This window comes from Undibacterium sp. Di26W (assembly GCF_049340265.1).
GTDB lineage: Bacteria > Pseudomonadota > Gammaproteobacteria > Burkholderiales > Burkholderiaceae_D > Undibacterium.
This window is the reverse complement of sequence record NZ_JBMPOR010000002.1, coordinates 57,672-115,342: the sequence shown is the minus strand read 5'-3', so window position 1 is coordinate 115,342 and position 57,671 is coordinate 57,672. Positions and strand designations below refer to the sequence as shown.

Below are 57,671 nucleotides of genomic sequence, written 5' to 3'. Positions count from 1 at the left end.
GAAAGAATTGCAAGCCTGGCGTCTGGTGAAGTTATTGCACAAGCCGGGTGACAGACGCGAGTATTTTGAACCGCCAAAAGATATCTGGGACATTTTCAAGGCTTTATTGGAAGAGCGCCGGCGACGTGAGATAGAGCCAACCCTGTCCATGCTGCGCGATGCCCTGCTGGAAAACCCTGCCAGTGAAGCCGACAAGCTGGCACAGGAACGCATGCGCGACATGTATCAACTGATTGAATTGTCGACTTCCTGGTTTGATGACGTGCAGCGGCTGTCACCCGAAACCCTGGCTTCACTGATGAAAATGGGCTCCAAAGTGAAAACCATACTGGATATCCGCGATAAATTCCGCTTCGGTGGCAGTGCCACAGGCGAAGCGGATGAAGATGCCGCTCCGGCATCAGAAAAGAGGGCATGATGAATGACTCCTCCTCTTTCTTCTTCAGGCGGCCCGGCCGCCTGAACATCCTGCAACTCGGGACATTGCCCTTGTGGGCGGAAATTTTGCTGGCTATCCTGATCAAGCTGATTGTATTGAGTGCCTTGTGGTATGCCTTTTTCTCTCACCCGCAAACCAGCCATATGCGTTTGCCGACACAAAAGATGGAGCAACACCTGCTGGCGTCAGCAGACCGTGCGTTTGCTGACCATCTGGCCGGATCAGCACCGGCAAAGGCAGAAGCTGTAGCGAATGACAAAACTCCACCTGCATTGAAAGACCGCCATGGCACCGATTGAAGAAGTCGTTAACCTGTCGCGCCTGCAATTTGCGGCGACGGCAATGTATCACTTTCTGTTTGTACCCCTGACCCTGGGTTTGTCGTGGATCCTGGTCATCATGGAATCGGTGTATGTGATGACAGGGCGCGAAATCTATAAGGATATGACGCGCTTCTGGGGCAAGCTGTTTGCCATCAATTTTGCCATGGGCGTCACCACCGGCATCACCCTGGAATTTCAGTTCGGTACCAACTGGTCTTATTATTCGCATTATGTCGGCGATATCTTTGGTACGCCGCTGGCGATTGAAGGCATGATGGCGTTTTTCCTGGAATCCAGCTTTGTCGGGCTGATGTTTTTTGGTTGGAATCGCTTATCCAGGCCTGCCCATCTGGGGGTGACTTTCCTGGTGGCACTGGGTTCGAATCTGTCGGCCTTGTGGATTTTGATTGCCAATGGCTGGATGAATAATCCGGTCGGTGCAGACTTCAATTTTGAAACCATGCGTATGGAACTGGTCAGCCTGAAGGAGGTATTTTTCAACCCTGTTGCCCAGGTCAAGTTTGTACATACCGTGGCGGCCGGGTATGTGGCAGCATCGATGTTTGTGCTGGGAGTCTCGGCCTATTATCTGTTGAAGGCCAGGGATACGGCATTTGCCATCCGCTCTTTCGCGATTGCCTCGGCTTTTGGCCTGGCGTCTACCCTGTCGGTGATTGTATTGGGGGATGAATCAGGCTACACCGCCGGTGAGGTCAACAAGGTCAAACTGGCGACCATAGAAGCTGAATGGGATACTGTACCGGCACCAGCGCCATTCACCGTGATAGGTTTGCCCAACGACAAGGAAGAACGCACCGACTACGCCATCAAGATTCCTTACCTGATGGGGCTGATTGCCACCCGTTCTACCGATACCCAGGTGACGGGCATCAAGGACCTGAAGCAGGAAAACCGGGTCCGCATCGTCAATGGCATGAGGGCCTATGCAGCACTCATGCGCTTGAAATCGGGCGATAAATCGCCAGCCGCAAGAGCAGAATTTGAAAGCCTGAAGAAGGACCTGGGCTACGGACTGTTGCTGAAAAAATATACGGCCAATGTCGTCGATGCCACGCCTGCGCAAATCGACAAGGCCAGCCATGATTCGATTCCCAAGGTGGCACCCATGTTCCTTGGTTTCCGGTTGATGGTGGGTTTGGGGGTACTGTTTTTATTCACCTTTGCCACGTCATTTTATTTTTTGATACGCCGTCGTCTGTCGAAACACAGATGGTTACTGAAGCTGGCTCTGTACAGCATCCCCTTGCCCTGGGTAGCGATAGAAACTGGCTGGATCGTGGCGGAATATGGTCGCCAACCCTGGACTATCTCTGGCGTGCTGCCCACGCATCTATCGGCATCGACCTTGCAGGTGAATGACTTGTATTTCAGTCTGGCCGGTTTCATGGGGTTTTATACCATACTGCTGGTGCTGGAGTTATTCCTGATGTTCAAATACGCGCGATTGGGGCCGAGTGCACTGCATACCGGCAAATACCATTTTGAGACAGGCACCGAGCCGGTACTCAATCAAACTGCAAAGGCATAGGGGCGCATCATGTTTGACTATGAAACATTAAAGCTGATCTGGTGGGCCTTTGTCGGTGTGCTGATTATTGGTTTTGCATTGACAGACGGTTTTGATTTTGGTGTCGGCATGCTGCTGCCGTTTGTCGCCAGGACAGATATGGAAAGACGCATCGTCATCAATTCCATAGGACCCACCTGGGAAGGTAACCAGACCTGGTTTATTGCCGCTGGCGGGGCTCTGTTTGCCGCCTGGCCGCTGGCTTATGCGGCGGCTTTTTCCGGGTTTTATGTGGCCTTGATGCTGCTGTTGTTTTCCCTGTTTTTCCGGCCTGTGGGTTTTGATTATCGCAGCAAGGTGCAGGATACGCGCTGGCGTAACGCCTGGGACTGGGCGCTGTTTGTCGGTGGCTTTGTTCCACCCCTGATATTTGGGGTGGCTTTTGGCAACCTGCTGCTGGGCGTACCTTTTCATTATGACGACAGCATGCGGCTGGAATATCTGGGTGGCATCATCGGCTTGCTGAACCCCTTTGGCTTGCTGGCAGGGGCGATCAGTGTCTGCATGCTGCTCATGCATGGCGCGGCTTTTTTGCGCACCAAGGCTGAGGGGGTAGTCCGGGAAAGAGCCAGGAAAGCCTTGCTGATCGCCGCCATCCTGACTTTTACCCTGTTCGCGCTGGCTGGGGTGTGGGTGGCGACTGGCATGGATGGCTATCGCATCGTCAGCATGCCGGATGTGAATACCTCTTTCATGCCAACCATGAAGGTGGCCGAGAAAGCTGCGGGGGCCTGGCTGGACAATTTCCGTCATACGCCGGTGTTGTGGTGCTTGCCACTGACAGGTTTGCTGGCCAGCATTGCCAGCCCACTGTTTGCCTTGAGGAACAGGGATGTGGCTGCTTTCATCAGTAGCGGGCTGGCAGTGGCCATGATTATTTTGACGGCCGGGGTATCCATGTTCCCGTTTGTCATGCCTTCATCGCTGGACCCGTCCAGCAGCCTGACGGTCTGGGATGTCGTGGCCAGCCACAAGAGCCTGGGGGTGATGTTTTGGGTGGTAGTGATTTTCCTGCCGATTATCGTGATGTATACGGCCTGGATATACAGGGTATTGCGTGGTCGGGTGGATGAAGCGCATATCAAGGCGAATGAACATTCTGCATACTGATGCATGAAAGGATGAATGATGTGGTATTTCAACTGGATATTGGGAATAGGCTTGGCGCTGGCTTTTGGTATCATTAATGTCATGTGGCTGGAAGCGAACTATGCTTTTGGCGACCGCGACGAAGCACAGACCAAAGAACGCTTCGAACAGGCGCGACAAGCGTATAAAGAAAGCAGGGAGGGCAAACGTGATGCTTGAGGCTGGCTCTGTTAGAATAACGGGTTAGCCTGAAGGGATGGTGCAGGTGGTCTATATGCCTGTTTTTTTGCCCTTGCCCTCAGTCTCTTTCATTTTTGTCGCATAGAATGCGCAATTACTCATATTACAGCCATGCAAATTTCAAAAAATACCATTGTCAGCCTGAATTACGCCATGTTTAACGCCGAAGGCGCACTCATAGACCAGAATCAGCAACCCATTCTTTACCTGCATGGTGGATATGACAGTATCCTGCCTGCGGTTGAGGCTGCGCTGGAAGGTAAGGTTGCAGGCGACAAGGTGTCCGTGACCCTGGCACCGGAAGACGGTTTTGGTGAAATTGATCCCGGTTTTGTGCGTGAAGAAGACATCAGCGCATTTCCACCGGATATCGAAGTTGGCATGATGTTTGAAACACGTGACCCTGAAACTGAAGAAACCATGCAGTTTCGCGTGACGGTCATCGACGCGGGTATCGTGACGGTGGATGGCAATCACCCCCTGGCTGGCATGACCATCCGTTTTGAAGCAGAAGTTATCGAAGTACGTGAAGCCAGCGATGAAGAAATCGTGCATGGCCATGCGCACGGCGAACACGGCCACCATCACTGATCTGTATTGGTGGGGCTTCGGGTGCAGACCCGGTGAGGAGGGAAGGTTTTCTCTCCTTGTTCCTCTTTCATGACGGCAGGTCTGCTGTAGCAATGTCAGTCCAAATGCAAGCCAAGAGTGTGTATGAAAGACTATTATTTTGTTCTCGGCATCGCCAGTAATGCGAATCTGGCCGACGTTAAAAAAGCCTTCCGTCAAAAGGCTGCAGAGTTCCATCCGGATCGAAACGATTCGGAACTGGCGCCAGAAAAATTCCATGCCGTAAAAGAAGCTTACGATGTCTTGTCGGATGAGGTGGCCCGTGCTGCCTACGATGAAAACAGGCGGCGTAACTTGCTGGATTCGCCACTGGAAACGGCGGGCGAAATCTGGAAAAATTATTTATCAGGAGTATTGCAGTGAAATTGTCGCGTTTTTTTGAAGACCTGATGTCGGTATACAAGGCCGAGTTGGAAGACCTGAAATCCGATTCCGAGGGTAAAAATGTACTCAAGGCCAGGTTGCGCGAAAAGGCAGAACAACTGCCCATGTTATTGCCGATGATGGCCAGCAACCCTGAAATGCTGGCAGTGGCTTTTCATGAGGGTTTCATTTTCATGAACCCACTGGCGCTGGAAGCCTTGTCTGCCAAGGAAGAAAATAAATTGCCTTCGTGGAAGAGCCTGTCGGCGGCAGTCAAGCTGGAACCCTGGGCTGAACCCCTGAGTCGTATTGTTTTGAAAGACCCGGCTGGTGAGGCGTTCCTGGTGGTTGCGGCAGGGCTGGAATACCTGAATCGCAGCCAGCAGACACGTAAGTTGGGTGCCAGTGAGGCGCAGGACGACGAGGATGAAGACAAGGAAGCCAATGAGGCCAATGAAGAATTGAAGGAAAGTGGTGACCTGGATGGCCAGTATGGCCGTCATGGCAGGGATGATGGCGACGACGGTGATGACTACGACCTGGGTGAAGCCGGTGCCGACTGGCTGGCGGAACAAGGCTTTGATCGTAAAGAATAAGGAGTATTGATGAATTATCCCGCATTAATCGAAGCACAGAGCCTGGTCAAGGCTGGCGATATCGCCGGCGCTGAACACGCATTGGCAAACCTGGCCGAAACCGAGGGCGACAAAGCGCTGGTGGCGGCATTGGATGAATTTCCGGCCAAGGATTTGCTGGCCATCATCCGTGAATATGATGCATCCAAGGAATCGCTGGTGAATTTGCTGGTCACGCCGGAACAGTTTGCCCAGGCGGTGGTGTTGGAACGTCGCTATGGCGACCAGACGCATGAACAATTGCGCGGCATGATCAATTCCGTCATTTTCCGTGAAGGTGCTGATCCGGCAGAATTCTTGTATGAAATCGCCGAAGTCGATGGTGGTTACGATGCCCTGGTTGATTATCTGCTGGACCGCACGCAGATGATCGAACATTTCTATCGGTATGCCACGTTTGATCTGTATGAATATGGCGACGAATCCAAAACCCGTGCGCTGGATGATGATTTGCTGAATCTGACCCGCGATACCGAAAGCCTGGCGTCGCCATTGGATATGGCCAACCTGGAAGATCGTGACTGGATGCAGGTTACCTATATCCTGCGCTATGAATTGCCGGAGATTTTCCGGGAAGTGCTGATGAAATTGCGTGCCCGATATAAAGCCTATCAAGCCAGCCTGGCACAGGAGGAGCTGGAAGCCATTGAGGGCGTGGAAGAAGAGCAGGAAGAGCGCCCCAAAAATAATGATGACGGCGATGACAAGGATGATGACGAAGAGTCTGCCCTGTAATCACTGATTCTGTATCTCATTCAGATGCCGGGCATGCGTGGCTGTGCCCGGCGGTCGTTTTGCCTTCATCCTGGAACCATCTGAATACCCATGTCTGAAAACACTTTCGAAATTGCGCTGCTGGATAATCGCCCGTTCTTTGAATCGGCATTGCGTTATGGCGTGCAAAAGGCCATTATCAGTTCCACGAAAATTGCGGCAATAGAAGCAGAAGCACCCAAGGGCATGGTGCAGATTGCCGAGGCTTTTGGCAGTAAATACCTGCGCCCTGAAATTGAAGCAGCCCGCAAGCGCATCGTCAATCTGGCCAGTTTGTACCTGATAGAAAGCAGCAAGGGTGACCTGGAACTGGCGGCGAAAATGATACGTGACAATACCTTTTTGACGCTGTCACGCGGTGGTTCCGGTTTGCTGAAAAGCTTGTTCGCCTTGCCTGAATATGCCTTGCTGGGGCGCGAAGCCAAAGGCAAGGTAGAGGATTTTCTGGAAGCCTGGTCGCTCAAAGAAAAGCCGCTGGAATACAGGAATACGCTAGAACACCGGCAAATGAATGCACTGGAAATCGAGGCTGGTTACTGGTTTGGTGAAATACTGGGCCTGTCCGCCAGTTATTTGAAAGAAGAAGATGTGGAGGCGGTATCGGTAATCCGTACCGCCTTGTTGCTGCAGATGTTTGGCAAGCAGGATGCGAGCTTGCAGAACCAGGTTGAATTTGCTGGCCTGGTTGATTCCATCCGTAGCTACACAGCAGCCAAGCTGAAAAAAGCCTGGTCTGCAGTTGATCTGGCGGATGTACCTGAAAAATTTCACGCTGTTGTTGAGCGTGTGCAGGCTGAGATCAAATCCCACGACTTGCCGCGCCTGCAAGATAAAACGGCCTCACTGGACAAGCTGGTGTTTGAACTCAAGGATCGTTATTACCTGCGCGACCATGAAGTGGAAGATACATCAGAATACGATGCCCTGGTATCCAAGGAATGGACCAGGCTGACCAAGGGTAAAACCGATATCGATTCGCTGTTTACCCTGTTTATCTGCATTGTGGGTGGCATCACACCCAAAACAACATTGCCTGAAAAGACGGCAAAAAGCCTGGTGAAAAAATTCCGTGACGAGGGATTTCAACCAGAACTGGCGACAGATTGGATTAAGACTGCTGCCCCCCATGAAAAACAGGAAGGTTTGCTGGAAGACTGGAATAATTTCGTGGAAGAAGCGGGCAATTATTTGCTGGATGACTGGGATACCAATTACACCGGGGCAATGCGTTTCCTGGATGCGAATTGCCATATTCAGAAGCCGGCAAAGAAATAAGCTTGCAGCCATTCAGAATTGAATGGCTGCACACGTCTCAAAAAATTACAGACTCAGCTCCAGTACCTGACGGCTGATATCCAGCGTCACGTCGCGTTTTTCACCCAGGCTGACCATGCGGTGGGTTTCCAGTGCGGACAAGATTGGTGCAATATCATTGCTGCCAAGCTGGTAGTCACTTAGACGGGTTTTGACGCCCATTTGTTCGAAATAGTCTTGCATGCGACTGATGGCTGTTTCTATGCGGCTATCTTCATCGCCATCATGCAGGCCCCAGATGCGTTCGGCAAATTGCAGTAACTTTGCCCGTTTGCCTTCCTTGCGCACGCGCAGCATGCTAGGCAGGACGATGGCCAGGGTTTGTGCATGGTCGATGTTATGCAGGGCCGTCAGTTCATGGCCTATCATGTGGGTCGCCCAGTCTTGCGGTACGCCAGTGGAAATCAGGCCATTCAGGGCCATGGTGGCACACCACATGAGATTGGCGCGCACATCATAATCTTGCGGATTGGCCAGGGCTTTCGGGCCTTCTTCGATCAGGGTCAGCAGCAGGCCTTCGGCAAATCTGTCCTGCACCGGTGAGTTGACTGGATAGGTCAGATACTGTTCCATGATATGGACAAAGGCATCGACCGCACCATTGCCGATCTGGCGTACAGGCAGGGTATAAGTGGTGGCCGGATCCAGTACAGAAAACTGCGGGAAGCAGTGGCGGCTGGAGAAGGCCATTTTTGCCTTGATGGATTTGCGGGTAACAACACCGCCATTATTCATTTCCGAGCCGGTTGCCGGCAGGGTCAACACGCTGCCAAATGGCATCGCTTTGGTGATATTATTGCCGCGCTTTTCCAGGATGGCCCAGGGCTCGCCACCTTCAAACAGGGCTGCCGCCGCAATGAATTTGGTGCCATCAATGACGGAACCGCCGCCTACCGCCAGCAGGAAATCTATCTTGTTTTGCTTGATGACTTCGACTGCCTTCATCAGGGTTTCATAGCTGGGATTGGGCTCTATGCCGGTAAATTCGGTGACTGTGCGCGTGCCCAGCGCTGTCATGACTTCATCGTACACACCATTTTGCTTGATACTGCCACCACCGTAGAGCATCAGTACATGGGCTTCGGCAGGGATGACTTTATTCAGGTCGGCAATGCGGCCTTTGCCAAATAAAATCTGTGTCGGGTTGTAGAAATCAAAGTTCAGCATGTTCATTTCCTCCAGAAAGAAGACATCTTAGCGCAAATATAAAAAATAAACCGGTCGTTCTTTTTCATTGCGATAAAAACAGGAAAACGGTCGGTTTTTTATGAAAATCAGGTGCCTGCTGTTTGGCCAGGCGGGTTTTCCACTCGGTAGCGGTCCTGGTCTGCAGGGATTCTGTCCCCAGGCTAAGGTCGGTGGCGACGCAAATCAGGGTGGATGGCTGGCACTGGCTGCTGAGTGCTTCCAGCATGGCCATATTGCGATACGGGGTTTCTATCAGTAACTGTGTCTGCTTTTCTTTTCTTGAACGGTCTTCCAGTTCCTTGATACGTTTTGCCCTGAGAGCGGCATCGGTGGGCAGGTAGCCGTGAAAGGCAAAGCTTTGGCCATTCAAACCGCTACCCATCAGGGCCAGCAACAAGGATGAAGGGCCAACCAGCGGGCGTACGGTGATCTGGCGCTGATGTGCCAGCCTGACCAGATTGGCACCAGGGTCGGCAACTGCGGGCACGCCAGCTTCCGAGATCAGGCCTACATCATGCCCTTGCAATAGCGGCTGCAACAGGCCTTCGAGTGCCTGTTCGGGGGTGTTGATGTTCAATTCTGAAATATGCATTTCCTGGATGCTGTGTCGCAAAGGGTGTTGCTGGCCGAGGAACTTCAGATAGGCGCGGGTAGTTTTGGCATTTTCAGCCACAAAGTATTGCAGCTGCGCACTGAATGCCTGCACGCTATCGGGAATGATGCTTGCCAGTAAATTTCCCTGTTGATTCTCATTGATGCCCAGGGTATTGGGGATAAGGTAGAGCGTGCCTGTCATGGTGTCGTAGTGTTTGTTGTTTTAAGTTTTACAGATTGAAAAAGCGCACGCCAGCGTTTCTTAGCATGGTGGTCAATGCAATCAGGGGCAAACCGGTCAAGGCAGTCGGGTCTGCGCTTTGTATGCTTTCCAGGATGCTGACGCCCAGGGCTTCATTTTTTGCACTGCCGGCGCAATCATACGGTTGCTCTATGCGCAAATAGGCATCCAGTTCGGCATCGCTCAGGTCGCGGAATCGTACGGTAGTGGCAATGTCTTCGAGCTGCAGGCGAACCGCTGCATCCTGACGTGTGTCAAGTACACACAGCGCGGTATGAAAAATCACTTCACGGCCACGCATCAACTGCAATTGTCGTAACGCATTTTCATGGTTGCCAGGTTTGCCAATTTGCAAATCATCAAGGGTGGCGACCTGGTCCGAGCCTATGATGATGGCATCACGTTGGCGGGTGGCGATGGCTTCGGCTTTCTGGCGTGCCAGGCGCAGGGCGGTCTGTACCGGGCTTTCGCCATCGAACGGTGTTTCATCCAGGTCTGGTGCTATACTTTCGAACTTGAGTTGCAGCCTGCCCAGTAATTCACGGCGATAGGCTGAGCTGGAGGCCAGAATGAGCCGGGCTGTTTGCTGGTTTATTTGCATTTTTGGACATATCTGCCAGGTTTTGCGCATGAAAATCATGAAAAATTAGCGCAAATTATGGCAATGCTTTGACTAAGAAGGTGTAATCCTGTTATTATCGCAGGTTTTCTGGGTTCAAATAATCCTATGCAAGCATTTGTGATCGACGCTTTCACGTTTTCTCGGCTTGAAGAGCAGCGTTCGGGAAGGTTTTTGGTTACAGATTTGCCCCGTCTGTCAGAAGAGAGTGCAAACGCCGAAGGCGGCTTGGACTGGACTCTACAAGGTGGCAAGGACAAGCTGGGGCATGCGCAGTTGCAATTGACTGTGAGTGGTTCGGTGCAGTTGTTGTGTCAGCGTTGCCTGACGCCGCTAGCATTTGAAATTGACTCTGAATCCGTATTGATACTCGCCAAAAACGAAGAAAATGCCGATGAAATAGACGCATTGCTTGATGATGACGAGGTCGATGTTGTAGTAGGTAGCAAGACGTTCGATATCAAGGATTTGATAGAGGATGAGGCGCTACTGGCAATACCCCAATCGCCCAAACATGCAGTATGCCCGGATCAACCGTTGGCTTCAGCAAGTACTACTGCAGCGATTGAAGCAGAAGTCGGTAAAAAAGCATCACCTTTTGCTGTGCTGAAGAAAATTAATGGGCGTACCTAGTGGCATTATTCTGAAAAAACACTCAGGTCGAAGTATTGTTAGGGATTCTTGGCTGGTGATGTTTGCACTCTCCAGTCAAGTGTGTTAAATTTTTAGAAACATTTTTTGAAGTATTAGGAGTTATCATGGCAGTTCAGCAAAACAAAAAGTCCCCATCCAAGCGTGGCATGCACCGTTCCCACGATTTCCTGGTTGCACCGCAACTGGGTATCGAGCCAACGACTGGTGAAACACATCTGCGTCACCACATCAGCCCTAACGGCTTTTATCGTGGTCGTAAAGTATTGAAAACCAAGAACGACGAGTAATACCTGTTCTTGGTAAAAAAAGCGGCGTGACGAGTCCTGGACTTGGCGCCGCTTTTTTTCGTTAACCTGGATTTTGCCTGCACCTTGCCGAAATAATTTTTGCGCAAGTTCTATGATGGAATGGTGCGGGTGATTTCTTGAAATGTTGAGATAATTCCGCATTTGAAAAATTAATTCGGGATGATTTCAGTCTCGGTTTGATACACTAGCTGTTTCGGATTGAAGTTTCGTATCACTACATGACAATTAAAATTTCCATAGACTGCATGGGCGGAGATCATGGCCCGGCAGTTACCGTGGCAGCGGCCGTGGCGTTTGCCAACCGCGAGCCCGATGTTGAATTTCTTCTGGTAGGGACTGAGGCTGTCATTCAGGCTGAACTGAAGAAGTGTCACGCCAGCAATCATGCGCGGCTGAAAATCATCAATGCCACCGAAGTGGTAGAGATGGATGACCCGATCGAGGTTGCCTTGCGTCGCAAGAAAGATTCTTCCATGCGCGTGGCAATCAACCAGGTGAAGGAAGGTAATGCGCAGGCCTGCGTGTCCGCCGGCAATACCGGCGCCTTGATGGCAGTGTCGCGCTATGTGCTGAAAACCATGCCGGGCGTTGATCGTCCTGCCATCTGCAGTATTTTGCCGAATCAGAAAAATTTACCCACGTACATGCTCGACCTGGGCGCGAATGTGGATTGCGAGCCCCTGCATTTGCATCAGTTTGCGATCATGGGTTCTGCCCTGGTGTCAGCACTGGAAGGCAAGGACAAGCCCAGCATAGGTTTGCTGAATGTTGGCGAAGAAGACATGAAGGGCAATGACATGGTCAAGAAAACGGCGCAATTGCTGCGTGCCGATCATGAGCGTGGCATCCTGAATTTCTACGGCAATGTCGAAGGCAATGACATCTTCGAAGGTACTACCGATATCGTCGTCTGTGATGGTTTTGTCGGCAACGTGACGCTGAAGGCTGCCGAGGGCATGGGGCGCTTCGTCAAAACCACTCTGACGTCGTCGTTCAAGAGCAATCCCCTGAATATGCTGGGTGCCTTGTTGGCACGTGGTGCGCTGAAATCCATTTCGCGCACCATGAATCCATCCAATTATAATGGCGGTAGTCTGCTGGGCCTGCGTGGCCTGGTCTTCAAAAGCCATGGCAGTGCAGACAAATATAGTTATGAATGGGCAATACAGCGCGCATTTGATGCCGCAAAAAATGATGTATTGTCCCGAATCGCGACCACAATGGCAAAATTGATGCCCATTGCAGATGTTGATGCAGTCGCTCCGGACAACAACGAACTCTTGGTGCAAAAAACCGCATGACTTTTTTTAGCAAAATTATCGGTACCGGCAGCTATCTGCCACCCAAAAAAGTAAGTAATCAGGAATTGACCGACCAACTGGCGGCAAAGGGTATAGAAACCTCGGATGAATGGATATTCTCGCGCAGCGGTATTTCATTTCGTCACTATGCCGAGCCGACGGTAACTTCCAGTGATCTGGCGGTGGAAGCCGCAAAGAATGCACTGGAGGCTGCGAAAATGCAGCCGAATGATATCGACCTGATCATATTGGCGACATCGACGCCGGATTTTCTGGGTGGCTTTCCCAGTACCGCTTGCGTAGTACAGAACAAGCTGGGCATTAACAATGGCGCTGCTGCCATGGATGTGCAGGCAGTTTGTAGCGGCTTCATCTATGCGATGTCGGTGGCTGACAGCATGATCAAGTCTGGCAGCCATAAAAATGTGCTGGTTATCGGCGCTGAAGTATTTTCCAAGATACTGAATTTTGAAGACCGCACTACCTGCGTGCTGTTTGGTGATGGTGCTGGCGCGATCATCATGTCGCGTTCTGATGAACCAGGTGTGCTAGCAACCAAGCTGCATGCAGATGGCAGCCATGCCAATATTTTGTGTGTGCCTGGCAATGTACAAAGCGGGGTAGTGGCTGGTAGCGCCTTCCTGTACATGGATGGCCCGGCGGTATTCAAGCTGGCCGTGTCCGTACTGGAAAAAGTGGCGAATGAAGCGCTGGAAATTGCCGGCCTGAAAACGGATCAGGTCGACTGGCTGATACCGCACCAGGCGAATATACGCATCATGCAGAGTACTGCAAAAAAAATGCGTATGCCTATGGATAAAATGGTGGTGACTGTCGATCAACACGGCAATACCTCGGCAGCATCCATACCACTGGCGCTGGATCTGGCGGTGCGTGACGGTCGGGTGCAGCCTGGTCATACCGTGTTGCTTGAAGGTGTGGGTGGTGGCTTTACCTGGGGTGCGGCCATCGTCAGGATGTAATCAGTAGTGATCAGTAGTAATGCAGCAGTGGCGCAGTAGTAGTGCAGTGGTAGTGCGCAAATAATAAACAAACAGAGATATATAGATAGATATGACGCAATTTGCATTTGTCTTTCCCGGTCAGGGCTCACAGGCCATCGGTATGTTGAACGGCTTTGCCGACAATGCCGTTGTCCAGCAAACCGTTGCTGAGGCATCTGATGCCCTGCAGCTTGACCTGGGCAAACTGATCAATGAAGGCCCCAAAGAGGCGCTGGACCTGACTACCAATACCCAACCAGTCATGCTGACCGCTGCCGTTGCCTGTTACCGTGCATGGATAGCTGCTGGTGGCCCGATACCAAAATTGGTCGCTGGCCATAGCCTGGGTGAATATTCTGCCCTGGTGGCTGCAGGCGTGTTCGCCTTTGCTGATGCCGTGCCCATGGTGCGTTTCCGTGCGCAATCCATGCAGGACGCGGTGCCTGTGGGGCAGGGCGGTATGGCTGCCATCCTTGGTTTGTCGGATGAAGATGTCAAGCTGGCCTGTGCCGAAGCAGTGTCTGGCGCGCCAGGTGAAGTGGTTGAAGCCGTCAATTTCAATGCGCCTGCGCAAGTAGTGATCGCCGGCAGCAAGGCAGCCGTTGAGCGTGCCTGTGAAATTGCCAAGGCCAAAGGTGCCAAGCGCGCCTTGTCTTTGCCGGTATCTGCTCCTTTCCATTCATCCCTGCTGAAACCGGCATCGGATAAATTGCGCGACTACCTGGCAGGCATCAACTTTTCTGCACCGGCCATTCCACTGATTAACAACGTGGACGTGACCGTACTCAGCACGCCGGAGTCTATCCGTGATGCACTGGTAAGGCAGGCTGCCAGCCCGGTGCGCTGGGTGGAAACCATTAACAAAATGCATGCTGATGGTATCAGCCATGTCATAGAATGCGGTCCCGGCAAGGTATTGACCGGCCTGACCAAGCGCATTCAGGCAGATTTGATCGGCGATGCGGTATTTGATCAGGCAAGTTTGGATAAAGTATTGGAAATCTTGAAATGACACAACAATTGGAAAATCAGATTGCCCTGGTGACCGGGGCTTCACGCGGCATAGGCCGTGCCATTGCAGTTGGTTTGGCAAAGGCAGGTGCGAAAGTCATCGGTACCGCAACATCGGAAGCCGGTGCTGCTGCCATTACCGCTTATCTGGAAGAAGTTGCTCCAGGTGCTGGCAGGGGTGTGGTATTCAATGTCAATGAGGTGGAGCGCAGCGCCAGCCTGGTAGAAGAAATCCAGAAAGAATTTGGTGGCCTGTCCATTTTGGTGAATAACGCCGGTATTACCCAGGATCAACTGGCCATGCGCATGAAAGAGGAAGAGTGGGATAATGTCATTTCCACCAACCTGAGCTCGGTTGCCCGTCTTTCGCGTGCCGTACTGCGTGGCATGATGAAGGCCAAGGGCGGCCGCATCATTAATATTACTTCCGTCGTAGGTTCTTCTGGTAACCCCGGGCAAATGAACTATGCTGCTGCCAAGGCTGGTGTGGCTGGCATGAGTCGTGCATTGGCCAGGGAAATTGGCAGCCGTAATATTACTGTTAATTGTATTGCACCCGGTTTTATTGATACAGATATGACCCGGGCCCTGACTGATGAACAAAAAGCCGCGATTTTGCAGCAAATTCCGCTTGCAAAACTGGGGCGTCCGGAAGATATTGCAGCTGCGACGGTGTTTTTGGCATCCCCAGATGCTGGATATATTACCGGTACAACACTGCATGTGAATGGCGGGATGTACTTGGCGTAATCATTTTGTTGATTTTTATCAGTGACTTCGACGAAAATAACAGGAGTTATTGCTGAAAATCAGGGGCTTGCTTTTTTTGCTCACAAACCTGCTAAAATGCGCGCACTTTCTGTAGGCCCTTATTTTTTTGATTTTTTCACTGGAGACACACATGTCCGATATCGAACAACGCGTTAAGAAAATCGTCGCTGAACAACTGGGCGTCGCTGAAGCTGACATCAAAATCGAATCCTCTTTCGTGGACGATTTGGGTGCAGATTCTTTGGACACAGTTGAATTGGTGATGGCACTCGAAGACGAATTCGAAATGGAAATCCCTGACGAACAAGCTGAGAAAATCACTACTGTTCAACAAGCGATTGACTACGCTAAAGCCCATCTCAAGGCCTAATAGTCGAATTTTTTCAAATCCAGGAGAAGCGCTTGAGTCGTTCGCTTAAACGTCGAGTCGTCGTTACCGGGCTCGGTTGTATTTCGCCAGTCGGCAATACTATTGCAGATGCTTGGGGTGCCATCACTGCGGGGCAGTCTGGAATCGCCACGATTACCAAATTTGATGCAACTCCCTTCACCACGCATTTTGCCGGTGAAGTGAAAGGCTTCAATGTCGAAGATTACATGCCGGCAAAAGAAGCGCGCAACATGGATACGTTCATCCACTACGGCATCGCCGCAGGGGCGCAGGCTTTTATGGATAGCGGTCTGACCGTTACCGAAGAAAATGCAGAACGTATCGGCGTGATTGTCGGTTCTGGTATTGGCGGTCTGCCATTGATTGAGGCAACCAAAGAAACCTTGATAGAGCGTGGACCACGCCGTATCAGCCCGTTCTTTGTGCCTGCTTCCATCATCAACATGATTTCCGGCCATCTTTCCATCAAATATGGTTTGAAGGGCCCGAATCTGGCCATCGTCACGGCATGTACGACAGGCTTGCACTGCATCGGTTCTGCCGCGCGCATGATCGTCTACGGTGATGCGGATGTCATGATCGCAGGTGGTGCGGAATCAACGATTTCGCCGCTGGGTTTGGGTGGCTTTGCTTCGGCACGTGCGCTCTCGACCAGAAACGATGATCCAGCTACCTCTTCCCGCCCATGGGATAAGGACCGTGACGGTTTTGTCCTGGGTGAAGGTGCTGGCGTCATGGTGCTGGAAGAGTATGAGCATGCCAAGGCACGTGGCGCAAAAATCTATGCTGAAGTCATAGGCTTTGGCATGAGCGGTGATGCTTACCACATCACTTCGCCGACCATGGATGGCCCACGCCGCAGCATGATCAATGCGATGAAAGATGCTGGCATCAATCCTGAGCAAATCGCTTACCTGAACGCGCACGGTACATCGACGCAGATAGGTGATCAAAACGAAACCGATGCGATCAAGGCAACCTTTGCTGATCACGCCTATAAAATCACCGTGAATTCGACCAAGTCGATGACTGGTCATTTGCTGGGTGGTGCCGGTGGGCTGGAATCCGTGTTTACGGTGCTGGCCCTGCACAATCAGGTATCACCACCGACGATCAACATCGTCAATCAAGACCCTGAGTGCGATCTCGATTACTGTGCCAATACGGCACGTGAGATGAAGATCGACTATGCAATGAAAAATTCGTTCGGCTTCGGTGGAACGAATGGTACTTTGATATTTGCAAAAGCCTGATTCGGAAAAGAATCAATCCTGGCACTTCGTTTCTGTTTGAAATGAAGTGCCATTTTTTTTGCCCCTATGTCTATCGCACTGTTTGCTGAAATCCGGCCTTCACGCATCCTGCCTGCTGCATTATCGGGCATGGCAGGCCTGGCGTTGGCCAGCCTGAGTCTGGTGGTCTGGCAGTTGGATATGACCGTGGCTGTGAAAGCCTTGCTGTGGATGGCCGCTGCGGGCCTCATCGTGCTTCAGTTGTACCGTGGCTGGCGCAGGGAAAGACGGTTCTGCCGGCTGAGTATTGCCGACAGCGGTTCCATGATCTTGCGTGATCATGGCGGCGCTGGTCCTGATGCTGGCCTGACGGTGACCTTGAGTCCCAAAAGCCGCCTGCTGCCGCAATTGATGTCGATTTTTCTGATTGATGAGCAGGGACGGGAACACAAATTGCTAATTTTGCCTGATTCTGTGGACCCTGTTGTTTTTCGTGCATTGAAAGTAAGCTTGATGTGGATTAGCCAGCACTATGTGAAATGAAATGTTACCTCTGTGAAGGAACTTTTAGCAATAATGAGTACTCTGACCGGGTATAAATCGCGTATGTTGACGTTAATAAAATGCATTTGCCGCTTTTGTACGCCGCATTTTGCGCATATAGGAATGAATGAGTGACGACAGAACGCGAAATTGATCAGCTATTGGTTGAGCGCGTCCAGCGTGGTGACAAAAAAGCATTCGAGCTTCTGGTTTCCAAATACCAAAGGAAATTAATGCGGCTCGTGTCCCGGCTCGTCTATGACCATGCCGAAGCGGAAGATGTAGTACAGGAAGCATTTATCAAGGCATACCGTGCCTTACCGAATTTTCGTGGCGAGTCCGCGTTTTACACCTGGCTGTACAGAATAGGTGTGAATACCGCGAAAAACCACCTGGTAACGCAGGGACGCCGGGCACCGACTTCTACGGATGCAGATGTCGATGAAGCAGAAGGTTTTGTGGATGCCGAAGGTTTGAGAGATATTAATACGCCCGAATCCATGCTTGCCAGCAAGCAGATCGCAGAAACGGTGAATAGCGCCATGCTGACCTTGCCGGAAGAATTGCGAAATGCCATCACCCTGCGTGAGATAGAAGGCTTGAGCTATGACGAAATCGCCGAGGTCATGCTGTGTCCGATAGGAACGGTACGCAGCAGGATATTCAGGGCAAGAGAGGCCATCGCTGAAAAATTGCGGCCCCTGTTAGGTACAACGCTGGAGCAGCGCTGGTAGACCAGGCTGCACGGCACAAGGCAGTAAAAAACGAATTCAAAATAAGTGGTAAAAAGGTGAAAATTATGGACAAAAGCACAAATCAACATGAGAGCATTTCCGCCATGGCAGATGGCGAACTGAGTGATGCTCAACTGGATTCCTTGCTGGCGAGTTTGAATCAGGCTGAAAGCAAGGATGCCTGGGGAATTTATCATCAGATTGGTGATGTGTTGCGTTCTGAAGAGTTGGCTGTGAACTTTAGTGCCGATTTTTCCGAACGCCTGTCGGCAAGACTGGATGCAGAACCTGTCATCCTGGCCCCGAAGGCGCTGAAAAAAAATGATACTCCTGCAGATCGGAAGGAGCAGAAGGGGCAGAAATTCCTGGGTTCTTATGTGGCTGTCGCCAGCGCTGCCGCTGCAGCGGTTTTTGCCTTTATTATGGTTCCGCAACTGTCGTTCATGCACAGCGGCCAGAATGCCACTACCCAGGTCAGCAGCAAGTCTGCACCGGCTGGCAATGTGCAACTGGCATCCCATGGCGACAGTGCGCCTATGTCTGCACTGGCCGTGAACAGCAGCCAGAATTCGTCAGCCATGGAAAAAAATGCCCAGGCCAATGACAAGCTGGCAGCCGACATGCCGGACATGCTGCGTGACCCGCGTATCGATAGTTATTTGCAGGCACATCAGCGTTTTTCACCTTCATTGAATAATGCTACCCAATACGTCACCCGTGCCAACGCAGTCTCAGCTGCTTCGGAAAAATAAGCATGATGTGCGTATGGCGTTTTAAGATCGCGATGGCGGGGTCCGCCTGCCTGCTGGGCGCATTGATGGTACCGGCGGCAGCGCAAGACTCGGCGGAAGACAGGCGTGAAGTGCATAGCGTTTTGCGAAAGATGCAGGCCTCTGCGCAGAAACTGAATTACTCGGGCACCTTTGTCTACCAGCAAGCCAATCAGATTCGTACTTCCAGAATCACCCATGTGCTTGACGCCCGCAATGAACTGGAAAAGCTGGAAATCCTGGATGGTCAACCGCGCGAATATGTGCGGAAAAATGATGAAGTCATGTGTTACTTGCCAGAAAGCAAGACGTTGCAGGTGGAAAAAAATGTCACGCAAGAAGTATTTCCTGCCTTGCTGACCTCCAATGCGCATGCTCTCCCCGATTCTTACTCGATCAAAAAAGCCGAGCTCAGTCGCGTTGCCGGCATTGACTGCCAGACGTATTCACTGGAACCGCGTGATGCTTCCCGTTACGGCTATCGCCTGTGCGTAGAGCGTGATTCTGGCTTGTTGTTGCGCGCACAAACACTGAATCCAAAGAATGAAGTGATAGAGCAGATTGCCTTCACCCAATTGACGATAGGCGATATCGATAAACAGAGGGTCAAGCCGACTTTTCAAAATACTGCACAATGGCAGGTTGAAAATCTGACGGTGCAGTCCAATATTAATTCTGGCTGGGTAGTGAAATCCTTGCCAGCGGGATTCAGGAAGATTCGTGAAATGAAACGTCTGATACCTGCATCTGCCACTGCCAAAAGCAGTGATGCAAATGCAGCAAAAGCACATCAGGTCATACAAATGATTTTTTCTGACGGGCTGGCGGCAATTTCCGTTTTTATTGAACCAGATAGTGATAATCGCACGGAAGGCAGTCTGCAGCAGGGCGCCATGACCATCATGGGCAAGCGTCATGCTGAATACTGGCTGACCGTGGTGGGTGAGGTACCTGCAAGCGCAATCCGGCAAGTAATGAACTCGATTGAATTTAAACCTAGATAAGCGAATGACACCATGAGAGTGAACAAACTTTTTCCAATAGAAAAAATTGCTTCCACACTGGTACTGAGTGCCTGCGTGGGTTTGGTCGTACCAACAGCAATCAATGCCAATCCGGTTGCATTGGCGACCCCGGTAGTGGGCTTGCCTGACTTTACTGAACTGGTGGAAAAATCCGGCCCGGCCGTGGTGAACATCAGGACAACAGAAAAAGTCCCGACCGGTCAGAATGCAAACGGCCTGGATGATGACCAGATGCAGGAATTTTTCCGCCGCTTCTTTGGCGTGCCTGTACCTACACCTGCGCCGAAAGCGCAGCCAACCCCAAAAAATCGCAAGCAGACACCACAGGCACAGGAAGAAGAAGTTCCGCGCGGCGTCGGTTCCGGCTTTATCATCTCGCAGGATGGCTTCGTATTGACGAACGCCCATGTGGTTGAGGGTGCTTCCGAAGTGTATGTGAAGCTGACCGATAAACGTGAATTCAAGGCCAAGGTAATCGGTGCCGATCGTCGCACTGATGTTGCTGTCTTGAAAATTGATGGCAGCAAACTGCCGCGCGTTACCATCGGTGATTCCGACAAGATCAAGGCGGGTGAATGGGTGATTGCCATCGGTTCACCATTTGATCTCGACAATACCGTCACTGCCGGCATTATTTCTGCCAAAGCACGTGATACTGGCGATTACCTGCCGCTAATACAGACTGACGTGGCGGTCAATCCTGGTAATTCTGGTGGCCCGCTGATCAATATGCGCGGTGAAGTCATCGGCGTGAATTCCCAGATTTATAGCCGTTCCGGCGGCTATATGGGTATCTCGTTTGCGATCCCGATTGATGAAGCCATGCGCGTGGTCGAGCAACTGAAATCTGCCGGTAAAGTAGTGCGTGGCTACCTTGGCGTAGAACGTATCGATGTACCGAAAGAAGTGGCAGAAGGCCTTGGCCTGGCAAAAGCGCAAGGTGCACTGATCCAACGTGTCATGCCTGGTTCGCCCGCCGAGAAGGCTGGTGTTGAAGTCGGTGACGTGATCCAGAAGGTAAATGGCACTGTCATCGAAAAAGCCGTAGATTTGAACCGTGTGGTCGGTGATATCAAACCTGGTGGCAAGGCGACAGTGACAGTCTGGCGCAAAGGTGGTGCAAAAGATATCGTGATCACGGTAGCTGAAGCCGATGCCGAAAAAGCACCTGCAGCCAAAACCAGCAAGCAAAAAGCGGAACCTGCTGCCAATGTATTTGGCCTGACTGTGGCTGACCTGAGTGACGCGCAAAAACGTGAATCCCAATTCAGTGGTGGCGTCATCCTGGAAAGTGTGGATGGCGGCGCTGCCCGGGCCGGCTTGCAGGCGGGTGACATCATTACCCGTGTAAATAATTCCGATGTCAAGGATCTGAAGGAATTTACGGCGGTGATGGCTAAAGTTGACGCCAAGAAAGCTGTACTGTTGCTGGTGAAACGTGGCGAAGTATCCAAGTTTGTCGCCGTACGTCCCACCGCGCAATAAACTGCTCTGATAGCCTAATAGGCTGATAGCAAGAAAGGCCACCTGTCCAGGTGGCCTTTTTTATTTGGTAGCGATTTGGTAGCACTGATCGCAGCGACTTATAATACGGGTGTAGTGACGCAAATGTGATTGCGGATAACCTGATCGGCAAGATGATGATTCAATTTACCTTATATTCCCGCAGCTATTGCCATCTGTGTGACGACATGCTGGAACAGTTGCAGGCTTACAGCCCGGAATACGGTTTCACCGTCAAAGTCGTCGATGTTGATCAGGACGACGAATTGCTGGCCATGTACGATGAGCTGGTACCCGTCCTGGTAGGGCAAAAGCAAGGCTTGGAACAGCAGCGCATTTGCCATTATTTCTTGGACCCCGCAGCACTGAAAGCTTTTTTCCATGCATGACCTGACACCTGGTTTGTCCCTGTTTGATTACGAAGCTGAAGTGATTTGTGGTGTGGATGAAGCCGGACGTGGTCCGCTGGCAGGGCCGGTGATGGCTGCTGCCGTGATTCTTGACCCGCAACGTCCGATCCCGGGCTTGCGCGATTCCAAAAAACTCAGTGAAGCAAAGCGCGAGCTACTGGCAGTGGAAATCAAGCAGCATGCGCTGGCCTGGTGTATTGCCGAATGTTCGGAGCAGGAAATTGATGAACTCAATATCCTGCAAGCCACCATGCTGGCCATGCGGCGTGCGGTTGAAGGATTATCGGTCACACCGACGCTGGCGCTGATAGATGGCAACCGCTGCCCGGTCATGGCGATTCCTTCCGAAGCCATCGTCAAGGGCGATGACAAGGTAGCCGCCATATCGGCCGCATCCATACTCGCCAAAACCGCACGTGACCATGTTTTGATGCAATTGCATGAAACCTATCCCCAGTATGCATTGGACCAGCACAAGGGCTATCCGACAGCCTTGCATCTGGAACGCCTGCGCGAACATGGCGTATCACCGATACACAGAAAATCGTATGCGCCCGTGAAGGCATTGCTCAAATAAAAGCAGAATAAATGAAATCGATTACCTCCCGCGACAATCCTCTCTACAAGGAATACAAACATCTGGCCACCAGCGCGCAGGCCTTGCGCAAGGCGGGCCGTAGCCTGCTGGATGGTGTGCATTTGTGCCAGGCCTATTTCCAGCATCATGGGGTACCACAGTGCTGCATCGTTGCCGAAAGTAGCCTGCATCATCCTGAAGTGGCCGCCATTCTGGCCAACATAGAACAAGGGGCGGTCCAGTGCATTTGCCTGCCAGACGTGCTGTACAAGGCTTTAAGCCAGGTTGAGCATGGTGTGGGCCTGATGTTTGTGATCGCTACACCTGCATCACAATTGCCGCCAGCATTGGCCGCATCTTCTGTCGTGCTGGACAACCTGCAAGACCCGGGCAACCTGGGTTCCATCCTGCGCAGCGCAGCCGGTGCCGGCATACGTAATGTGTTTTGCAGCCCGGGGACGGCATCTGCCTGGTCGCCCAAGGTTATGCGGGCCGGTATGGGTGCCCATTTCCTGCTGAACATTTTTGAAAACGTGGATCTGGCTGAATTGCTGGGGAGTGCCAGCATTCCCGTATTGGCAACCAGCTCGCATACCAGCCTGAGCATTTACCAGACCGACCTTAGCAAGGATGTGGCCTGGCTGTTTGGTCATGAAGGGCAGGGGGTATCCCCTGATTTGATGGCTATGGCCAGCAAAACCGTCACCATTCCCCAGCAGGCGGCTATAGAGTCGCTGAACGTAGCAGCCAGTGCTGCCATCTGTTTTTTTGAACAGGTCAGGCAGCAGCTTGGCAAGGCCGGTTAAGAATGTTGACTACTGACATCAATAAACCCGTATGTCAGACTTGATTTCCTGCAGTATCGTGGTGGATATTTCTTCAATAGACTTGGTTGTCGATGACAGCCAGCGTATGCCTTCGCGTTTCATCATCAATTCTGCTTCATTGACTTCATAGCGGCAATTTTCCAGTGATGCATATTTGCTGCCGGGGCGGCGTTCGTTGCGGATTTCGGACAGTCTTTCAGGCGCAATGCTCAGTCCGAATATCTTGCCCTTGAATTCAGGCAGGGCAGAAGGCAGTCTGCCACGTTCAAAATCATCCGGTATCAGCGGGTAATTGGCTGCCTTGATGCCATATTGCATCGCCAGGTAAAGGCTGGTCGGTGTCTTGCCTGAACGCGAAACTCCGACCAGTATCACATCTGCCGTCGATAAATTCTTGTTTGACTGACCATCATCATGGGCCAGGGAAAAATTGATCGCCTCAATGCGGTTCTTATATTCTTCAGAATCGGCAATATTATGACTACGCCCTATGGTATGGGTGGATTTGATGCCCAGTTCCTGCTCCAGCGGCGATACAAAAGTCTGTATCAGGTCCATATGCAGGCCCTTGGACTTGAATACCACGCCAGCCAGGTCGGTTTTTACCAGGGTGGAAAAAACGATGGGGCGGTTGCCATCGGCATTGAAGGCGTCATTGATGCGACGGACCGCATCATGTGCTTTGTCCAGCGTATCAATGAAAGGCAGGCGGACCTGCTTGAATTTCTGGTCAAATTGCGTCAGCACGGAATGCCCGAAGGTTTCTGCCGTAATACCAGTACCGTCGGATACAAAGAAGACGGTACGGTTGGCGGCTGGCCTTGCTGGTTGGGGGGAGTCTGACATGGTGATTTTGATATGGTTAATTAAATATATTTATAAAAGATGTTTGTACGGTTTTTGTAAGATTTTTTATATAAGTACAAACAAAAAACACAGCAAATTCTCATTTGCTTGAGAAATTCATGCAAGACACAATGTAAAATGCTGCAACAGCAGGTTCCAGGACGTGTTGAGATGTGTTTTTGGCATAGCTGGCGCGTCAACAAAAAGCACATCTCAATACGCCCCAAGAAGGTGTTTACGATCTGTAGCGAGCGAGCGTCAGCGGGGTAAGGGTAACAAAAGCGCAGCGCAAAAAGCGGAATGTACTTTAGTACATGAGCATTTTGAGCAGCGCATGAGCCCCGCGTGGACTCCGATTGCGCCCGCGCAGTAAGATCGTAAACAGGTTCTTAGCAGCTCGCCTCAAGAATAACAAAAAAACAGTCAGAGACGAAGCTGCAGGGCAAAGATTTCTTACCATCAAAAAGAGGTTGTTATGTCCAACGCAGCAAATACCGGGGCAACTTATGTCGCCTCGTTTGAGCATTTACGCATGACGGATGTTGAATCCGTCGGCGGAAAAAATGCATCATTAGGCGAAATGATCAGTCAGTTGGCCACTGCCGGGGTGCGGGTTCCTGGTGGTTTTGCCACCACGGCACAGGCTTTTCGTGATTTCCTGGCGCATAGCATCGACGGCGGTCTGCCTTTGGCCCAGCGTATTGCTGATCGCCTTGAACACCTGAACATTGATGACGTCAAGGAGCTGGCAAAAGCCGGTGCCGAGATTCGTCAATGGATTATCGATACACCTTTCCAGCCACGCCTGCAAAAGGAAATTGAAGAGTTCTACAATAAACTGGTTGCCGATTCCAGCGCAGAAATGTCGTTTGCCGTGCGTTCTTCCGCCACTGCTGAAGATTTGCCAGATGCTTCTTTCGCCGGCCAGCAAGAAACTTTCCTCAACGTGGTCGGTATCGACAATGTATTGGAAGCGATGAAGCATGTGTTTGCCTCGCTGTACAACGACAGGGCGATTTCTTACCGCGTCCATAAAGGCTTTACCCATGCCGAAGTCGCCCTGTCTGCTGGTGTGCAGCGCATGGTGCGTTCGGACCTGGGTGCCGCCGGCGTCATGTTCACGATAGATACCGAATCTGGTTTCAAGGACGTGGTATTTATCACTTCCAGCTATGGCCTGGGTGAAACCGTGGTCCAGGGTGCGGTGAATCCGGATGAGTTCTATGTACACAAACCCATGCTGGAACAGGGTAAATTGCCGGTGATACGCCGCAATATCGGTTCCAAGCTGATCAAGATGGAATTTACCGGTGAAGCCAAGGCCGGTCGTTCCGTGAAGACCGTTGACGTGCCGGTGGAATTGCGCAACCGTTATTCCCTGAATGATACCGAAGTGGTGGAGCTGGCCAAATACGCGACCATCATCGAAAAGCATTACGGTCGCCCTATGGACATAGAATGGGGCAAGGATGGTCGTGACGGCAAGCTGTACATCCTGCAGGCGCGTCCCGAAACCGTTAAATCCCAGCAAAAGGCGACTGATGCACAACAGCGCTTCAAACTGAAAGGCAGTGGCACGGTACTGGTGTCTGGTCGTGCGATTGGTCAGAAGATTGGTGCAGGTCGCGTGCGTGTCATTCATGATCCATCCGAAATGGAAAGAGTGCAGCCAGGCGACGTATTGGTGGCTGACATGACCGACCCGAACTGGGAACCTGTCATGAAGCGCGCTGCCGCTATCGTCACCAATCGCGGTGGCCGTACCTGCCATGCAGCGATTATTGCCCGTGAGCTGGGTGTGCCTGCGGTGGTAGGTTGTGAAGACGCAACCGATGTGCTGAAAGACGGCACCCTGGTCACGGTATCTTGCGCAGAAGGTGATGAAGGCAAGATTTACGATGGCTTGCTGGAAACCGAAGTCACAGAAGAGTTGCGTGGCGAGTTGCCCAAACTACCGTTGAAGATCATGCTCAATGTCGGCAATCCGCAACTGGCGTTTGACTTCCAGTCTGTGCCGAATGAAGGTGTGGGCCTGGCGCGTCTGGAATTCATCATCAACAATAATATCGGCGTACATCCAAAAGCGATTCTGGAATACCCGAATATTGATGCCGACCTGAAAAAAGCGGTGGAATCCGTCGCCCGTGGCCACGCTTCTCCAAGAGCTTTCTATGTCGACAAACTGGCAGAAGGCATCGCCACCATTGCCGCTGCATTCTGGCCGAAGAAAGTCATTGTGCGCCTGTCTGACTTCAAATCCAACGAATACAAGAAACTCATAGGCGGTTCCCGCTATGAACCGGATGAAGAAAATCCTATGCTGGGTTTCCGTGGTGCAGCGCGCTACCTGGCACCGGACTTTGCCGAATGTTTTGAGATGGAATGCCAGGCAATGAAACGCGTGCGCAATGACATGGGCCTGACCAATGTGGAAATCATGGTGCCTTTCGTCCGTACATTGGGCCAGGCAGAAAAAGTCGTGAATCTGCTGGCGAAAAATGGCTTGCGTCGTGGTGAAAATGGCCTGCGCCTGATCATGATGTGTGAAGTGCCATCGAACGCGATACTGGCTGAAGAATTTCTGCAATTCTTTGATGGTTTCTCCATCGGTTCGAACGACCTGACGCAGTTGACTCTGGGCCTGGATCGTGATTCCGGCATGGAATTGCTGGCTGCCGACTTTGACGAACGCGACCCTGCCGTGCGCGCCTTGTTGTCACGCGCCATTGCTGCCTGCCGCAAGCTGGACAAATATGTAGGCATCTGTGGTCAGGGGCCGTCCGATCATCCTGATTTTGCCGAATGGCTGATGAAAGAGGGGATCGAATCCATTTCTCTGAATCCTGATTCCGTGATCGATACCTGGCAGAAACTGGCTGCAGTTCCTAAATAAGCCAGGCATCGCATTCGTTTCTACCCGGAAAAACGGGAATGCCTGATGCGGCATTCCCGTTTTTTCTTGTTGGTGCGCCGCAACATAAATAATCCTGGACCCTTGTATTTTCTTAAATTAGGACTAGACTACCCGTGTCGAAACTTAAGAAAAAGAAAATCAATACTTCAGCAAAATTCGTGGGAAAGCCCTCGCTACCGAATAGGTAACGAGGGCTTTTTTGTGAGTAAATTCCTACGACGATTACCGATGAAAAATATAAGTCTGTCGTACAGAATGTAAAAGTAGCAGAGTCACTGGTGATATAAAAACTGATAAGGAGAATAAGAAAATGAATGGATGGATGATGTGGCTAGTGTTGGCGGGCGTGGTCGTGATACTGGAATTGTTCACGGGCACATTTTATTTGTTGATGATATCCCTGGGGCTGGCCGCTGGCGCAATAGCAGCTGTACTTCAATTGAATGCTGCCGGCCAGATGATCGTGGTGGCAATTGTCGGCTCGCTTGCCACAGCGGCTTTGCATAAAAGCAAATATGGCTGGAAAGAAAATGGCAACGCGTCACGTGATCCCAACGTGAATATGGACATAGGGCAAAGCCTGCAGGTCAATGAATGGAAAGACCAGGGCAACGGCAAGTTTGTGGCGCGTGCCATGTATCGCGGTGCCATGTGGGATGTGGAATTGCAGCACTCGGCTGGCTATCCCGGTGCTTACACGATTGAAGAAATACAAGGTAGCCGCTTGCTTGTGAAGCCGTCCTGACAAGAAATAAAAAGCAGTTTCATCAGTTTTTCTAGCGTAAATAAAAAATCATCTACATAACAATAAAGGTAAGAAAATGGAAAATATAGGTACAGTCGCTCTGGTTTTGCTGGTGTTGGGTATCGTGTTTATCTTCAAGACCATCAATGTCGTGCCGCAACAGCACGCCTGGGTGGTCGAGCGTTTGGGTAAATACCATGCCACGCTGGGGCCAGGTTTGAATATCGTGGTGCCCTTTGTTGATCGCATCGCCTACAAGCACATCCTGAAAGAAATTCCGCTGGATGTGCCGCCACAGGTATGTATCACCAGGGACAATACGCAATTGCAGGTGGATGGGATATTGTATTTCCAGATCACCGATGCCATGCGCGCTTCCTACGGTTCTTCTAACTATATTGCGGCGATTACACAACTGGCACAAACCACCTTGCGTTCGGTCATCGGCAAAATGGAATTGGATAAAACCTTCGAAGAACGCGATCACATCAATACCACCATCGTCAATGCGATTGACGAATCTGCTGCCAACTGGGGCGTGAAGGTCTTGCGTTATGAAATCAAGGATTTGACACCACCAAAAGAAATCCTGCATGCGATGCAGGCGCAGATTACTGCTGAACGCGAAAAGCGCGCCCTGATTGCAGCATCCGAAGGCCGCAAGCAAGAGCAGATCAATATCGCTACCGGTGAACGTGAAGCATCGATTGCCAAATCCGAAGGTGAAAAACAGGCTTCCATCAATCGTGCACAAGGTCAGGCCGCTGCCATTCTATCGATTGCAGAAGCCAGTGCCGAAGCCATACGCAAGACTGCCGCAGCGATACAATCGCCTGGTGGTGCTGATGCGGTCAATTTGAAAGTGGCTGAGCAATATGTCGCAGCGTTTGCCAATCTGGCTAAAACCAATAACTCGATTATCGTCCCGGCCAATATGGGTGATATGAGTGGCCTGATCGCCACTGCCATGCAAGTCGTCAAGTCGCAAAAACCTGCGGTCATCGAGTCGCCACGACGACCTGTCTAAATTGAAAGGGAGGCGTGACAGGCCTTCCTTGAATCTCTGATTTACCCCCCCCATAGCTGTACTGCAGGTACCTCCCAGGTGCCAGTAGCGCCGCTGCATTTCCGAACCTATCGGAACTTATTGAAGAAGAGGCTATTCATGTTTGAATTTATTTTGGCAGGCAGTGTTATTGCGCTGATTCTGCTGCTGTATACCAGTAATATTCTGGTTTATATCTCGAATGAGAAAATCGGTATCGTTGAAAAAAAATGGTCCGCCAGTGGCTCTGTCCAGCACGGCTTTATTGCATTGAATGGCGAAGCCGGTTTCCAGCCTGAAGTCTTGCGTGGTGGTTTTCACGTGTTCTTCCCGTTTCAATATGCTATCCACAGACATGACCTGGTGACGATACAGCAGGGTACCCTGGCCTATGTGTTTGCCCGTGATGGCCAGGCCATGGCACCTACCCAAAACCTGGCCTGTAACAAGGCGGCGAATGACTTTACCAATGTGCGCAGTTTTTTGACCAGCGACGGACAAAAAGGTCTGCAGCGCAAGATCTTGCGCGAAGGTACCTATGCCATCAACCTGGCGCAATTTGTCGTACTGACTGCTGACCGCGTGTATGCCTTGCCGCTGCCGGGTGACGGTAATGTCAGCTCTGAAGGCATGGTGGTTGGTCAGCTGGCAGAAATGCTGGATGAACTGCGCCAGCGCAATGGCTTCCTGCCGCTGGTGATACGCGACGACAAACTGGCCGTCATTACTACCCACGAAGGCCGCTCGCTGCCAGAGGGCACGATAGTGGCCCCCGTGGTTGGGGCTGATCCGCATGAAGACCGCAGTTATCATCACGACTTCCAGAACCCCGAGGTCTTCATCGAAGGCGGTGGTTATAAAGGCCGTCAGTTGCAGGTTCTGGTCGAGGGTACCTACTACCTGAACGCCCGCTTTGCCACCTATGAAATCGTCGAGAAACGTGTCGTGCCGGTGGGTTATGTCGGCGTCGTCGTGTCATACACCGGCAAGGCTGGCAATGACGTGACGGGTGAATCTTACCGTCATGGTGAACTGGTCAGCAGCGATGAAAAAGGTGTGCAGGTGACACCGCTGTTGCCGGGTAAATACGCCCTGAACCCCTATGCCAAACGGGTGATCGATGTACCGACCACCAACTTTATCCTGAAATGGCAATCTGGCCAGGTTGGTTCACATGAACTGGATAAACACCTGAGCGAAGTCTCACTGATCACTAAAGATGCGTTTGAGCCTGACTTGCCTTTGTCCGTGGTCGTCAACATCGACTACAAAATGGCACCGCTGGTGATACAAAGGTTTGGTGATATCCAGAAACTGGTGGAACAGACCCTGGACCCGATGGTGGCTGCCTATTTCAAAAACATAGGACAGGGCAAGACCCTGATTGAATTGCTGCAGGAACGTTCAGATATCCAGGAACGTGCAAAAGCTGAAATGCGCAAGAACTTTGAAGGTTATAACCTGACCCTGAATGAAGTATTGATCGGTACCCCACGGGCCAAGACCGGTGATACGCAAATTGAAGTGATCCTGAAGCAATTGCGTGAACGTCAGGTATCCAGGGAACAACTGGAAACCTATAAAACCAAGGAAACCGCTGCAGTGCAAGAGCGTATCCTGCGTGAAGCAGAAGCCAGAGCCAAACAGCAGACTGCCATTACCGAATCTGAACTGGCAGTAAAAATCGCTGAAAACCAGGGTAGTGCGGCTGTGCAAAAAGCCATCAAGGCAGCGGAAGAAGCACGCCAGGTGGCATCCGGTGCGGCCGATGCCAAACGTACTTTAGCCAATGCAGAGGCTTATCAGATCCAGCAAATCGGTGAAGCACAAGCGAAAGCGACTGAGCTGAATGTAGAAGCCTATGGCGGCCCTGAACTGCAATTCCAGCAAACGGTCTTACTGCGCTTTGCCGAAGCCATAGAGAAAGGTCATATTGCCATGGTACCGAGCATACAGACTGGTGGCAGCGGCAGCAGCTCTGCTGTGGATGCCTTCCTGGCATTGGCTGCAAAAGACTTGCTCAATAAAGGGGAGGGCAAGACAGCAAATATGAATGCCGGTTAAGCGTTTATGTGAGAGGTGGCCTTGATCAGGTCAGATCAGATCAAGGTCATCTTTTCTGTTGTTAGCAGTCCAAGTGCCTGTGCTTGTGGCTGCCACAGGCAGATATCTGCCAGCAGTGCCTGAATGCCCAGCCCGGTTTCTTTTGATACCTGCAATGCACATTGATGAAGATCAGGATTGTGATACGCAGCCTGTAAAAAATGATATTGCCACGGAAGCAGACTGATCAGCTGTACCCGGTAATGCTGGCGTGTAAATGCCAGATAGCTGGTTTCAGGATATGGTGGCGCTGGCAAATCCTGGTCAGGGGGCGCATGCTTGGCCTGTTCCCAGTACGCTAGTAAAGGAAAGCTGGTTTTCAGCAGGCGTACGCAGGCCGGAATATGGATGTTGGCATGTGAACCCATCAGCAAGTCAAATGCATGATGGGTTTTGATGTTGCGGTCTTGTTCCAGCCCTGGTGCCCGTATGACTTCGGTAAATGCCCGCTCCAGCCTTGCCATTTCAATGGGAAATTGCAATAGCCGGTCTGCTTCGTCAGCATTTCCCCCACCTGTACCTGTGGGCTGACTTCGCAGCAAAAAATCGGCAAAACCAGCACCCAGATCATACAAAGACGGTGCGCGGGATGGATGACGCCAGATATAGTTATGTGCAAAAAAATTGAACAGATCATTGCCCATCAGGCGATGTAAAACCGGGAAGTCAGCTTGCAGGCATTCCTGTAAACGCAGGATATAGCCATGGGCATAAATATGCATGCGTGATTGTTTGCCTGGTGCGGTCTTGATAACGGCTGATTCTTCCAGGCCCAGATGTTCCTGTGCCAGCGATAAACCTCTTGCCAGGCCACCAGGTGCGGTCATCACTGTCAAAAACCAGTTTTGCAATTGCGATAGCGATGGATCAGGTAAAGGCTGCTTCATGAGGTGCTGAGTTCTTCCAACTGAAAGTGTAAAGGCGTTGAAATGCTTGTAGCAGATGCTGTATTGATTTTCATGTCTGGAAAATGACCGTCCATGACCAACCGTGCCTTGTCCAGTTCTGCCAGCAATTCAGGGTAGGCTGGGATATTGGCATCCCATTCCAGCAGCGTGGAAACGCCACCCGTCAAGGCTTGCGCCAATGCAAATAGATGCCAGACTGGTGTCGGCACTGGCTGGTCATGCGTATCTATCATATAGTCGCCATAATGACTTGGCCCCGCCAGATGAATCTGCACGATGCGATCCGCAGGCAGGTTGCGTATATAGCGTTCAGCATCAAAGCCATGGTTATAGGCCGACACATAAACATTATTGACATCCAGCAGTAGCCCACAGCCGGTTTTTTCGCTTAAACGACTTAAGAATTCATCTTCAGCCATGCTTGACTGTTCAAATTCTACATAGGTGCTGGGGTTTTCCATGATCAGTGGACGCTCCAGAAAATCCTGCACTATGCGTACACGTTCAGTCACATGTTCAAGCGTGGCCTCGTTCAAGGGGAGTGGCAGTAAATCATGGGTATTCATCCCTGCTGCACCAGTCCAGCATAAATGGTCCGACACCCAGGCAGGCTGTAATTCTTTTGCCAGTTGCCTGAGTTTTTTTAGATAGTCGAAATCCAGCGCATCGCTACTGCCTATTGACAGCGATACACCATGCATGACAATGGGGCAGGTTTGCGCGATGTGTTCCAGCACATGACGCGCATAGCCATGGTTATCAATGAAATTTTCTGTGATCACCTCAAACCAGGCTACGCCGGCACCATGTTCAAGTATGTGATCAAAGTGTGTATTACGCAGACCAACGCCCAGGCCCAGATTGGGCAGGCCCAGACGTGGCTGCATAGTCTGCGTAGTCTGCATGGTGTGCGCAGCGTACTTCTTAGGCATGCTTATATATCATCAGGTTGAAGGTGGCAAAGCCAGGCGTAAGTCATTTGGCTTCGGCATTTCCCCCGGGTTTTTATGGCGCGCCGCCATGACCTTGCTATACGCTGCCCAGGCCGTGTCAAACACGGCATCACCTTGTTTGAAATCGATGTTCTTGTTTTTCAATAATTGTGCTTCATGGGGTGGCTCAGTATCAAAAGTGTACAGTGTCATTGTGCCACTCACCGGAAACAGCTGTGATGCAGAGATAGGTACGGCACAGCCGCCATAGGTCTTGCAGCGGTTATCGCTAGGCGAACTATACAGGGTGCCGGTAGGTGCCGGACCTGGTGGCGCGCCACAAATACCGTGTGAGCCACGGTCTGCCGTTGCGCCCAGAACTGGTTTCTTTTCTGGATCAACGACCATGTCTACCTGGACAAAGCCACAGCCACCCTGGGCTTCACAACCATTTGAACCACGGCAACTGTGATACACCGCAATGGCTGCGCATTGATTGTCTTCCTGTCCGGTTTCTGATCCCTTGCTGGCGTTAAAATCCAGCCCCTGACAGGAGTGGTATAAAACATTCTTGTCTGGTAGCGGAACGCTGACGGATAAATCTGGCGAGCAACCTGTGATCGCCCAGCAAATTGACATGCGGTCACCTGAACCGACCATGGACGGATAAGGGAAGTTGGTTTCCTTATTTGCCCAGTATTCGTCCAGTACCGAGGTAATGCCATAAATCGCCCCCGCAGATACGCTGCTTAACATCTGTACGGTTTTTGCGCCTTCGCTTTTCAGGCGATTCAGCGCACCAGCAACTTCGTCAGGCGCAGGGATATTTTGTGGCGCCGACGCAGCATTGTAATGCTCATTGGTTAACATGGCAGCCGTCCACTGATTGCCTGCAACGGCATGCCATTGTTCCCACGTCAGCAAATGATCCGCGGCGCTCGCTTCGGGATGCGCCATCTCTTTTTGGATATCCTGAAAGCGTTCATAGTGATCAAATGCCGCGCTATGGAAGCGTGCGGAAGCATCTCTCGATGCCGCTAATTCGCCATTACCGTCATACGCAGGATAATCGAGCCTCAAAGCTTCGCCGGATTCGCGATAGTCAGGCTGTACGGCACGCAGTAAATGCGTGCGACGGTAGTGTTTGATCCCTGCGGAATTACCTTCGCCCTGATCGGTAATGGCGCACATCATGTCTATGGCCTTGTTTTGCGAACCGGCCTTGCCACCGTCAAGATCGTCAGGGCCGAACAAAGTGTCAAATTGCGGGTATTCTTTTTCTGGATGGCTTATGTTGGGCTCTTTTGGCGTACTGTGAACATTGAACATGTCTTTTTGTACGGCATTGTTATCAAACAGTTTTTCCCATAGTGTCTGACCATCCGTATATTCCATGCTGATGTATCTGGCATAGCATTCATACATATAGCCGATGGTGCCGAACAGCGGCAGGTCAGCAAATCCCTTGTCGGGATTCCAGTTCGCCAGCGGTACATCGGGGAAATATTTATCGGCATTGTGGCGCAATTCTTCGCGCGCCTGCTTTTCTGGCTGCTCGATTGCCAAAAACAGGTCAATCTGGTTTTTATTCAATGACTCCAGATTGACCCTGACATCCTTATAGCTGTTGGTGTCTCTGAGATCAACAATGCAAGGTATGGTGTGCTTGTCGGGACCATAGCAAATCCAGCCACGGTCAGTGTTTTGCAGACCTGAATTTTCAGTAAAGCTGGGAGCGACACCAATGGCCGTAGCGATATTGGCGGCCATCTGCAAATGCAGCATTTCCTGGATGAATACGCTGAAGATGATATTGAAGGCACGCTCATTGGTGGTGGTGGGTTTGGCTGTAGTAGCCATGCCCGGCCACTGGCGGCCCTTATAATAATTATTGCCTTTGGAATTGATCTGATGCGTGCCATAGATCGAATACATGGAATTCATGTACAGCGGTATCGTAAATAACTCGACGCTGACTGTAGCCTGGGCAATCGCCCTTACGGCAGCGGCATCGGTGTCAAAGTCTGAGAGCGGGCGATTCTTGATGGCGTGCTGCGGTGTTTCAGGTATGGCTGCGAACATGGGGCTGCTCCTGCGCTGGCTTGGTATGATTAGAGGGAGATGCAGACGGGTTGGTGCAGTAAGATGTGAATAAAAACATAATGACTTTAACATAAAAGAATGTGTGCTTGGAACTATTTGAGCAAGTCATACTCTTTCTGGATTGACCGATTTAGCCACCAGTTCCTGTCCTGCTGATACAGTTTTTCGTTATTTTGGGAGCAGCTAATATGAAAGAAATCATCAGGCAATGCAGGATCAGCTTATCGCCACTTGCTGATCCTGCGCGAGCGCAGGGAATGCGTGCGTATATGAAAAATCGATTTGAATTTCTGGGTATTCCCGCACCCGACAGGCGCAAGGCATCTGTAGATATCATCCGGCAATTGAAAACAGCCGATGCTGATCAACTCCTGGTGGTGGCGACGGACCTGTGGGGCTGCAAGGAACGTGAATACCAATATCTGGCAGTGGATATCCTGGCCAAACATTACCGGCGTTTAGGCCAGAAAGATGTACCAGCCTTGCTGGCTTTGGTACAGCAAAAATCCTGGTGGGACAGTGTGGATGGCCTGGCCGGTGTATTTGGCGACCTGTTGCGCCTGCATCTTACTGAAGACAGGAAAATACAGAAAACCATGGACGCGGCTTTGCTGCATGAAGATTTTTGGGTCAGGCGTATCGCCTTGTTGCATCAACTGGGCTGGCGTGAAAAGACGGATGTGGACAGATTATGCCGGTATGCACTGGCATTGGCCGCAGAAGATGAATTCTTCATCCGTAAAGCCATAGGCTGGGCTTTGCGCGATTATGCCTGGCATGACCCGGCGATGATCCGCGCTTTTCTTGATCAGCATAAGGGGCAGTTTTCGGTATTGACACAACGTGAAGCTGCCAAAAATCTGGAAAAACTGGGCTTTTAGTGCAGAAAATCCCATTCTCGTCCGCATACAAGCCCTTATTTGCAATATGATACCGAACTAACTTAGTTTCTTACTTGTTGTCCGCCTATTGTATTGTTGTATCGATTTTTTCAATGAAACCTATCAAGATTATTGTGTCTGCCGTAGTGGCAGTCTGCTTGGCTATTGCCACCTATTTTGTCATTCATAAAAATACCCAGACAGCGGGGGGAGGCGCCAGTGCTGAATCTGCACTGGTCGACCCCAAGGATGGCTTTGATGCCAGCAAAATACCGGATGACTTGAATGGTTTGCTGGTCGCCTACCGCAAGATCATCGTCTTGCTGGCGGATGAAAAAAAGCAGGGACCCAAAGAACGCAACGAAGCCAATCGCATCGGGCAAGCCCTGTTTCATGAAAACCTGGTCAGGTTAAATAATCTCGATACCTATTTTGATAAGCTCAAGACCCGCCATGCGGTCCAGCGGGAAGCCAGCTTCGACACTATCCTGACGTATATAGAATCTGGTGAAGACCTGTATGACGCTGATCGTCTGGCATTCAGGGAAGTATTGGTCAGGATGCAAAAGCTGATCGCTACCGAGCAGACCTTGCCTTCCATCAAATTGCACAAGCGCGTCAGCGATGACTTGAATGCCTTGAGCGAGATTGAAAAGGAATACGACAAGGAACTCAAAGAGATATTTTCTCGCTTTGAGTCACGCTCGATAGAGTTGAAGCGCGAACGCTGGGATGATTACATCGCCAAACTGCGCAAATTATATAACCGTGAACAAATCCTCAAAGACTACGGCATTATCTTGCCGTATCCGGAAAAACCGGAGCCAGTAAGCGAAAAAGAAAAAGACATTTTCGGTCAGGGCCTGCCAGCCAAGACCGTGGTGCTGACGTTTGATGATGGCCCACATGCCACCTATACCGATGAAATTGCAGCGATATTGAAGCAATACAATGTGCCCGGCGTATTCTTCCAGGTGGGTAAAAACGTTGGCAGCATCGATGCCAAAGGCAAAGAGCTGCTGAATAAAAATGCCGAAACCAGTAGAAGATTGCTGAGCGCAGGCCATGTGCTGGCCAATCACAGCTTCAGCCATGCCTTGCTGTCCAAACAAAGTGGTGACAGCCTGAATGCTGAAATTGAGCAAACCGATAAATTGCTGAAGGCGATTGATCCTGCACGCTCTGCCTTGTTCCGCTTTCCGTACGGCGCAAAGAGCAAGGAAGGCATGCAAATCCTCGGCAGATTGGGCTTGCACTCTGTCATGTGGAATATTGATTCACTGGATTGGGCTGATCCGGTGCCAAATTCTATTGCTGGTCGTGTCCTGGGTACGCTGGAAAAAGAACAGCGTGGCATCATTCTCTTCCATGATATCCATGAGCGCACGATCAAGGCCTTGCCTCTGGTGCTGGATAAACTGATTGCTGATGGCTACAGCTTTGCATCCTGGGATGGTGCTGATTTCAAGGTCGTCAAGGGCGGCAAGGCGACACCAGAAAAAGTCAGCATCAGTACCGATTATCAAAATAGCTGGGCCATCGTGATCGGCATTAATGATTATGCCAAATGGCCCAAGTTGCAATATGCCGTGCAGGACGCCAATGCCATTCGCGATATGCTGGTCAGCAAACTGGGCTTCCCGGGTGACAAGGTATTGACACTGACGAATGGCGATGCAACCAGGAATAATATTCTTGCCCTGTTCCATGAAAAACTGGGTCACGGGCAATTGAAGAAAGATGACCGGGTGTTTGTGTTTTTTGCCGGACATGGTGCTACCAGAAAGCTGAGTTCTGGCCGCAACCTGGGGTATATCATCCCGGTAGATTCCGATCCTGAACAGTTGTCGGTCGATGCCATTCCCATGACGGATTTGCAAAACATTGCCGAAAGCCTGAATGCCAAACATATCCTGTTTGTGATGGATGCCTGTTATAGCGGCCTGGGCCTGACGCGTGGCGGAGGCAGCGGTGCCTTCCTGCGTGAAAATGCACGTCGCATGGGCCGGCAAATGCTGACTGCAGGTGGTGCCGACCAACTGGTGGCCGATGGCGGGCCAAATGGACATTCTGTATTTACCTGGACTTTGCTGCAGGCCTTAAGTGGCAAGGCTGACCTGAACGGTGATGGCATGATTACCGCGACGGAACTGGCCGCCTATATCGCCCCGGCGGTATCCAGCATGTCGCAGCAGACCCCGGCGTTTGGTAGCCTGCCAGGTTCTGAAGGTGGCGAGTTTGTATTTGAAATGCATAGCGAAGGCGAGTTCTTGAGTGCAAAAACCAATCAGTTATCTGCTGATGCGATTGCCCTCAACAACAAAATTGATGGGGCAACCGTCAAAGCTGGCAGTGAAGCGCCCATCGTCATTAAAAACCTGAATGGTGGCGAACAGAAAATCGCGGCACCCAAAATGGTGGATGCGCCATCGCGCCAATTGGCACAAAGAGCGAATGACAATGGCTTGCAACTGTACAGGGAAAAACAGTATGCCCAGGCCGAAGCTGCGTTTACCGAGGCCTTGAAATACCGTCCTGATTTTGGCCTGGCCGCAAACAATCTGGGCTTTGTCTATTTCAAGCAGCAAAAATATGCAGAGGCAGCGCGCTGGTTTGAAAATACCTTGCAGATTGATCCATCCCGTGCGATTGCCTACCTGAACCTGGGGGACGCCAGAGCCATGCTGAATGAAAACGAAAAAGCTAAAAAAGCGTATACCAGTTTCCTGGAACTGTCGCCGAATAGCCCCAATGCCAATTACGTCAAAGAAGCCCTGAAAAAATTGGACTGATGCTGCCTTGAATGCATTCAGGGGCAACACGACTTTGGGTAAAGGATAAAAAATGAATGGTGTAACATTAAAGGCAATCCGCAGTTTGCTGCATTTCAGTCAGCACGAAGCAGCAGAATTAATCGGCGGTGTCACACAACGCAACTGGAGCAACTGGGAAGCGGGCGCGCAAAAGATACCGCAAGACGTGATATCGATGATTAATTACCTGATGGCTTGCCGTAAGAAGGCAATTGCAGAGACGCAAGCAGCAATAAAAACCTATTACCAGCAAATGCCCGCAGATGTCAGCAAAAAACCAATAGCGCTGGTGTGGTATGACAATTTTGAAGACTGGTGTACCTTGCCATATCGTGAATCCATTATGTGGCGGCCACAACAGTCGGTGCTTGCCCATCTGATCTCGGTAGAAAACTGCAACATCGTGCAGTTTGATGCCGTCGCTTATGAAAACTGGCTGGGCCGACGTACAGACAGCGATTCCATGCGCAATCAATGGGCGACCGAGCAGGTACACCTGCCGCAAAATTAAAATCAAAAATAGAATGAGAATCAAGGCTGTGGTGGCGCAGCCTTGCGATGAGTTCTAGTGTAGCACTACATTAGTGGACTGTAACAATTGAAACAGAGTGCCTTCCGCTTGCGCGACGACCATGGCTGCGTTGCAAATGCTCGCGATAGTTCACTATCGCTGTGCTTTGCGCCTTGCCCTGATCACCGGGCAAGCGTCTTTCACTTCTGTTTCAACTGTTACAGTCCACTAGTTATCTTTGCCCTATGCGGGTGTCGCCAAACAAGTTTTTCTGATCACGTGGTTGTGAGCGCCAGTACTGCTTTGGCGCGTCCACTGTGGCATTCAATTGCGCGGCTGCATGCCACGGCCAATGCGGGTCATATAAAATCCCGCGGGCGATGGCGATCGCATCCGCCTTGCCTGCCTTGATAATATCCTCTGCCTGTTGCGCGTCCGTGATCAAGCCTACGGCAATCACAGGCAGGCTGCAATGCTGCTTGATTTCTTCCGCTAAATGAACCTGATAGCCAGGTCCCAGAGGAATCTTTTGTTCCGGCGAAACACCACCACTGGAAACATGGATAAAGTCACAGCCGCGCTCTTGCAATGTCTGCACGAAGCGCTTGCTTTGCGCGACATCCAGTCCACCCTCAACCCAGTCTGTTGCCGAAAGACGCACGCCAACTGTCATGCTATCTTTGGGTACGGCGGCACGTACGGCCTCAAACACTTCCAGCGGAAAGCGCAAACGGTTTTCCACTGAGCCACCATACTGGTCAGTACGCTGATTGGCAATCGGTGACAGGAACTGGTGCAACAGATAGCCATGTGCAGCATGTATTTCTATGGCATTGATGCCTAGTCTGTGGGCCCGCACGGCGGCATCAACAAAGGCATTTTTGACTCGCTGTAAACCTGCTTCATCCAGCGCCAGGGGCGGGCGTTCGCCTTTGGCATGGGCTAAGGCTGAAGGGGCGGCCATTTGCCAGCCACCATCTTCTATCGCGATAAGCTGGCCACCATGCCAGGGTGCCTGGCTGGATGCCTTGCGGCCCGCATGGGCAAGCTGTATCGCAATCGGCATGTTTGAATGCTTGCGTAGGGATTTCAAAACCTCACCAAGTGCAGTCTCGGTTTCATCTGACCACAAACCCAGATCACCAGGAGAAATGCGGCCTATATCTTCGACTGCGGTTGCTTCCAGTATCAATAAGCCGGCGCCCGACAGAGCCAGACCACCGAGATGGATAAGATGCCAGTCGGTGGCCTTACCGTTGTCGGCAGAGTACTGGCACATGGGCGCAATAATGATGCGGTTTGTCAGGTTCAGTGATCCAAGACGGAGAGGGGAAAAGAGGGCGCTCATAATTTTGCAAACCTGCGGTAGAGATCAATGGGGAAAGGGGTTTCCATACATTATGCCCGCAGTTTCCCTTTGCTGCCGCCAGGCTGTCAGCGCCAGCCTGGCGGCTTCAATCCACCCTATCCATCGCCGCGACCAACTGCCTGATTTTGATTGCTTTTTCAAAATGATCGAATCGGTTTTCCAGTATCCACCAGGTAGCAGCTTCCATCAGCAATTCCGGGTCATCATTTTTATTGGCGAAGAAGGCGTAAAAGGATAGCCCGACATCCTGGCCCTTTTGTTTGATTTTGTTGTCGCATACTGCAATGATCTTTTTTCTTAATGCATCTTGCATGAAAAGGCCTTTGTATATTTATCAGGAAGTTCTGCAAAGTGTTGCAGGTGGCGTATTGTTGTCATTGTGTGTTGTCTGGATAACTATGACTAGTCCAAATCCAGACTTTTTTGCCCTTGCTATTGATTTTGTCTTTGTTGCGCCCATTTGCTTTACGTAAATGGATGCTGTCTTTGTTATGGCATCGGCAACCTTGATGGGCATTAACATGGAATGGCTACTTGCTGTATTGGTCTTGCTGGGACTGGGGGTGTTTGTGGTGCCCCGGGCGCGTTTGCGCTATGTGCTGTCGCAGGCTTTCCCCTTGAATTATTCAAAAATCCTGAGGAAAAACTTGCCAGGCTATTCACGCATGCCTACTGATTTGCAAATGCAATTGAAGCGGCGCATACGTCAATTTTTATATCAAAAGACCTTTGTCGGTTGCGGTGGCCTGCATATCACTGATGAAATCAGGGTAACGATTGCCGGCAAGGCTTGTCTCTTGCTATTGAACCGGGAATCGGATGTGTATCCGCAGCTTACCCATGTGCTGGTGTACCCATCGGCATTCGTGGCCCCCAGAACGCAGATGAATACGGATGGTGTCGTCACCCATACCAACCAGGGCTTGAGTGGTGAATCCTGGAGTGATGGCCGGGTGATCCTGGCCTGGGATCAGGTTGCGCATAATCCTGACACCGAAGCACGCGGGCAGGATGTGGTTGTGCATGAATTTGCGCATCAACTCGATAGTGAAACAGGAACTACCAACGGTGCCCCGGCTTTGAAGTCTGCAGCGGCGTATAAGGCCTGGTCTGAGCTGATGGAAAGAGAATATGCGCAATTACACGAAGCAATTGCCAACGATATCCCGACCATCATTGACCCCTATGGTGCAACCAATCCGGCAGAATTCTTTGCTGTCGTGACCGAAGCATTTTTCAAGAAAAGCCGCGATCTTTCGCATTATCATCCTGCACTCTATGCGCAGTTGCAGGGTTATTATCGGGTTGACCCCTGTGACTGGGTGTAAGATCGTAAACACGTTCTTAGTGCCATACATAAAAACAAGGGGCGCATTTTGCGCCCCTTTGCTATTACTCTGCTGCTTCCAGATATTCCTGTTGTTCCAGCCAATCGGCTTCGATCTGCCCCAGTTCCTTGACGACGTAAGCCTGGTCGAGTAGCAGGGTCTTCAGTTTTTCCTTGTTGGCATCGTTGTAGATATCGCTATCTTCCAACTGCACATCGATGTCTTTCTTTTTCAGGTTCAGCTTGGCCATCTGTTCTTCAAGACGTTTGATGCGTGTTTCTATCGGTTTGCGCAGATTGGCGAGGCGCAGGCGTTCATCTGCATCGCGTTTTCGTTGTTCCTTGTCGTCGACTTTGGCAACAGGGATGGTCTTGGCTTGTGGTAAAGCGGCTTCCTGAGCCTTGGTTTTTTCTGGCAGGGCAGGGGCGGCTTTTTCCAGTTTGTTTTTGAACAGCCAGTCTTTGTAGTCGTCCAAATCGCCGTCAAACGGTTGCAGCTTGCCATCGGCCACGATGATGAACTGATCGGTGGTGGCGCGCAGCAAATGCCTGTCATGGGAGACCACGACCAGGGTGCCTTCAAACTGCGCCAGGGCATCGGTCAGGGCTTCGCGGGTTTCCAGGTCCAGATGGTTGGTTGGTTCATCCAGCAGCAAGAGGTTGGGGCGCTGCCAGACGATCATTGCCAGTGCCAGACGGGCTTTTTCACCGCCAGAGAATGGTTTGATCGGGCTGCTCACCATGGTGCCGGGGAAGTTGAAGCCACCGAGGAAATTGCGCAATTCCTGCTCGCGTACATCGGGTGCGATATGCGCCAGATGCCACAGCGGTGATTCATCATGACGCAGCATTTCGACCTGGTGCTGGGCAAAATAACCGATTGATAAGCCCTTGCCGGTTTGCATGACGCCGTTCAAAGGCGCGATGTCGCCGACGATGGTTTTGATCAGTGTGGATTTACCCGCACCATTCACACCCAAGAGGCCGATGCGCTGGCCGATTTGCAGCGTGAACTTGACATCACCGACGATTTTTTTCTCGGTGAAGCTGTGATCGGTTTCTGATTCTATACGATAGCCGCAATCAACATCTTCCATCACCAGCATGGGGTTGGGTGCGCTGAGTGGCTCGCGGAACTCAAAAGAGAATTCGGCAGCAGCGCGCAAAGGTGCCATTTCTTCCATACGTGCCAAAGCCTTGATACGGCTCTGCGCCTGCTTGGCTTTGGATGCCTTGGCCTTGAAGCGGTCGATAAAGGATTGCAGATGGGCGCGCTTGCGGGTCTGTTTCTCCAGCATGCCTTGCGCCAGTTCCAGTTGGGCGGCACGCTGGCGTTCAAAACCGGAATAATTACCACCGTAACGCTTGAGCTTGCGCTCATCAATGTGGACGATGACATTCACCACGCCGTCAAGAAAATCGCGGTCATGGGAAATGATGATCAGCGTGCCTTCATAACGCTTCAGCCAGTCTTCCAGCCAGATGATGGCATCCAGATCCAGATGGTTGGTCGGTTCATCCAGCAGCAGCAAATCGGATTTGCACATCAGCGCTTGCGCCAGGTTCAGGCGCATGCGCCAGCCACCAGAAAAACTGGCAACCGGTTGTTCCAGTTCATTGATCTTGAAGCCCAGGCCCAGCAGTAATTGCTCTGCACGCGGGCGCACGGTATAGGCGTCGGCATCGGCCAGTGCACCGTACATATTGCCGATGGCAATGCCGTTGTCATAGCTCTCTGGCTGGGCTTCCAGTTCGGCCAGTTGCGCTTCCAGTTTGCGCAGGGCGACGTCGCCGTCTATCGCGTAATCGATGGCACTGCGTTCGAGTGGTGGGGTTTCCTGCGCCACGTGGGCAAGCTGCCATTTGGCCGGAAAATCAATGCTGCCCTGGTCGGGATGTAATTCACCGCGCAACATGGCAAACAGGCTGGATTTGCCTGCGCCGTTAGAGCCGATCAAGCCTATCTTGTCGCCGGGATTGAGCGTCACATCGACGCTGTCAAATAAAGGTTTGATGCCGCGCGCCAGGACGACTTGTTGAAGACGTATCATATAAACTTAAAGTAATGGGGTAATACTGTTTTGTTGATGCAAAAAAATGGAAAAACGGGCAAAACTGAATTTGCCCGTCTTCATGATGTTTATTACACTGCGCTACACTGATTTATGCAGTGAAATTGGTCAGTTGGCTGGCTTCCACCAAAAATACCATGTCATCACCGGCACTGGTACTTAACCAGGTCAGGTTCAGTTCGGGGAAGGCGGCTTCGGCAAAGGCACGTTCATTGCCAATTTCCACCATCAGCAAACCATCTTCGGTCAGCCGCTGTGCAGCACCGGCGACGATCTTGCGCACCAGGTCCATGCCATCATCACCGCCAGCCAGGGCAATTTGCGGCTCATGCATGTATTCCTTGGGCAGCTTGGCCATGGAGCCGGAATTCACATACGGCGGGTTGGTGATGATGAGATCGTATTTCTTGTCCGGCACATTGCTGTACAGGTCTGACTCGATCAGCGTAATGCGGTCTTGCAATTCATAGGTTGCCACATTGCGTTTTGCCACTTCCAGCGCATCTTTGGAAATATCGACAGCATCCACATGGGCTTCAGAAAACATATCGGCCAGCATGATGGGCAGGCAGCCTGAACCGGTGCACAGCTCAAGGATATTGCTGATCGCTTCAGGATCAGTCACCCATGGTGAAAAATGTTCGGGGATCAGTTCTGCAATGAAGGAGCGCGGCACGATGACGCGTTCATCCACATAGAAATTGTAAGTGCCCAGCCAGGCTTCATTGGTAATGTAGGAAGCGGGCACGCGGTCTACCGCACGTCTGTCGATCACACGCAATACCGCATCTATTTCTGATGGCAATAAATGCGCATCAAGGAAGGGCTCTATCTTGTCTAGCGGCAAATGCAGGGTATGCAGCAATAAATAAGCTGCTTCATCCAGCGCATTGGCACTGCCATGGCCAAAGAACAGTTTTTCTTTGTTGAAACGGGTGACGGCATAACGCAACAGATCGCGCAGGGTCAGAAAGGTGGTGGCAGGTGTAGTCATATTGTTTCCGTATCGGCCAGTGGCTGGCTGAGGCTCAGGTCAGCAAGTTTTCCAGGGTGCGTCGATAAATATTTTTGAGCGGATCTATGTATTGCAGCTCTATGTGTTCGTCGATTTTATGGATGCTGGCATTCGGCGGCCCAAATTCCACCACTTGCGGGCAGATCTTGGCAATGAAGCGACCATCAGAAGTACCCCCGGTAGTAGAGAGCTCAGTTGTGATGCCGGTTTCGGCATGTATGGCATCACCCAATGCATCACTGAGGCTGCCTTTGGGGGTCAGGAAAGGGTGGCCGCCGACCGTCCATTTCAAATCATATTCCAGGCCATGTTTGTCGAGGATGGCATGCACGCGTTGCTGCAAACCCTCGGCGGTGCTGGCGGTGGAGAAACGGAAATTGAAATCGATGACGGCATCGCCAGGTATCACGTTGGATGCGCCAGTGCCCGCATGGATATTCGACATTTGCCAGGATGTGGGCAGGTAATAGGCATTACCCTGATCCCAGACTTCAGCCACCAGTTCTGCCATCGCAGGTGCGGCCAGATGAATGGGGTTTTTTGCCAGTTGCGGATAGGCGATATGGCCTTGCACGCCTTTGACGATCAGTTTGCCCGACATGGTGCCGCGACGGCCATTCTTGATGGTGTCGCCTAGTTGGTCGACAGAAGTCGGTTCGCCAACAATGCAATAATCAAGCTGTTCGCCACGTGCTTTCAGTTTCTCGCACACCACCACGGTGCCATCGGTGGCCGGCCCCTCTTCGTCGCTGGTTATCAGGAAACCGATAGAGCCTTGATGGTCTGGATGGGCCGCGATGAATTCTTCTGTTGCCACGACAAAGGCGGCGATTGAGGTTTTCATGTCGGCGGCACCGCGACCATACAGTTTGCCATCCCTGTGGGTAGGTGTAAAAGGTGCCGATTGCCATTGGGTGACCGGGCCGGTGGGTACGACATCGGTATGGCCGGCAAACACCAGCAGGGGCTGGCTATGGCCGCGCCTGGCCCACAGATTGGTGACTTCACCGGACTGTATGGTTTCACACTGGAAGCCCAGCGGTTCCAGCAGGGCGATGAGGGTGTTTTGGCAGCCTTTGTCTTCAGGTGTGACTGAATCCAGTGCAATCAACTGTTCGGTCAGGGCAAGTGTTTTGCTCATGTTTATTTCTTGAAAATGGACTGGTATTGCGGCACAGAAAACCCGACATTGACTTGCTGCTGGTCGCCATTGGCGATCAGCATGACCGGACGTTTGATGACGGATGGTTTATCCAGCATCAGGGCAATAGCCTGTTCGGTATCGCCAGCAGAAGCTTTTTCTGCATCACTGAGGGCGCGCCAGGTGGTGCCCTTGCGGTTGATCAGCACATCCAGACCTTGATGTTCCAGCCATGATTCTATGGCGGCACGGCTCAGCCCCTGTTTCTTGAAATCATGAAACTCAAATGCCAGGTCTTGTTCCTGCAGCCAGGTGCGGGCTTTTTTAACTGTGTCGCAGTTCGGAATGCCGAACAGGGTGATGCGCTGTGTCATACGTCTTTAATCGCTACTTAATGGTTACAAGTTCAAGGGTTACAGCTTCAAGGGTTACAGCTTCAAGGGTTGCAGGTTCAAGGGTTACAGGTTCAATCGCTACACGTTGAGGGTAAATTCCGTGAACGAGGCTTCGTCCTTGCTTTCAGGTTCTGGCTCAGGCGGTGGTGCAGCGCTGGCGGGTGCTTCGTTATTCAGCAGCCACAACAGGTTGTTTGCCGAGTCGGAGTTGGCCAGGCCTTCTTCCTGGGTGATCAGACCTTCCTTGATCAGATACATGAGGGCGCGCTCGAAAGTCTGTGAGCCTGGCGACAGACTTTTCTCGATGGCTTCCTTGATCTGGAAGATATCTCCTTTTTCTATCAGTTCAGCCACATAGCGGGTATTCAGCATGATTTCGACCGCAGGGCAGCGGCCACCGTCTTTGGCCCGTATCAGGCGTTGCGAAATAATGGCACGTATCGACGATGACAGATCCAGTAACAAGGCATTCCGGGTTTCCATGGGGAAGAAACTGATGATACGGTTCAGCGCCTGATAACTGTTATTGGCATGCAGCGTCGCCAGCACCAGATGGCCGGATTGTGCATAGGCAATCGCCGACATCATGGTGTCCAGGTCACGAATTTCGCCAATCAGGATGCAATCGGGTGCCTGGCGCAGGGAATTTTTCAGTGCAGTTTTCAGGCTTTCGGAATCGCTACCGATTTCACGCTGGTTGACGATGGATTTCTTGCTGCGGAACAGATATTCAATCGGGTCTTCCAGCGTCAAGATATGGCCAGTCCTGATTTCATTCCTGTGATCAAGCATGGAGGCGATGGTGGTGGATTTGCCTGATCCGGTTGCACCGACAACCAGGATCAATCCACGTTTTTCCATGATCAGTTCAGACAGCACCGGTGGCAAATGCAGCGTGTTCAATACAGGGATATCACCGGGAACAAAACGGAAGACGGCTGAAATCGAGCCGCGCTGGCGGAAGGCCGACAAACGGAAACGGCCTATGCCAGGGGCACCGATACCGATATTCAGTTCGTTTTTTTCTTCCAGTTCCTCCATATAGTCAGACGCAATCACTTCACTCAACAGTGACAGGATATTTGCCTGATCCATTTTTTGCTGGTTGATAGGAAGCAGATTGCCATTGATTTTGAGATGAATAGGCGAGTTCATCGCAAAAAACATGTCGGATGCATGTTTCTCTTTCATCAGTTGAAATAATCTCTCCATCGCTGCCATGATGTTTCCTTATTCTGAACTATAAATTGATCAAAAGACGCAATCAGACGCCGCGCAGCAATTCGTTGATGCTGGTTTTTGAGCGTGTTTGTGCATCAACACGTTTCACGATCACTGCGCAATACAGGCTGTATTTGCCATCAGCAGATGGCAGGTTGCCAGATACCACGACGGAGCCAGCAGGCACACGGCCATAGCTGACTTCACCTGTGGCGCGGTCATAAATCTTGGTGGACTGGCCGATATATACACCCATGGAAATCACGGAATTTTCTTCCACGATGACACCTTCGACGACTTCAGAACGAGCGCCGATGAAACAATTGTCTTCAATGATGGTCGGGTTGGCCTGCATGGGTTCCAGTACGCCACCGATGCCAACGCCGCCGGACAAATGCACATTCTTACCGATTTGCGCGCAAGAACCGACGGTGGCCCAGGTATCAACCATGGCACCTTCATCGACATACGCGCCGATATTCACATAAGAAGGCATCAACACCACATTCTTGGCGATAAAGCTGCCGCGACGTGCAACTGCTGGTGGCACTACACGGAAACCGCCTTTGACGAAGTCTTCAGCCGTGTAATTGGCAAATTTGGTCGGCACCTTATCGAAGAACTGCATATGGTCGCCAGAAGGCATGCAGATATTATCTTCCAGACGGAAAGACAGCAGCACCGCTTTTTTAATCCATTGATTGACCTGCCAGCTACCATCAATTTTTTGCGCTACGCGCAGGCTGCCAGTATCCAGTTCGCTCAATACATGGGCAACTGCTTCCCGAATTTCTGCAGGAGCGGACTTAGGAGAGAAATTGCTGCGGTCGTCCCAGGCCTGATCGATGATTTGCTGTAATTGTTGAGTCATGTTGATATCTTCAGATGATTAAATAAACGAAATGTTGCGCGTGCGTTGCAGTGTAAGGCCCAGTTTTTGGTTAAGCATGTTTTTTGCAAAAACTGACAATTCTTTGTGCTGCTTCCAGACATTCTTCTGGCTCGGCCACCAGCGCCATGCGTAGGCGATTCTGTCCCGGATTGATGCCATGTGCTTCACGTGCCAGATAACTGCCCGGCAAAACTGTAACATTATATTCCTCGTAGAGGCGACGGGCGAATTCCGTGTCTGACATACCCAGCTTGTCCGGGACCCTGGCCCACAGGTAAAAGGCGGCGTCGGGCAGGCTGACTTCCAGCACTTCCTGCAAGACCGGGGTGATCTGGGCAAATTTGCGGATGTATTTGTCGCGATTTTCCTGCACATGGATTTCGTCGTTCCAGGCGACCACTGAGGCAGCCTGTATGCTGGGGCTCATGGCGCTGCCGTGGTAAGTCCGGTACAGCAGGAACTGCTTGATCAGTTCTGCATCGCCAGCGACGAAGCCAGAGCGCATGCCAGGCACATTCGAGCGTTTTGACAAGCTGGAAAGGGTGATCAGGCGGCGGTAGTCGTCCCTGCCCAGCGCGCGTGCTGCCTGCAGGCTGCCCAGCGGCGCTTCTGTCTTGAAGTAGATTTCCGAATAGCATTCATCGGCAGCAATGACAAAATCATATTTGTCTGACAGGGCAAACAGTTCGGCCCAGTCATCCTGGTTCAACACGGCACCGGTCGGGTTGCCGGGTGAGCAGATGTACAGTAGTTGTACCCGTTTCCAGATGCTGTCAGGTATGCTTTTATAGTCAGGCGCAAAATTGCGCGCCGGATCAGCATTGGCGAAATACGGTTCGGCACCGGCCAGGTAGGCGGCACCCTCATAAATCTGATAAAACGGGTTGGGGCATACCACCAAAGGCAAACCGTCCTGGTCGTCCTGGCCATCTTGGCAAGCAGCAGGGTTGATGACGGTTTGTGCCAGGGCAAACAAGGCTTCGCGTGAACCGTTGACGGGCAAGATCTGCGTCACGGGATCTGGTGCCGGTATGCCGTAGCGGCGGGCTATCCAGCCGGAAATTGCATTGCGCAATGCATCAGAGCCGGCAGTGGATGGGTAACTGGCCAGGCCGCCCAGATTGGCGATCAATGCATCCGTGATCAGCTTGGGTGTCGGATGCTTGGGTTCGCCTATGCCCAGACTAATGGCGGCGTAAGCAGGGCTGGGTGTGACACCGGCAAACAGTCGTTTCAGTTTTTCGAACGGATACGGTTGCAACTTGCTGAGGTAGGGATTGAAGGTCATTTATTGATTATTGGCAACTTGATGGCGATGGTCAGGCTTTTTTTGCTACTTATCTGGTCCGCTAATATGGCTCATTTATCTGGTCCGTTTATCGGATTCCGGTATTTTATTTGGTTTTGCTTAGGTAGTATGCAATCCGTATTATAGCCTCCAGCGCATTCTTCAGAGTAGGGCTTTCACACCTGGTTTTGCCGAAAACCTGCATAAGCTGTGATTGGGGTTGCTGTATGCACGGAATTGGCACGGAATTGCATGGAATCACGGCGGGATAAATCAGCGCCAATTGTGTAATAAGTTTGAAAACTAAAAATTTTGCCTTTACGATGGTATGATGCAGCGACACTGGGGTGGCTTGTGTATACAGCCTTGGGAAACATAGAATACGCGGTAGATTTGACTGCAAAAGATAATAAAATTAAACAAAGTGCGATTAACTTCTATTAAATTGTCGGGATTTAAATCTTTTGTCGATCCCACTCATTTTCAGGTTCCTGGCCAGTTGGTGGGTGTAGTCGGCCCGAATGGTTGCGGCAAGTCGAATATTATCGATGCCGTACGCTGGGTTTTGGGCGAATCAAAAGCGTCAGAGTTGCGTGGCGAATCCATGCAGGACGTAATTTTCAATGGTTCCACCCATCGCAAACCCGCTGGTCGTTCATCGGTAGAGCTGATTTTTGACAACAGCATGGGCAAAGCTGCCGGTCAATGGAGCCAATATGGTGAAATTGCCGTCAAGCGTACGCTGACGCGCGACGGTACTTCTACCTACTACATCAACGGACAACCGGTGCGCCGCCGTGATATCCAGGACATTTTCCTCGGTACCGGTCTGGGCCCGCGTGCCTATGCGATTATCGGCCAGGGCATGATTTCGCGCATCATTGAAGCACGCCCTGAAGAATTGCGGATTTTCCTGGAAGAAGCAGCCGGCGTATCGCGCTATAAAGAACGCCGCCGCGAGACTGAAAACCGTATCCACGACACCCATGAAAACCTGGTGCGTGTCGACGATATCTTGCGTGAATTGAATAACAATCTGGACAGATTGGGTGCGCAGGCAGTGGTTGCGAATAAATTCCGCGAATTGCAGACCGATCAGGAAGAAAAACAAAAACTGCTGTGGTTGCTGCGTAAAAAAGAAGCAGAAAACGAGCAGAAAAAGCATTTCGCCGAGATAGAAAAAACCCAGTTGGACCTGGAAGAACACACCGCCAAATTGCGTCACGTAGAGCTGGAACTGGATCAGATGCGCCAGACGCATTATGCAGTCGGTGACCGTATGCACCAGGCGCAAGGTCATCTGTATCAGACCAATGCCGAGATCGGCAGCCTGGAAGCGCAAATCAAGTTTGTCATCGAGTCGCGCAGTCGTTTACAGTCGCAATTGCAGTCCCTGACCGCGCAACGCGACCAATGGCAGAACCAGAGCCGGCAATTCCAGGATGACTTGTCTGAAGCTGACATCCAGGTAGAAGAGTTGGCCATGCGTGCCGAGCAGGCACTGGAAGTCAGCCAGCAGCAACAGGATAAATTACCCGCCATGGAGCAGGTATGGCGTGAATCGCAATTGAAAACGACCGAGTCGCGTGCCAGGATCATGCAGATGCAGCAGCAGATAGAGCTGGAATCTGCTCATCAGCGCAATGCCTCGAATATTTTGAATACCCTGACCTCCAGACGCGAACGCCTGATGCAGGAAAAGCAGGGGCTGGTGTTGCCAGACACTACCCACCTGGACAATCTGTCCATGCAACTGGAAGAAAAAAAGCAAGTGCTGGAAGAACTCAGCATGCAACTGGAAGAGGCGCAAGAGCGCTTACCAGTACTGGAAGACGAACGCAAGCAGGCACAACAGCAAGTGAACCAGGATGCCGCCGAATATGCGCAACTGGAAGCGCGCCTGCTGGCGCTCAAGCAATTGCAGGAAAAAGTCCAGACCCAGGGCAAGGTACAGCCATGGCTGGAAAAACACGAATTGAGCAGCTTGCCCAAGATCTGGCAAAAACTGCATATCGAAGCTGGCTGGGAAACCGCACTGGAATCCATACTGCGTGAACGTACTGCCGCGCTGGAAATGTCGAATCTGGACTGGGCCAAAGCCTTTTTTGGTGATGCGCCGCCTGCCAAGCTGGCCGTTTGCGCACCCACCTTCATGGCTGATACGGTCGTGCCTGTTGCCGGCTTCAAACCCTTCATCGACTTATTGCAACTCAATGACGCCGGGGTGCGTGGCCTGATGCAGGATTGGTTACATCAGGTCTACATTGCCGAGGATATTGCCTCTGCCTTTATGGACAGGGTGAACTTGCCGGCTGGTGCCTGCTTTATTACGAAGCAGGGGCATGTGATTGCCCGTTCCAGTGTGCGTTTTTATGCCTCGGATTCCGAGCAGGATGGCGTGCTGGCACGCCAGCAAGAGATAGAAAATATCACCAAGCAGTGTCGCGCCAAGCACATGCTGGCTGATGAATCCAAGACCCGCGCTGTCCGTGCTGAATCTGCGTATACCCAGGCGACCCAGCAACTGCAGGATTTGCGCCAACGTGTGGGCAGCCTGACCCAGACTACCCATAGCCTGCAAATTGAATTCATGAAATTGTCTGAAGTGCAGGAACGCTTTAACCAGCGCAGCACGCAGATCGGTAGTGACCTGGCAGAGATCGCCGCGCAAGAGGCTGAACAGCAGCAGATTCGTGCCGAGTCCGAGCAAAAATTTGAACAGTTGGACATGGACCTGGCTGAACTGCAGGAAACCCATGAAGAAGGTCAGACCGCTTACCTGGAAAAAGAACAGCAACTGAATGATGCCAGGCAGCGTTTGCGTGACCTTGAACTGGCCGCGCAGGAAGCTGCTTTTGCAGAGAAATCCCATCGCAGCAAGATGGAAGAATTGCGCCGCAGTATTGCGACTGCACTCGAACAATCTGCACAATTGTTTGCCAGCATGCAGCAAGGTCAACTGGAACTGGAATCCATGGATGACCAGACCGCCCAGGCTGGCTTGCAAGACTTGCTGGATCGCCGTAGCGAACAAGAAAGAGCACTGGCGAATGCGCGCCATGAGCTGGATCAACTGACCCAGCAATTGCGTCATCATGAAGAAGCCAAGATGCAGGTAGAACGCAGCCTGCAGCCACAGCGTGACCGCATCGTTGAACTGCAGTTGAAAGAACAGGCTGCGCGTTTGAGCCAGGAACAATTCTCAGAACAATTGCGCAATTTTGAAGTCGATGAAGAAGCCTTGTCGCAAAAATTGCATGATGATCTCAAACCTTCGTATTTGCAGGGTGAGGTCACCCGCCTGACCAATGCCATTGCTGCACTGGGGGCGGTGAACATGGCGGCTCTCGACGAATTGTCGCAGGCGACCGAGCGCAAGACTTTCCTGGATGCCCAGCATGCCGACCTGACCGAGGCGATCACCACCTTGCAGGATGCCATCCATAAGATTGATATGGAAACACGCGACCTGTTGCAGGATACCTTTGACAAGGTAAATCACCATTTTGCCGAACTTTTCCCTATTCTGTTTGGTGGCGGTCAGGCCAAGCTGATCATGACCGGCGATGAAATCCTGGATTCTGGCGTGCAAGTCATGGCGCAGCCACCAGGCAAGAAAAATGCAACCATCCATCTGTTATCTGGCGGTGAAAAAGCGCTGACGGCAACGGCTCTGGTGTTTTCCATGTTCCAGCTCAATCCTGCACCTTTCTGCTTGCTGGACGAGGTGGATGCGCCGCTGGATGATTCAAATACCGAGCGTTTCTGCAATATGGTGAAACGCATGTCTGCCAACACACAGTTTTTATTTATCTCCCACAACAAGATTGCGATGGAAATGGCACAACAATTGATTGGTGTCACCATGCAGGAGCAGGGGGTTTCACGAATCGTGGCGGTGGATATGGAGTCTGCCGTCAATTTTGCTACTGAGGTTCAAGCAGCATGACAGATCTACAAATCAGTTTATTGGTAATTGGTGGGACGCTGGTAGTCGGCGTCATTATTTTTAACAAGTGGCAAGAATACAAGGCAAAAAAAACCGTAGAAAATGCGTTCGGTGATGGACATGACGATGTGCTCATGCATCCCGATGCACCGGCAGACAGTATCGTCCGGCATGAGCCGGTGATGGATGGTGATGTCAGCGTGGAAGGGCTACCAGCCTCGCCAGACATGTCGTCTCATGATCAAGGTGATGCGGACCATGTACCGGTAGTGCAGGAAAAAGAATTGCCGGTCGATGAATTGATCGATTGCGTCATCCCGCTGGAATTTGAAACGCCAGTGCGTGGCGAAAAAATCCTGGCAGAAATCGCTGACCTGAAATATGTAGGTAAAAAACCTGTCCATTTCATCGGTCAGAGTCATAGCGGCGAAAGAGATGTGATCGCCGTCGGTGGTGCCTATACCTGCTTGTTTGCCGGTGTGCAGATGGTGAGTCGCAGCGGCCCGCTGAATGAACTCGAATATTCAGAATTCATCATGAAACTGCGTGCCATTGCAGACAACCTGAATGCGCATTCCGATATCCCGGACATGAACAAGGTCATGATCAATGCACGTGAACTGCATCAGTTTGTCGCCGAGCATGATGCGCAACTGAGCGTCAATATCGCCGCCAATGGTGCGCCATGGGCCTTGAACACCTTGCTGGCAGCGTTGGAGAAAATGGGCTTTGACCAGCGTCCGGATGGCCGTTTGATGATGCCTGATGGCGATGGTGGCAGCCTGTTCACCCTGTCGACCAATGTCAGCGTCAGCGAGACCATGACTTCACGCCTGACTCTGTTGCTGGATGTGCCTTGCGTGTCGCCGGCGCGGGATGGCTTTGGTGCCATGGCTGCCTGTGCACGTTCTTTGTCTACCCGTCTTGGCGGTACCGTGGTGGACGATGGCAATCAGCCTATCTCCAAACTGGCGCTGGATGAAATTGCAGGGCAGGTCAATGAGTTTTATGCTGCCATGGCTGAAGCACAGATACCGGCAGGTTCCTTGCGGGCGCAACGACTATTTAGCTGAATAAACGAATATGCAGAATGATTTTTTGGATGGTGCTCCGGCTTCGGGAGCACCGGCGGCGGCGCAGCGCGTGCAGTTTTTGCATGCGGAATTGAATCGCCATGCCCATGCCTATTACGTGCTGGACAATCCCAGCGTACCGGATGCTGAATACGACAGGCTGTTTTCGGAATTGCAGCAACTCGAACAATCCCACCCCGAATTAAAAACCGCAGATTCGCCGACCAATCGTGTTGGCGGCGCACCCTTGCCGGAATTTGGCCAGGTGCAGCATGCCGTGCCCATGCTGTCACTGAATAACGGCTTTGAAGATGATGATGTCACCAACTTTGACCGCCGTGTGCGTGAAGGGCTGGATGCGGCACAGGAAATTGATTACGCCATCGACCTCAAATTTGACGGCCTGGCCATCAACCTGCGCTATGTCGATGGTCTGTTCACCCAGGCCGCGACCCGTGGTGATGGTTTTACTGGCGAAGATGTGACTGAAAACATCCGCACCATACGTAGTATCCCTTTGCGCTTGCAGGTGGAAAATCCCCCCAGGATATTGGATGTGCGCGGCGAGGTGTTGATGTTCAAGCGCGATTTTGAAAAGCTGAACCAGCGTCAGCGTGATGCCGGTGCAAAAGAATTTGCCAACCCGCGCAATGCAGCGGCTGGCAGCCTGCGTCAACTGGATTCCAAAATTACTGCCCAGCGCAGCCTGCGGTTTTTTGCCTATGGCATAGGGGCGCTGGAGGGCATGGACATGCCGCCCTCCCATCGGGCCTTGCTGGACTGGTATCGTCAGGCCGGGATTCCTGTTTGTGAAGAAAATGCGCTGGTCAAAGGAGCGCAGGGCTTGCTGGCATTTTATCGGGCGATACAGGACAAGCGTGCGGTACTCGATTACGAGATAGATGGAGTGGTCTACAAGGTCAATGAGTTTGCCAGCCAGCAGTCGCTGGGGTATGTCTCGCGTGCACCACGCTTTGCCATTGCGCATAAATTCCCTGCGCAAGAAGCGTTGACGACCGTGCTGGATATCGAAGTGCAGGTGGGCCGTACTGGTGCGATTACCCCGGTTGCCAGGCTGGCACCGGTGTTTGTGGGTGGCGTGACGGTCACCAATGCCACGCTGCACAATGAAGAAGAAGTGCAGCGCAAGGATATCCGCATAGGCGATACTGTGTCGGTACGCCGGGCTGGTGATGTCATTCCCGAAGTGGTGTCCAGCGTGCTGGAAAAACGTCCAGCGGATGCACGCCAGTTTGTCATGCCTGAAGCTTGTCCCATTTGCGGCTCAGCCATACAGAAACCGGAAGACGAAGCGATTGCCCGTTGCACTGGCGGTTGGATCAAATGTTCGGCGCAGCGCAAGGGCGGCCTGTTTCACTTCGCTTCACGCAAGGCCATGAATATTGACGGTGTCGGTGAACAGCTGATTGATCAACTGGTCGACAAGCAGGTGGTCACCACGGCAGCAGACTTGTACAAGTTGGGTCTGCGTGCACTGGTTGAGCTGGATCGCATGGCGGAAAAATCAGCGCAAAACATCTTGCATGCGCTGGAAGTGTCAAAAGAAACCAGTTTTGCCCGTTTTATTTATGCATTGGGGATACGCCATGTCGGTGAATCCACCGCGAAGGATCTGGCTAGCCATTTTGGAAATGTCCAGGCCCTGTTGCAGGCGAATGAGGAGCAGTTGTTGAGCGTGCCTGATGTCGGACCGGTAGTTGCCAAATCCATACTGCGGTTTTTTGGCGACAGTCTGAACGTGGAATTGGTTGAGCAATTGGTCGCTTCCGGCATACACTGGCCTGAGATTGAAGTACAGGAAAAAGGTGAGCAGGTATTGGCAGGCAAGACCTTGGTGCTGACCGGCAGCTTGCCCACATTAAGCCGCGACCAGGCAACGGAAGTTATCGAAAAAGCAGGTGGCAAGGTAGCCGGTTCAGTCTCCAAAAAAACCAGCTATGTAGTGGCAGGTGATGATGCAGGCAGCAAGTTGGTGAAGGCGCAAGAATTGGGTATTACTATTTTGACAGAAGCAGAATTGCTTCAACTTTGTTCCAGGAGCTGAAATGAGAAAAATTACAAAAGCCGTATTCCCGGTCGCTGGTTTGGGTAGTCGCTTTTTGCCTGCTACCAAGGCACAACCAAAAGAAATGTTGCCTATCGTCGACAAGCCCCTGATTCAATACGCAGTTGAAGAAGCGGTGGAAGCCGGGATTACCGAGATGGTATTCATCACCGGTAGAAACAAGCGTGCGATTGAAGATCATTTCGACAAGGCGTATGAGTTGGAAAGTGAACTCGAAGCCGCTGGTAAAGCAGCCTTGCTGGACCTGGTCAGAAACGTCATTCCTAAAAACATCAACTGCATCTATATCCGCCAGACTGCGGCACTGGGTTTGGGCCATGCCGTTTTGTGTGCGCGCCCTGTGATTGGCGATGATCCTTTTGCCGTATTGCTGGCAGACGATTTGATGGATGCCGATGCCGGCCAGCCATCCGTCATGGCGCAGATGGCGCGTCAATACGAAGCCGAAGGTGGCAGTATAATCGCCGTGCAAAACGTCCCGCGTGAATTTACCCGTCAGTACGGTATCGTCAGTGGTACGCCCTATACAGAACACCTGGACCGCGTACAGGGCATCGTGGAAAAACCGATGCCGGATGTTGCACCGTCGACCCTGGCTGTGGTGGGGCGTTATATTTTGTCTGGCCGTATATTTTCTTACCTGGAAACCCTGGGCAAGGGTTCTGGCGGTGAGATTCAACTGACGGATGGTATTGCTGCCATGCTCAAGGATTTCCCGGTATATGCATTCCGCCCTCAGGCTACCCGGTATGATTGTGGCTCCAAGCTCGGTTATCTGAAGGCCAGTGTCGCTTTGGGATTGAAGCACAAGGAAACCAGCGCTGAATTTACCGAGTACCTGCAGTCCCTGAAATAATCGGGCCAGCCAGACTTGGTTTGGTTATGCAGATGTTGCGGTCAGATTTTTTTAAACTGGCCGCATTTTTTATATCAATGAAATAAAA

54 protein-coding genes (1 of these 54 only partly in view) are annotated in these 57,671 nt (G+C 51.5%); 38 read left to right on the top strand and 16 right to left on the bottom strand.

The features are described 5' to 3' along the window. From ACO0LM_RS02910 to ACO0LM_RS02865, 10 genes are all read left to right on the top strand, one after another. Positions 1-418, top strand: partial view of a GbsR/MarR family transcriptional regulator gene (locus ACO0LM_RS02910; protein WP_423034181.1) — the 3' portion only. 185 nt of this gene lie to the left of the window's left edge; 418 of the gene's 603 nt are visible here — the last part of the coding sequence; its start codon lies off the left edge, out of view; it ends in the stop codon at positions 416-418. Next, entirely contained in the window at positions 415-738 is a 324-nt protein-coding gene (cydP, locus tag ACO0LM_RS02905) for a cytochrome oxidase putative small subunit CydP (protein ID WP_423034179.1), read from the top strand. Before ACO0LM_RS02910 ends, cydP begins: the two co-directional genes overlap by 4 nt. Continuing rightward, complete coding sequence (locus ACO0LM_RS02900; RefSeq protein ID WP_423034177.1) at positions 725-2,311, top strand: cytochrome ubiquinol oxidase subunit I; 1,587 nt, start codon at positions 725-727, stop codon at positions 2,309-2,311. The genes cydP and ACO0LM_RS02900 overlap by 14 nt, the downstream gene beginning before the upstream one ends. 9 nt (positions 2,312-2,320) lie before the next feature. Further along, entirely contained in the window at positions 2,321-3,460 is a 1,140-nt protein-coding gene (gene cydB / locus ACO0LM_RS02895) for a cytochrome d ubiquinol oxidase subunit II (RefSeq protein ID WP_423034175.1), read from the top strand. An 18-nt stretch (positions 3,461-3,478) separates the two neighbouring features. Further along, complete coding sequence (cydX, locus tag ACO0LM_RS02890) at positions 3,479-3,658, top strand: cytochrome bd-I oxidase subunit CydX (RefSeq protein ID WP_423034639.1); 180 nt, start codon at positions 3,479-3,481, stop codon at positions 3,656-3,658. Positions 3,659-3,790: 132 nt separating this feature from the next. Next, positions 3,791-4,270 (top strand): FKBP-type peptidyl-prolyl cis-trans isomerase, encoded by a 480-nt coding sequence (locus tag ACO0LM_RS02885; protein ID WP_423034173.1) that lies wholly within the window; start codon positions 3,791-3,793, stop codon positions 4,268-4,270. A 123-nt stretch (positions 4,271-4,393) separates the two neighbouring features. Beyond that, positions 4,394-4,672, top strand: a complete 279-nt coding sequence (locus ACO0LM_RS02880; RefSeq protein ID WP_423034171.1) for a DnaJ domain-containing protein — start codon at positions 4,394-4,396, stop codon at positions 4,670-4,672. After that, entirely contained in the window at positions 4,669-5,268 is a 600-nt protein-coding gene (locus tag ACO0LM_RS02875) for a hypothetical protein (RefSeq protein WP_423034169.1), read from the top strand. Before ACO0LM_RS02880 ends, ACO0LM_RS02875 begins: the two co-directional genes overlap by 4 nt. Before the next feature lie 9 nt (positions 5,269-5,277). Next, complete coding sequence (locus tag ACO0LM_RS02870; protein WP_423034167.1) at positions 5,278-6,042, top strand: hypothetical protein; 765 nt, start codon at positions 5,278-5,280, stop codon at positions 6,040-6,042. A 90-nt stretch (positions 6,043-6,132) separates the two neighbouring features. Continuing rightward, entirely contained in the window at positions 6,133-7,356 is a 1,224-nt protein-coding gene (locus ACO0LM_RS02865) for a hypothetical protein (RefSeq protein WP_423034165.1), read from the top strand. 45 nt (positions 7,357-7,401) lie between these two features. Here ACO0LM_RS02865 and ACO0LM_RS02860 read toward each other — a convergent pair whose 3' ends face one another. From ACO0LM_RS02860 to ACO0LM_RS02850, 3 genes are all read right to left on the bottom strand, one after another. Continuing rightward, entirely contained in the window at positions 7,402-8,562 is a 1,161-nt protein-coding gene (locus ACO0LM_RS02860; protein ID WP_423034163.1) for an iron-containing alcohol dehydrogenase, read from the bottom strand. A gap of 64 nt (positions 8,563-8,626) precedes the next feature. Further along, positions 8,627-9,379: an SAM-dependent methyltransferase gene (locus tag ACO0LM_RS02855; protein ID WP_423034161.1), complete on the bottom strand. Its 753-nt coding sequence runs from the start codon at positions 9,377-9,379 to the stop codon at positions 8,627-8,629. Between the two features lie 28 nt (positions 9,380-9,407). Further along, a complete protein-coding gene (locus ACO0LM_RS02850) occupies positions 9,408-10,019 on the bottom strand; it encodes a Maf family nucleotide pyrophosphatase (protein WP_423034159.1) in 612 nt (203 codons plus the stop codon). 126 nt (positions 10,020-10,145) lie between these two features. Between ACO0LM_RS02850 and ACO0LM_RS02845 the strand changes: the two genes are divergently transcribed. The 16 genes from ACO0LM_RS02845 to ACO0LM_RS02770 all read left to right on the top strand — a co-directional run bounded on the left by ACO0LM_RS02845 (position 10,146) and on the right by ACO0LM_RS02770 (position 23,077). After that, positions 10,146-10,670, top strand: coding sequence for a YceD family protein (locus tag ACO0LM_RS02845; protein ID WP_423034157.1), 525 nt, complete (start codon positions 10,146-10,148; stop codon positions 10,668-10,670). A gap of 125 nt (positions 10,671-10,795) precedes the next feature. Further along, entirely contained in the window at positions 10,796-10,978 is a 183-nt protein-coding gene (rpmF, locus tag ACO0LM_RS02840; RefSeq protein WP_008449924.1) for a 50S ribosomal protein L32, read from the top strand. Between the two features lie 239 nt (positions 10,979-11,217). After that, a complete protein-coding gene (gene plsX / locus ACO0LM_RS02835; protein WP_423034155.1) occupies positions 11,218-12,300 on the top strand; it encodes a phosphate acyltransferase PlsX in 1,083 nt (360 codons plus the stop codon). Beyond that, positions 12,297-13,283 (top strand): beta-ketoacyl-ACP synthase III, encoded by a 987-nt coding sequence (locus ACO0LM_RS02830; protein WP_423034153.1) that lies wholly within the window; start codon positions 12,297-12,299, stop codon positions 13,281-13,283. Before plsX ends, ACO0LM_RS02830 begins: the two co-directional genes overlap by 4 nt. 91 nt (positions 13,284-13,374) lie before the next feature. Continuing rightward, positions 13,375-14,316, top strand: a complete 942-nt coding sequence (gene fabD, locus ACO0LM_RS02825; protein WP_423034151.1) for an ACP S-malonyltransferase — start codon at positions 13,375-13,377, stop codon at positions 14,314-14,316. Then, positions 14,313-15,065 carry a 3-oxoacyl-ACP reductase FabG gene (gene fabG / locus ACO0LM_RS02820; RefSeq protein WP_422982279.1) on the top strand — a complete coding sequence of 251 codons (753 nt, stop codon included), beginning with the start codon at positions 14,313-14,315 and terminating at the stop codon, positions 15,063-15,065. Before fabD ends, fabG begins: the two co-directional genes overlap by 4 nt. A gap of 151 nt (positions 15,066-15,216) precedes the next feature. Next, the gene (gene acpP / locus ACO0LM_RS02815; RefSeq protein WP_110253556.1) at positions 15,217-15,456 is read left to right on the top strand and encodes an acyl carrier protein; all 240 of its coding nucleotides are present in this window, start codon (positions 15,217-15,219) and stop codon (positions 15,454-15,456) included. 32 nt (positions 15,457-15,488) lie between these two features. Further along, entirely contained in the window at positions 15,489-16,730 is a 1,242-nt protein-coding gene (gene fabF / locus ACO0LM_RS02810; RefSeq protein WP_423034149.1) for a beta-ketoacyl-ACP synthase II, read from the top strand. Between the two features lie 66 nt (positions 16,731-16,796). Continuing rightward, complete coding sequence (locus tag ACO0LM_RS02805; protein WP_423034147.1) at positions 16,797-17,252, top strand: protein YgfX; 456 nt, start codon at positions 16,797-16,799, stop codon at positions 17,250-17,252. A 131-nt stretch (positions 17,253-17,383) separates the two neighbouring features. Further along, complete coding sequence (gene rpoE / locus ACO0LM_RS02800) at positions 17,384-17,986, top strand: RNA polymerase sigma factor RpoE (protein WP_422982273.1); 603 nt, start codon at positions 17,384-17,386, stop codon at positions 17,984-17,986. A 65-nt stretch (positions 17,987-18,051) separates the two neighbouring features. Further along, on the top strand, positions 18,052-18,738 hold the full coding sequence (locus ACO0LM_RS02795) for a sigma-E factor negative regulatory protein (RefSeq protein ID WP_423034145.1): 687 nt from the start codon (positions 18,052-18,054) through the stop codon (positions 18,736-18,738). A 2-nt stretch (positions 18,739-18,740) separates the two neighbouring features. Further along, positions 18,741-19,760, top strand: a complete 1,020-nt coding sequence (locus ACO0LM_RS02790; RefSeq protein ID WP_423034143.1) for a MucB/RseB C-terminal domain-containing protein — start codon at positions 18,741-18,743, stop codon at positions 19,758-19,760. Between the two features lie 12 nt (positions 19,761-19,772). Continuing rightward, positions 19,773-21,266, top strand: a complete 1,494-nt coding sequence (locus tag ACO0LM_RS02785; protein ID WP_423034141.1) for a DegQ family serine endoprotease — start codon at positions 19,773-19,775, stop codon at positions 21,264-21,266. 152 nt (positions 21,267-21,418) lie between these two features. After that, a complete protein-coding gene (locus ACO0LM_RS02780; RefSeq protein WP_423034139.1) occupies positions 21,419-21,673 on the top strand; it encodes a glutaredoxin family protein in 255 nt (84 codons plus the stop codon). Beyond that, positions 21,666-22,271: a ribonuclease HII gene (rnhB, locus tag ACO0LM_RS02775; RefSeq protein WP_422982263.1), complete on the top strand. Its 606-nt coding sequence runs from the start codon at positions 21,666-21,668 to the stop codon at positions 22,269-22,271. The genes ACO0LM_RS02780 and rnhB overlap by 8 nt, the downstream gene beginning before the upstream one ends. Positions 22,272-22,282: 11 nt before the next feature. After that, entirely contained in the window at positions 22,283-23,077 is a 795-nt protein-coding gene (locus tag ACO0LM_RS02770; protein ID WP_423034136.1) for a TrmH family RNA methyltransferase, read from the top strand. Between the two features lie 18 nt (positions 23,078-23,095). On the opposite strand, the gene ppsR is transcribed toward ACO0LM_RS02770, so the two are convergent. Further along, the gene (gene ppsR / locus ACO0LM_RS02765; protein WP_423034134.1) at positions 23,096-23,944 is read right to left on the bottom strand and encodes a posphoenolpyruvate synthetase regulatory kinase/phosphorylase PpsR; all 849 of its coding nucleotides are present in this window, start codon (positions 23,942-23,944) and stop codon (positions 23,096-23,098) included. A 475-nt stretch (positions 23,945-24,419) separates the two neighbouring features. Between ppsR and ppsA the strand changes: the two genes are divergently transcribed. The 4 genes from ppsA (at position 24,420) to ACO0LM_RS02745 (ending at position 30,712) form a co-directional block, all read left to right on the top strand. Then, on the top strand, positions 24,420-26,837 hold the full coding sequence (gene ppsA / locus ACO0LM_RS02760) for a phosphoenolpyruvate synthase (protein WP_423034132.1): 2,418 nt from the start codon (positions 24,420-24,422) through the stop codon (positions 26,835-26,837). 331 nt (positions 26,838-27,168) lie between these two features. Next, a complete protein-coding gene (locus ACO0LM_RS02755) occupies positions 27,169-27,603 on the top strand; it encodes an NfeD family protein (protein WP_423034130.1) in 435 nt (144 codons plus the stop codon). A gap of 76 nt (positions 27,604-27,679) precedes the next feature. Next, a complete protein-coding gene (locus tag ACO0LM_RS02750) occupies positions 27,680-28,630 on the top strand; it encodes an SPFH domain-containing protein (protein WP_423034128.1) in 951 nt (316 codons plus the stop codon). Positions 28,631-28,768: 138 nt separating this feature from the next. Beyond that, positions 28,769-30,712, top strand: a complete 1,944-nt coding sequence (locus tag ACO0LM_RS02745; protein ID WP_423034126.1) for an SPFH domain-containing protein — start codon at positions 28,769-28,771, stop codon at positions 30,710-30,712. Positions 30,713-30,747: 35 nt separating this feature from the next. Here ACO0LM_RS02745 and ACO0LM_RS02740 read toward each other — a convergent pair whose 3' ends face one another. The 3 genes from ACO0LM_RS02740 to ACO0LM_RS02730 are packed head-to-tail and all read right to left on the bottom strand — an operon-like array spanning position 30,748 to position 34,673. Further along, the gene (locus ACO0LM_RS02740; RefSeq protein WP_423034124.1) at positions 30,748-31,638 is read right to left on the bottom strand and encodes a putative DNA-binding domain-containing protein; all 891 of its coding nucleotides are present in this window, start codon (positions 31,636-31,638) and stop codon (positions 30,748-30,750) included. Continuing rightward, entirely contained in the window at positions 31,635-32,591 is a 957-nt protein-coding gene (locus tag ACO0LM_RS02735) for a DUF692 domain-containing protein (protein WP_423034122.1), read from the bottom strand. The genes ACO0LM_RS02740 and ACO0LM_RS02735 overlap by 4 nt, the downstream gene beginning before the upstream one ends. Before the next feature lie 12 nt (positions 32,592-32,603). Further along, positions 32,604-34,673, bottom strand: a complete 2,070-nt coding sequence (locus ACO0LM_RS02730) for a ferritin-like domain-containing protein (protein WP_423034120.1) — start codon at positions 34,671-34,673, stop codon at positions 32,604-32,606. Between the two features lie 209 nt (positions 34,674-34,882). On the opposite strand from ACO0LM_RS02730, the gene ACO0LM_RS02725 reads away from it, so the two are divergent. From ACO0LM_RS02725 to ACO0LM_RS02715, 3 genes are all read left to right on the top strand, one after another. Continuing rightward, complete coding sequence (locus tag ACO0LM_RS02725; protein ID WP_423034118.1) at positions 34,883-35,575, top strand: DNA alkylation repair protein; 693 nt, start codon at positions 34,883-34,885, stop codon at positions 35,573-35,575. 113 nt (positions 35,576-35,688) lie between these two features. Then, entirely contained in the window at positions 35,689-38,367 is a 2,679-nt protein-coding gene (locus ACO0LM_RS02720) for a polysaccharide deacetylase family protein (protein WP_423034116.1), read from the top strand. Between the two features lie 52 nt (positions 38,368-38,419). Next, positions 38,420-38,899, top strand: a complete 480-nt coding sequence (locus ACO0LM_RS02715) for a DUF1870 family protein (RefSeq protein ID WP_423034114.1) — start codon at positions 38,420-38,422, stop codon at positions 38,897-38,899. A gap of 232 nt (positions 38,900-39,131) precedes the next feature. On the opposite strand, the gene ACO0LM_RS02710 is transcribed toward ACO0LM_RS02715, so the two are convergent. Next, positions 39,132-40,247 carry an NADH:flavin oxidoreductase/NADH oxidase gene (locus ACO0LM_RS02710; RefSeq protein WP_423034112.1) on the bottom strand — a complete coding sequence of 372 codons (1,116 nt, stop codon included), beginning with the start codon at positions 40,245-40,247 and terminating at the stop codon, positions 39,132-39,134. A 106-nt stretch (positions 40,248-40,353) separates the two neighbouring features. Further along, on the bottom strand, positions 40,354-40,581 hold the full coding sequence (locus ACO0LM_RS02705; protein WP_423034110.1) for a DUF6500 family protein: 228 nt from the start codon (positions 40,579-40,581) through the stop codon (positions 40,354-40,356). A gap of 196 nt (positions 40,582-40,777) precedes the next feature. Between ACO0LM_RS02705 and ACO0LM_RS02700 the strand changes: the two genes are divergently transcribed. Next, a complete protein-coding gene (locus ACO0LM_RS02700) occupies positions 40,778-41,596 on the top strand; it encodes a zinc-dependent peptidase (RefSeq protein WP_423034108.1) in 819 nt (272 codons plus the stop codon). A 64-nt stretch (positions 41,597-41,660) separates the two neighbouring features. On the opposite strand, the gene ACO0LM_RS02695 is transcribed toward ACO0LM_RS02700, so the two are convergent. The 7 genes from ACO0LM_RS02695 to dapC form a co-directional block, all read right to left on the bottom strand. Beyond that, on the bottom strand, positions 41,661-43,646 hold the full coding sequence (locus ACO0LM_RS02695; RefSeq protein WP_423034106.1) for an ATP-binding cassette domain-containing protein: 1,986 nt from the start codon (positions 43,644-43,646) through the stop codon (positions 41,661-41,663). Between the two features lie 112 nt (positions 43,647-43,758). Next, positions 43,759-44,661 (bottom strand): 50S ribosomal protein L3 N(5)-glutamine methyltransferase, encoded by a 903-nt coding sequence (gene prmB, locus ACO0LM_RS02690; RefSeq protein ID WP_422982222.1) that lies wholly within the window; start codon positions 44,659-44,661, stop codon positions 43,759-43,761. A gap of 34 nt (positions 44,662-44,695) precedes the next feature. Then, positions 44,696-45,823 carry a succinyl-diaminopimelate desuccinylase gene (dapE, locus tag ACO0LM_RS02685; RefSeq protein WP_423034104.1) on the bottom strand — a complete coding sequence of 376 codons (1,128 nt, stop codon included), beginning with the start codon at positions 45,821-45,823 and terminating at the stop codon, positions 44,696-44,698. 2 nt (positions 45,824-45,825) lie between these two features. After that, positions 45,826-46,197, bottom strand: a complete 372-nt coding sequence (locus tag ACO0LM_RS02680; protein WP_423034102.1) for an ArsC family reductase — start codon at positions 46,195-46,197, stop codon at positions 45,826-45,828. A gap of 99 nt (positions 46,198-46,296) precedes the next feature. Further along, positions 46,297-47,439: a PilT/PilU family type 4a pilus ATPase gene (locus ACO0LM_RS02675; RefSeq protein WP_422982216.1), complete on the bottom strand. Its 1,143-nt coding sequence runs from the start codon at positions 47,437-47,439 to the stop codon at positions 46,297-46,299. A gap of 43 nt (positions 47,440-47,482) precedes the next feature. Further along, entirely contained in the window at positions 47,483-48,310 is an 828-nt protein-coding gene (gene dapD, locus ACO0LM_RS02670; RefSeq protein WP_423034100.1) for a 2,3,4,5-tetrahydropyridine-2,6-dicarboxylate N-succinyltransferase, read from the bottom strand. A gap of 70 nt (positions 48,311-48,380) precedes the next feature. After that, positions 48,381-49,619: a succinyldiaminopimelate transaminase gene (gene dapC / locus ACO0LM_RS02665; RefSeq protein WP_423034098.1), complete on the bottom strand. Its 1,239-nt coding sequence runs from the start codon at positions 49,617-49,619 to the stop codon at positions 48,381-48,383. Positions 49,620-50,043: 424 nt separating this feature from the next. On the opposite strand from dapC, the gene smc reads away from it, so the two are divergent. The 4 genes from smc to galU are packed head-to-tail and all read left to right on the top strand — an operon-like array spanning position 50,044 to position 57,583. Further along, on the top strand, positions 50,044-53,568 hold the full coding sequence (smc, locus tag ACO0LM_RS02660; protein ID WP_423034096.1) for a chromosome segregation protein SMC: 3,525 nt from the start codon (positions 50,044-50,046) through the stop codon (positions 53,566-53,568). Then, positions 53,565-54,641 (top strand): cell division protein ZipA C-terminal FtsZ-binding domain-containing protein, encoded by a 1,077-nt coding sequence (locus tag ACO0LM_RS02655; RefSeq protein ID WP_423034094.1) that lies wholly within the window; start codon positions 53,565-53,567, stop codon positions 54,639-54,641. Before smc ends, ACO0LM_RS02655 begins: the two co-directional genes overlap by 4 nt. A 10-nt stretch (positions 54,642-54,651) precedes the next feature. Continuing rightward, positions 54,652-56,706 carry an NAD-dependent DNA ligase LigA gene (ligA, locus tag ACO0LM_RS02650; RefSeq protein ID WP_423034092.1) on the top strand — a complete coding sequence of 685 codons (2,055 nt, stop codon included), beginning with the start codon at positions 54,652-54,654 and terminating at the stop codon, positions 56,704-56,706. 1 nt (position 56,707) lies between these two features. Beyond that, a complete protein-coding gene (galU, locus tag ACO0LM_RS02645; protein ID WP_423034090.1) occupies positions 56,708-57,583 on the top strand; it encodes a UTP--glucose-1-phosphate uridylyltransferase GalU in 876 nt (291 codons plus the stop codon). Positions 57,584-57,671 lie beyond the last annotated feature (88 nt).

Bases quoted from the DNA above. Each gene is read 5' to 3' on its own strand.
- cydP (WP_423034179.1), top strand. From the start codon at position 415: ATGATGAATGACTCCTCCTCTTTCTTCTTCAGGCGGCCCGGCCGCCTG.
- ACO0LM_RS02900 (WP_423034177.1), top strand. From the start codon at position 725: ATGGCACCGATTGAAGAAGTCGTTAACCTGTCGCGCCTGCAATTTGCG.
- cydB (WP_423034175.1), top strand. From the start codon at position 2,321: ATGTTTGACTATGAAACATTAAAGCTGATCTGGTGGGCCTTTGTCGGT.
- cydX (WP_423034639.1), top strand. From the start codon at position 3,479: ATGTGGTATTTCAACTGGATATTGGGAATAGGCTTGGCGCTGGCTTTT.
- ACO0LM_RS02885 (WP_423034173.1), top strand. From the start codon at position 3,791: ATGCAAATTTCAAAAAATACCATTGTCAGCCTGAATTACGCCATGTTT.
- ACO0LM_RS02880 (WP_423034171.1), top strand. From the start codon at position 4,394: ATGAAAGACTATTATTTTGTTCTCGGCATCGCCAGTAATGCGAATCTG.
- ACO0LM_RS02870 (WP_423034167.1), top strand. From the start codon at position 5,278: ATGAATTATCCCGCATTAATCGAAGCACAGAGCCTGGTCAAGGCTGGC.
- ACO0LM_RS02865 (WP_423034165.1), top strand. From the start codon at position 6,133: ATGTCTGAAAACACTTTCGAAATTGCGCTGCTGGATAATCGCCCGTTC.
- ACO0LM_RS02860 (WP_423034163.1), bottom strand. From the start codon at position 8,562: ATGCTGAACTTTGATTTCTACAACCCGACACAGATTTTATTTGGCAAA.
- ACO0LM_RS02855 (WP_423034161.1), bottom strand. From the start codon at position 9,379: ATGACAGGCACGCTCTACCTTATCCCCAATACCCTGGGCATCAATGAG.
- ACO0LM_RS02850 (WP_423034159.1), bottom strand. From the start codon at position 10,019: ATGCAAATAAACCAGCAAACAGCCCGGCTCATTCTGGCCTCCAGCTCA.
- ACO0LM_RS02845 (WP_423034157.1), top strand. From the start codon at position 10,146: ATGCAAGCATTTGTGATCGACGCTTTCACGTTTTCTCGGCTTGAAGAG.
- rpmF (WP_008449924.1), top strand. From the start codon at position 10,796: ATGGCAGTTCAGCAAAACAAAAAGTCCCCATCCAAGCGTGGCATGCAC.
- plsX (WP_423034155.1), top strand. From the start codon at position 11,218: ATGACAATTAAAATTTCCATAGACTGCATGGGCGGAGATCATGGCCCG.
- ACO0LM_RS02830 (WP_423034153.1), top strand. From the start codon at position 12,297: ATGACTTTTTTTAGCAAAATTATCGGTACCGGCAGCTATCTGCCACCC.
- fabD (WP_423034151.1), top strand. From the start codon at position 13,375: ATGACGCAATTTGCATTTGTCTTTCCCGGTCAGGGCTCACAGGCCATC.
- fabG (WP_422982279.1), top strand. From the start codon at position 14,313: ATGACACAACAATTGGAAAATCAGATTGCCCTGGTGACCGGGGCTTCA.
- acpP (WP_110253556.1), top strand. From the start codon at position 15,217: ATGTCCGATATCGAACAACGCGTTAAGAAAATCGTCGCTGAACAACTG.
- ACO0LM_RS02805 (WP_423034147.1), top strand. From the start codon at position 16,797: ATGTCTATCGCACTGTTTGCTGAAATCCGGCCTTCACGCATCCTGCCT.
- ACO0LM_RS02795 (WP_423034145.1), top strand. From the start codon at position 18,052: ATGGACAAAAGCACAAATCAACATGAGAGCATTTCCGCCATGGCAGAT.
- ACO0LM_RS02790 (WP_423034143.1), top strand. From the start codon at position 18,741: ATGATGTGCGTATGGCGTTTTAAGATCGCGATGGCGGGGTCCGCCTGC.
- ACO0LM_RS02785 (WP_423034141.1), top strand. From the start codon at position 19,773: ATGAGAGTGAACAAACTTTTTCCAATAGAAAAAATTGCTTCCACACTG.
- ACO0LM_RS02780 (WP_423034139.1), top strand. From the start codon at position 21,419: ATGATGATTCAATTTACCTTATATTCCCGCAGCTATTGCCATCTGTGT.
- rnhB (WP_422982263.1), top strand. From the start codon at position 21,666: ATGCATGACCTGACACCTGGTTTGTCCCTGTTTGATTACGAAGCTGAA.
- ACO0LM_RS02770 (WP_423034136.1), top strand. From the start codon at position 22,283: ATGAAATCGATTACCTCCCGCGACAATCCTCTCTACAAGGAATACAAA.
- ppsR (WP_423034134.1), bottom strand. From the start codon at position 23,944: ATGTCAGACTCCCCCCAACCAGCAAGGCCAGCCGCCAACCGTACCGTC.
- ppsA (WP_423034132.1), top strand. From the start codon at position 24,420: ATGTCCAACGCAGCAAATACCGGGGCAACTTATGTCGCCTCGTTTGAG.
- ACO0LM_RS02755 (WP_423034130.1), top strand. From the start codon at position 27,169: ATGAATGGATGGATGATGTGGCTAGTGTTGGCGGGCGTGGTCGTGATA.
- ACO0LM_RS02750 (WP_423034128.1), top strand. From the start codon at position 27,680: ATGGAAAATATAGGTACAGTCGCTCTGGTTTTGCTGGTGTTGGGTATC.
- ACO0LM_RS02745 (WP_423034126.1), top strand. From the start codon at position 28,769: ATGTTTGAATTTATTTTGGCAGGCAGTGTTATTGCGCTGATTCTGCTG.
- ACO0LM_RS02740 (WP_423034124.1), bottom strand. From the start codon at position 31,638: ATGAAGCAGCCTTTACCTGATCCATCGCTATCGCAATTGCAAAACTGG.
- ACO0LM_RS02735 (WP_423034122.1), bottom strand. From the start codon at position 32,591: ATGCCTAAGAAGTACGCTGCGCACACCATGCAGACTACGCAGACTATG.
- ACO0LM_RS02730 (WP_423034120.1), bottom strand. From the start codon at position 34,673: ATGTTCGCAGCCATACCTGAAACACCGCAGCACGCCATCAAGAATCGC.
- ACO0LM_RS02725 (WP_423034118.1), top strand. From the start codon at position 34,883: ATGAAAGAAATCATCAGGCAATGCAGGATCAGCTTATCGCCACTTGCT.
- ACO0LM_RS02720 (WP_423034116.1), top strand. From the start codon at position 35,689: ATGAAACCTATCAAGATTATTGTGTCTGCCGTAGTGGCAGTCTGCTTG.
- ACO0LM_RS02715 (WP_423034114.1), top strand. From the start codon at position 38,420: ATGAATGGTGTAACATTAAAGGCAATCCGCAGTTTGCTGCATTTCAGT.
- ACO0LM_RS02710 (WP_423034112.1), bottom strand. From the start codon at position 40,247: ATGAGCGCCCTCTTTTCCCCTCTCCGTCTTGGATCACTGAACCTGACA.
- ACO0LM_RS02705 (WP_423034110.1), bottom strand. From the start codon at position 40,581: ATGCAAGATGCATTAAGAAAAAAGATCATTGCAGTATGCGACAACAAA.
- ACO0LM_RS02700 (WP_423034108.1), top strand. From the start codon at position 40,778: ATGGGCATTAACATGGAATGGCTACTTGCTGTATTGGTCTTGCTGGGA.
- ACO0LM_RS02695 (WP_423034106.1), bottom strand. From the start codon at position 43,646: ATGATACGTCTTCAACAAGTCGTCCTGGCGCGCGGCATCAAACCTTTA.
- prmB (WP_422982222.1), bottom strand. From the start codon at position 44,661: ATGACTACACCTGCCACCACCTTTCTGACCCTGCGCGATCTGTTGCGT.
- dapE (WP_423034104.1), bottom strand. From the start codon at position 45,823: ATGAGCAAAACACTTGCCCTGACCGAACAGTTGATTGCACTGGATTCA.
- ACO0LM_RS02680 (WP_423034102.1), bottom strand. From the start codon at position 46,197: ATGACACAGCGCATCACCCTGTTCGGCATTCCGAACTGCGACACAGTT.
- ACO0LM_RS02675 (WP_422982216.1), bottom strand. From the start codon at position 47,439: ATGGCAGCGATGGAGAGATTATTTCAACTGATGAAAGAGAAACATGCA.
- dapD (WP_423034100.1), bottom strand. From the start codon at position 48,310: ATGACTCAACAATTACAGCAAATCATCGATCAGGCCTGGGACGACCGC.
- dapC (WP_423034098.1), bottom strand. From the start codon at position 49,619: ATGACCTTCAATCCCTACCTCAGCAAGTTGCAACCGTATCCGTTCGAA.
- ACO0LM_RS02655 (WP_423034094.1), top strand. From the start codon at position 53,565: ATGACAGATCTACAAATCAGTTTATTGGTAATTGGTGGGACGCTGGTA.
- ligA (WP_423034092.1), top strand. From the start codon at position 54,652: ATGCAGAATGATTTTTTGGATGGTGCTCCGGCTTCGGGAGCACCGGCG.
- galU (WP_423034090.1), top strand. From the start codon at position 56,708: ATGAGAAAAATTACAAAAGCCGTATTCCCGGTCGCTGGTTTGGGTAGT.